56 protein-coding genes (2 of these 56 running past the window's edge) are annotated in these 55,562 nt (G+C 68.8%); 38 read left to right on the top strand and 18 right to left on the bottom strand.

Annotation, left to right across the window (positions count from 1 at the left end; genetic code table 11):
- Positions 1-469, bottom strand: partial view of an amino acid ABC transporter permease gene (locus QCD75_RS07465; RefSeq protein WP_301227183.1) — the start only. 665 nt of this gene lie to the left of the window's left edge; only the first 469 of its 1,134 coding nucleotides appear in the window; it begins with the start codon at positions 467-469; its stop codon lies beyond the left edge, outside the window.
- A gap of 259 nt (positions 470-728) precedes the next feature.
- Here QCD75_RS07465 and QCD75_RS07460 point away from each other — a divergent pair, with 259 nt between their 5' ends.
- From QCD75_RS07460 to QCD75_RS07450, 3 genes are all read left to right on the top strand, one after another.
- Positions 729-2,726 (top strand): FAD/NAD(P)-binding protein, encoded by a 1,998-nt coding sequence (locus QCD75_RS07460; RefSeq protein ID WP_301227181.1) that lies wholly within the window; start codon positions 729-731, stop codon positions 2,724-2,726.
- 1 nt (position 2,727) lies between these two features.
- On the top strand, positions 2,728-3,255 hold the full coding sequence (locus tag QCD75_RS07455; RefSeq protein WP_301227179.1) for a GNAT family N-acetyltransferase: 528 nt from the start codon (positions 2,728-2,730) through the stop codon (positions 3,253-3,255).
- Between the two features lie 172 nt (positions 3,256-3,427).
- Positions 3,428-4,000, top strand: coding sequence for a LacI family DNA-binding transcriptional regulator (locus tag QCD75_RS07450; RefSeq protein ID WP_301227177.1), 573 nt, complete (start codon positions 3,428-3,430; stop codon positions 3,998-4,000).
- A 21-nt stretch (positions 4,001-4,021) separates the two neighbouring features.
- On the opposite strand, the gene QCD75_RS07445 is transcribed toward QCD75_RS07450, so the two are convergent.
- A complete protein-coding gene (locus QCD75_RS07445; protein ID WP_301227175.1) occupies positions 4,022-5,029 on the bottom strand; it encodes a bile acid:sodium symporter family protein in 1,008 nt (335 codons plus the stop codon).
- A gap of 128 nt (positions 5,030-5,157) precedes the next feature.
- On the opposite strand from QCD75_RS07445, the gene QCD75_RS07440 reads away from it, so the two are divergent.
- From QCD75_RS07440 to QCD75_RS07425, 4 genes are all read left to right on the top strand, one after another.
- Positions 5,158-6,681, top strand: coding sequence for a SulP family inorganic anion transporter (locus tag QCD75_RS07440; protein ID WP_301227174.1), 1,524 nt, complete (start codon positions 5,158-5,160; stop codon positions 6,679-6,681).
- Between the two features lie 341 nt (positions 6,682-7,022).
- Positions 7,023-7,751, top strand: a complete 729-nt coding sequence (locus QCD75_RS07435; protein WP_301227173.1) for an MFS transporter — start codon at positions 7,023-7,025, stop codon at positions 7,749-7,751.
- A gap of 51 nt (positions 7,752-7,802) precedes the next feature.
- Positions 7,803-8,243, top strand: coding sequence for a protein-tyrosine phosphatase family protein (locus QCD75_RS07430; RefSeq protein ID WP_301227171.1), 441 nt, complete (start codon positions 7,803-7,805; stop codon positions 8,241-8,243).
- Positions 8,244-8,411: 168 nt separating this feature from the next.
- Positions 8,412-8,555: a hypothetical protein gene (locus tag QCD75_RS07425; protein ID WP_367400636.1), complete on the top strand. Its 144-nt coding sequence runs from the start codon at positions 8,412-8,414 to the stop codon at positions 8,553-8,555.
- 18 nt (positions 8,556-8,573) lie between these two features.
- Here the strand turns inward: QCD75_RS07425 and QCD75_RS07420 are convergent, their stop codons facing one another.
- The gene (locus tag QCD75_RS07420; RefSeq protein WP_301227169.1) at positions 8,574-9,680 is read right to left on the bottom strand and encodes a GTP pyrophosphokinase; all 1,107 of its coding nucleotides are present in this window, start codon (positions 9,678-9,680) and stop codon (positions 8,574-8,576) included.
- 197 nt (positions 9,681-9,877) lie between these two features.
- Between QCD75_RS07420 and QCD75_RS07415 the strand changes: the two genes are divergently transcribed.
- The 10 genes from QCD75_RS07415 (at position 9,878) to QCD75_RS07370 (ending at position 19,575) form a co-directional block, all read left to right on the top strand.
- Complete coding sequence (locus QCD75_RS07415) at positions 9,878-10,672, top strand: alpha/beta hydrolase (RefSeq protein WP_301227237.1); 795 nt, start codon at positions 9,878-9,880, stop codon at positions 10,670-10,672.
- Positions 10,673-10,715: 43 nt separating this feature from the next.
- Positions 10,716-12,107 (top strand): TrkH family potassium uptake protein, encoded by a 1,392-nt coding sequence (locus QCD75_RS07410; RefSeq protein ID WP_301227167.1) that lies wholly within the window; start codon positions 10,716-10,718, stop codon positions 12,105-12,107.
- Positions 12,100-12,795: a potassium channel family protein gene (locus QCD75_RS07405; RefSeq protein WP_301227165.1), complete on the top strand. Its 696-nt coding sequence runs from the start codon at positions 12,100-12,102 to the stop codon at positions 12,793-12,795. Before QCD75_RS07410 ends, QCD75_RS07405 begins: the two co-directional genes overlap by 8 nt.
- A gap of 77 nt (positions 12,796-12,872) precedes the next feature.
- Positions 12,873-14,222 carry a Na+/H+ antiporter NhaA gene (nhaA, locus tag QCD75_RS07400; RefSeq protein ID WP_301227163.1) on the top strand — a complete coding sequence of 450 codons (1,350 nt, stop codon included), beginning with the start codon at positions 12,873-12,875 and terminating at the stop codon, positions 14,220-14,222.
- A gap of 149 nt (positions 14,223-14,371) precedes the next feature.
- Positions 14,372-15,736, top strand: coding sequence for an MBL fold metallo-hydrolase (locus tag QCD75_RS07395; RefSeq protein ID WP_301227161.1), 1,365 nt, complete (start codon positions 14,372-14,374; stop codon positions 15,734-15,736).
- 62 nt (positions 15,737-15,798) lie between these two features.
- The gene (locus tag QCD75_RS07390) at positions 15,799-16,803 is read left to right on the top strand and encodes a carbohydrate kinase family protein (RefSeq protein WP_301227159.1); all 1,005 of its coding nucleotides are present in this window, start codon (positions 15,799-15,801) and stop codon (positions 16,801-16,803) included.
- A gap of 9 nt (positions 16,804-16,812) precedes the next feature.
- Complete coding sequence (locus QCD75_RS07385; RefSeq protein ID WP_301227157.1) at positions 16,813-17,325, top strand: YbhB/YbcL family Raf kinase inhibitor-like protein; 513 nt, start codon at positions 16,813-16,815, stop codon at positions 17,323-17,325.
- A gap of 73 nt (positions 17,326-17,398) precedes the next feature.
- A complete protein-coding gene (locus QCD75_RS07380) occupies positions 17,399-18,217 on the top strand; it encodes an HAD family hydrolase (RefSeq protein WP_301227155.1) in 819 nt (272 codons plus the stop codon).
- A 183-nt stretch (positions 18,218-18,400) separates the two neighbouring features.
- Entirely contained in the window at positions 18,401-18,649 is a 249-nt protein-coding gene (locus tag QCD75_RS07375; RefSeq protein WP_301227154.1) for a hypothetical protein, read from the top strand.
- A 182-nt stretch (positions 18,650-18,831) separates the two neighbouring features.
- On the top strand, positions 18,832-19,575 hold the full coding sequence (locus tag QCD75_RS07370) for a glycerophosphodiester phosphodiesterase (RefSeq protein WP_441005447.1): 744 nt from the start codon (positions 18,832-18,834) through the stop codon (positions 19,573-19,575).
- Between the two features lie 18 nt (positions 19,576-19,593).
- Here QCD75_RS07370 and QCD75_RS07365 read toward each other — a convergent pair whose 3' ends face one another.
- Both QCD75_RS07365 and QCD75_RS07360 read right to left on the bottom strand, forming a co-directional pair.
- Entirely contained in the window at positions 19,594-20,565 is a 972-nt protein-coding gene (locus QCD75_RS07365; RefSeq protein WP_301227150.1) for an ADP-dependent NAD(P)H-hydrate dehydratase, read from the bottom strand.
- On the bottom strand, positions 20,549-21,298 hold the full coding sequence (locus QCD75_RS07360) for a histidine phosphatase family protein (protein ID WP_301227148.1): 750 nt from the start codon (positions 21,296-21,298) through the stop codon (positions 20,549-20,551). The genes QCD75_RS07365 and QCD75_RS07360 overlap by 17 nt, the downstream gene beginning before the upstream one ends.
- Before the next feature lie 144 nt (positions 21,299-21,442).
- On the opposite strand from QCD75_RS07360, the gene QCD75_RS07355 reads away from it, so the two are divergent.
- Positions 21,443-22,567 carry a glycerate kinase gene (locus QCD75_RS07355; protein ID WP_301227146.1) on the top strand — a complete coding sequence of 375 codons (1,125 nt, stop codon included), beginning with the start codon at positions 21,443-21,445 and terminating at the stop codon, positions 22,565-22,567.
- A gap of 14 nt (positions 22,568-22,581) precedes the next feature.
- Here the strand turns inward: QCD75_RS07355 and QCD75_RS07350 are convergent, their stop codons facing one another.
- Both QCD75_RS07350 and QCD75_RS07345 read right to left on the bottom strand, forming a co-directional pair.
- Positions 22,582-23,292 (bottom strand): DUF6766 family protein, encoded by a 711-nt coding sequence (locus QCD75_RS07350; RefSeq protein ID WP_367400635.1) that lies wholly within the window; start codon positions 23,290-23,292, stop codon positions 22,582-22,584.
- A 1-nt stretch (position 23,293) separates the two neighbouring features.
- Positions 23,294-23,794 (bottom strand): DUF6328 family protein, encoded by a 501-nt coding sequence (locus QCD75_RS07345; RefSeq protein ID WP_301227144.1) that lies wholly within the window; start codon positions 23,792-23,794, stop codon positions 23,294-23,296.
- A 216-nt stretch (positions 23,795-24,010) separates the two neighbouring features.
- Between QCD75_RS07345 and QCD75_RS07340 the strand changes: the two genes are divergently transcribed.
- On the top strand, positions 24,011-24,910 hold the full coding sequence (locus QCD75_RS07340) for an SDR family oxidoreductase (RefSeq protein WP_301227142.1): 900 nt from the start codon (positions 24,011-24,013) through the stop codon (positions 24,908-24,910).
- Positions 24,911-24,996: 86 nt separating this feature from the next.
- The gene (locus QCD75_RS07335; protein ID WP_301227140.1) at positions 24,997-25,518 is read left to right on the top strand and encodes a hypothetical protein; all 522 of its coding nucleotides are present in this window, start codon (positions 24,997-24,999) and stop codon (positions 25,516-25,518) included.
- 92 nt (positions 25,519-25,610) lie between these two features.
- Here the strand turns inward: QCD75_RS07335 and QCD75_RS07330 are convergent, their stop codons facing one another.
- A complete protein-coding gene (locus QCD75_RS07330) occupies positions 25,611-26,957 on the bottom strand; it encodes a uracil-xanthine permease family protein (RefSeq protein WP_301227138.1) in 1,347 nt (448 codons plus the stop codon).
- Between the two features lie 214 nt (positions 26,958-27,171).
- On the opposite strand from QCD75_RS07330, the gene QCD75_RS07325 reads away from it, so the two are divergent.
- Complete coding sequence (locus tag QCD75_RS07325) at positions 27,172-27,777, top strand: malonic semialdehyde reductase (protein WP_301227136.1); 606 nt, start codon at positions 27,172-27,174, stop codon at positions 27,775-27,777.
- A gap of 412 nt (positions 27,778-28,189) precedes the next feature.
- Entirely contained in the window at positions 28,190-29,353 is a 1,164-nt protein-coding gene (locus QCD75_RS07320) for a GGDEF domain-containing protein (RefSeq protein ID WP_301227134.1), read from the top strand.
- A gap of 37 nt (positions 29,354-29,390) precedes the next feature.
- On the opposite strand, the gene pgm is transcribed toward QCD75_RS07320, so the two are convergent.
- Positions 29,391-31,064, bottom strand: coding sequence for a phosphoglucomutase (alpha-D-glucose-1,6-bisphosphate-dependent) (gene pgm / locus QCD75_RS07315; RefSeq protein ID WP_301227132.1), 1,674 nt, complete (start codon positions 31,062-31,064; stop codon positions 29,391-29,393).
- A gap of 125 nt (positions 31,065-31,189) precedes the next feature.
- On the opposite strand from pgm, the gene QCD75_RS07310 reads away from it, so the two are divergent.
- Positions 31,190-31,837 carry a DUF4190 domain-containing protein gene (locus QCD75_RS07310; protein ID WP_301227130.1) on the top strand — a complete coding sequence of 216 codons (648 nt, stop codon included), beginning with the start codon at positions 31,190-31,192 and terminating at the stop codon, positions 31,835-31,837.
- Between the two features lie 9 nt (positions 31,838-31,846).
- Here QCD75_RS07310 and QCD75_RS07305 read toward each other — a convergent pair whose 3' ends face one another.
- From QCD75_RS07305 to QCD75_RS07290, 4 genes are all read right to left on the bottom strand, one after another.
- Entirely contained in the window at positions 31,847-32,692 is an 846-nt protein-coding gene (locus tag QCD75_RS07305; protein WP_301227128.1) for a phosphotransferase, read from the bottom strand.
- Positions 32,693-32,696: 4 nt separating this feature from the next.
- Positions 32,697-34,166 (bottom strand): peptide MFS transporter, encoded by a 1,470-nt coding sequence (locus QCD75_RS07300; RefSeq protein ID WP_301227126.1) that lies wholly within the window; start codon positions 34,164-34,166, stop codon positions 32,697-32,699.
- Positions 34,167-34,355: 189 nt separating this feature from the next.
- A complete protein-coding gene (locus QCD75_RS07295; RefSeq protein WP_301227124.1) occupies positions 34,356-35,468 on the bottom strand; it encodes an alcohol dehydrogenase catalytic domain-containing protein in 1,113 nt (370 codons plus the stop codon).
- A gap of 107 nt (positions 35,469-35,575) precedes the next feature.
- The gene (locus QCD75_RS07290; RefSeq protein ID WP_301227122.1) at positions 35,576-37,036 is read right to left on the bottom strand and encodes an amidase; all 1,461 of its coding nucleotides are present in this window, start codon (positions 37,034-37,036) and stop codon (positions 35,576-35,578) included.
- 385 nt (positions 37,037-37,421) lie between these two features.
- Between QCD75_RS07290 and QCD75_RS07285 the strand changes: the two genes are divergently transcribed.
- The 3 genes from QCD75_RS07285 (at position 37,422) to QCD75_RS07275 (ending at position 39,077) form a co-directional block, all read left to right on the top strand.
- The gene (locus QCD75_RS07285) at positions 37,422-37,748 is read left to right on the top strand and encodes a rhodanese-like domain-containing protein (protein ID WP_301227120.1); all 327 of its coding nucleotides are present in this window, start codon (positions 37,422-37,424) and stop codon (positions 37,746-37,748) included.
- Positions 37,749-37,766: 18 nt separating this feature from the next.
- On the top strand, positions 37,767-38,747 hold the full coding sequence (gene pheA, locus QCD75_RS07280; RefSeq protein WP_301227118.1) for a prephenate dehydratase: 981 nt from the start codon (positions 37,767-37,769) through the stop codon (positions 38,745-38,747).
- Between the two features lie 93 nt (positions 38,748-38,840).
- Positions 38,841-39,077, top strand: a complete 237-nt coding sequence (locus QCD75_RS07275) for a hypothetical protein (RefSeq protein WP_301227116.1) — start codon at positions 38,841-38,843, stop codon at positions 39,075-39,077.
- On the opposite strand, the gene QCD75_RS07270 is transcribed toward QCD75_RS07275, so the two are convergent.
- Positions 39,074-40,138, bottom strand: a complete 1,065-nt coding sequence (locus QCD75_RS07270) for a diacylglycerol/lipid kinase family protein (protein ID WP_301227114.1) — start codon at positions 40,136-40,138, stop codon at positions 39,074-39,076. The genes QCD75_RS07275 and QCD75_RS07270 overlap by 4 nt on opposite strands.
- A gap of 78 nt (positions 40,139-40,216) precedes the next feature.
- Between QCD75_RS07270 and serS the strand changes: the two genes are divergently transcribed.
- Positions 40,217-41,497 (top strand): serine--tRNA ligase, encoded by a 1,281-nt coding sequence (gene serS, locus QCD75_RS07265; RefSeq protein ID WP_301227112.1) that lies wholly within the window; start codon positions 40,217-40,219, stop codon positions 41,495-41,497.
- A 93-nt stretch (positions 41,498-41,590) separates the two neighbouring features.
- Positions 41,591-42,463, top strand: coding sequence for an HAD family hydrolase (locus QCD75_RS07260; RefSeq protein ID WP_301227110.1), 873 nt, complete (start codon positions 41,591-41,593; stop codon positions 42,461-42,463).
- 20 nt (positions 42,464-42,483) lie between these two features.
- On the opposite strand, the gene QCD75_RS07255 is transcribed toward QCD75_RS07260, so the two are convergent.
- The 4 genes from QCD75_RS07255 to QCD75_RS07240 all read right to left on the bottom strand — a co-directional run bounded on the left by QCD75_RS07255 (position 42,484) and on the right by QCD75_RS07240 (position 46,072).
- The gene (locus tag QCD75_RS07255) at positions 42,484-43,083 is read right to left on the bottom strand and encodes a MarR family transcriptional regulator (RefSeq protein ID WP_301227108.1); all 600 of its coding nucleotides are present in this window, start codon (positions 43,081-43,083) and stop codon (positions 42,484-42,486) included.
- Between the two features lie 207 nt (positions 43,084-43,290).
- Entirely contained in the window at positions 43,291-44,052 is a 762-nt protein-coding gene (locus QCD75_RS07250) for a DUF429 domain-containing protein (RefSeq protein WP_301227106.1), read from the bottom strand.
- 51 nt (positions 44,053-44,103) lie between these two features.
- Positions 44,104-45,438, bottom strand: coding sequence for a carboxylesterase family protein (locus QCD75_RS07245; RefSeq protein WP_301227104.1), 1,335 nt, complete (start codon positions 45,436-45,438; stop codon positions 44,104-44,106).
- A gap of 145 nt (positions 45,439-45,583) precedes the next feature.
- On the bottom strand, positions 45,584-46,072 hold the full coding sequence (locus tag QCD75_RS07240; protein ID WP_301227102.1) for an inorganic diphosphatase: 489 nt from the start codon (positions 46,070-46,072) through the stop codon (positions 45,584-45,586).
- Between the two features lie 142 nt (positions 46,073-46,214).
- On the opposite strand from QCD75_RS07240, the gene dacB reads away from it, so the two are divergent.
- The 10 genes from dacB to QCD75_RS07190 all read left to right on the top strand — a co-directional run.
- The gene (gene dacB, locus QCD75_RS07235; protein WP_301227100.1) at positions 46,215-47,723 is read left to right on the top strand and encodes a D-alanyl-D-alanine carboxypeptidase/D-alanyl-D-alanine endopeptidase; all 1,509 of its coding nucleotides are present in this window, start codon (positions 46,215-46,217) and stop codon (positions 47,721-47,723) included.
- A 79-nt stretch (positions 47,724-47,802) separates the two neighbouring features.
- Positions 47,803-48,921 carry a zinc-dependent metalloprotease gene (locus QCD75_RS07230; RefSeq protein WP_301227098.1) on the top strand — a complete coding sequence of 373 codons (1,119 nt, stop codon included), beginning with the start codon at positions 47,803-47,805 and terminating at the stop codon, positions 48,919-48,921.
- Positions 48,922-49,001: 80 nt separating this feature from the next.
- The gene (gene tilS, locus QCD75_RS07225; protein ID WP_301227234.1) at positions 49,002-50,039 is read left to right on the top strand and encodes a tRNA lysidine(34) synthetase TilS; all 1,038 of its coding nucleotides are present in this window, start codon (positions 49,002-49,004) and stop codon (positions 50,037-50,039) included.
- Between the two features lie 29 nt (positions 50,040-50,068).
- On the top strand, positions 50,069-50,620 hold the full coding sequence (hpt, locus tag QCD75_RS07220) for a hypoxanthine phosphoribosyltransferase (protein WP_226760873.1): 552 nt from the start codon (positions 50,069-50,071) through the stop codon (positions 50,618-50,620).
- A 212-nt stretch (positions 50,621-50,832) separates the two neighbouring features.
- Positions 50,833-52,899 (top strand): ATP-dependent zinc metalloprotease FtsH, encoded by a 2,067-nt coding sequence (gene ftsH, locus QCD75_RS07215; RefSeq protein WP_301227096.1) that lies wholly within the window; start codon positions 50,833-50,835, stop codon positions 52,897-52,899.
- Between the two features lie 9 nt (positions 52,900-52,908).
- A complete protein-coding gene (gene folE / locus QCD75_RS07210; RefSeq protein WP_301227094.1) occupies positions 52,909-53,553 on the top strand; it encodes a GTP cyclohydrolase I FolE in 645 nt (214 codons plus the stop codon).
- A gap of 11 nt (positions 53,554-53,564) precedes the next feature.
- Complete coding sequence (folP, locus tag QCD75_RS07205) at positions 53,565-54,500, top strand: dihydropteroate synthase (protein ID WP_301227092.1); 936 nt, start codon at positions 53,565-53,567, stop codon at positions 54,498-54,500.
- A 14-nt stretch (positions 54,501-54,514) separates the two neighbouring features.
- Entirely contained in the window at positions 54,515-54,883 is a 369-nt protein-coding gene (gene folB / locus QCD75_RS07200) for a dihydroneopterin aldolase (protein ID WP_301227090.1), read from the top strand.
- On the top strand, positions 54,880-55,407 hold the full coding sequence (gene folK / locus QCD75_RS07195) for a 2-amino-4-hydroxy-6-hydroxymethyldihydropteridine diphosphokinase (RefSeq protein ID WP_301227088.1): 528 nt from the start codon (positions 54,880-54,882) through the stop codon (positions 55,405-55,407). Before folB ends, folK begins: the two co-directional genes overlap by 4 nt.
- Positions 55,407-55,562, top strand: partial view of a DUF3180 domain-containing protein gene (locus tag QCD75_RS07190; RefSeq protein WP_301227232.1) — the beginning only. The gene runs 366 nt beyond the window's last position; the window shows 156 of its 522 coding nt (coding positions 1-156); it begins with the start codon at positions 55,407-55,409; its stop codon lies off the right edge, out of view. Before folK ends, QCD75_RS07190 begins: the two co-directional genes overlap by 1 nt.

Below are 55,562 nucleotides of genomic sequence, written 5' to 3'. Positions count from 1 at the left end.
ACGCGGACAGCCGCATGAGGGCCAGGATGAAGCCCAGAATGAAGCCCAGGATGCCGGAGATGGCGGTCAGTTTGAGGGTTTCCAGCAGTCCGTCCACGATCGACTTCGCCGTGAACCACTGCGCCACGACCCCCCACTCCCAGCGCGGATTGGTGGCGAGTGACCAGGCAATGCCCGCGACGCCGAGGGCCACCACTGCGGTGCCCACCCAGCGCCAGGGGTGCCGTGCCGGAACCACCCGGTACTCGGCGTAGTCGGTGGCCGGGCCGCGGTTTGCTGCCCCGGATCCGCCCCCGGACGCGCCGGCGGATCCGCCCAGGGATCCCTCGGTGACCGCCGCCGCCGAACCGGCAGCAACCGCCGCGGCCGCCTCGGTCACGGCATCAGTGTCGCCGGTTGTGGGTGTGGTTGATGTGCCGGCGGACGCCGGCCCGGCTGCGGACTGGGCCACCTTGGTTGTCGGACTCATGCGCCACCTCGCTTCTTCCAGTTGCTTCGTAGGGGTCGGGATTCCTGCAAATCTAGGGGCGCCCCCGGGGCCCGGCAAGGCGGGTTGTTGCATTCGTTCACGGGGCTTCTTGCGGCGTCATGAGTCGGTTTTTTGCGCTTTTTGACGCGCCGTGACGCGGGGTGACCAGCCGTGACCGGCGCCTCGACCGGTGCCGCCGGACCTGCCTAGCATGGGGGCCCTGAAGCACCCGAAGTGTGCCTTCCCGAGGAGGAGCCCCATGCCAGCGAATGCCCCTACTGTGGTCTTTGTCGGCGGCGGCCCCCGCGCGGCCGGCATCCTGGAGCGCCTGGCGGCCAACCGGCCGGAGCTCTTCGATGCCCCCGTGAACGTCCACGTGATCGAGCCGCACACCGCGGGCTCCGGGCGGATCTGGCGCTACGAACAGCATCCTGGCCTCATGCTCAACTCGGCCGCGGCGGACGTCACCATGTTCACCGACTCGTCGGTGTCCTGCGGGGGTCCCGTGGCGGACGGTCCGGCTCTGGCCGACTGGGCCGCCGGCGTCCTGGACGGCTCCATCGCGGACGTCCCGGAACTGCCGGCGGAGCTGCGGCGCCAGCTTAAGGAGCTCTCCGGCGCCACCTTCCCCACCCGGCAGCTCCAAAGCGCCTACCTCGAATGGTTCTTCCGGCACGCGGTGGCCCGGCTCGGCCCGGACGCCACCGTCACCGTCCACAAGGACACCGCGGTCAGCATCGACTCCGTCCCCACCACCGCAGGGGAGCACGACGGCGGCGGGTACCTCGTGCGGTTGGCCGGCGGCGCGGCGCTCGCGGCCGACGTCGTGGTCACCGCCCTGGGACACACGGACTCGCTCCCCGGCGCGGAGTCCGCGGCGTGGGCGGACTTCGCCGCCCGGCACGGCGGGTTCCATGCGGCGCCCAGCTACACCACCGACGTCGACTATTCACCGGTCGCCCCGGGCCAGGACGTGATCGTCTCCGGCATGGGCCTGGCGTTCGTGGACCTGCTGGTCCTGCTGATGGAGGGCCGGGGCGGACGGTTCGAGGAGCGGCCCGATGGCGGCTTGGCGTACCTGCCGTCCGGCGCCGAACCACGGATCTGGGCAGGATCCCGACGGGGAGTGCCCTACCATTCCAAGATTTCCTCGCAGCTGCGCGGCGAACCCGCCGGGGCCCCGCGCTACTTCACCGCGGAGGCGGTGGCTGCCCTCCTGGCCGAACACGGCGAGCTGGATTTCCGCAGCCAGCTCTGGCCGCTGATCGCCAAGGACACCGGCTACGGCTACTACCGGGAGCTGTTCACCGGCTACCCGGAGCGCACCAGCCTGGGCTGGACCGAGTTCGCCAAGCGTTTCGACGCCGTGGACTGGTACAGCCCGGAGCGCACCCGGCTGGTGGCCGCGGCGGTCCCGGACGAGGGCCTGCACCTGGACCTCGAGCAGCTGGACCACCCGTTCGCCGGCCGGGAATTCACCGGCCCGGCGGACATCGAAGCCGCCGTCACGGCCCACATCGAGCACGACCTCCGGCTGCGCACCGGGCCGGACCACTCCGAAACCCTGGCTCTCTTCACCGCGCTGCTCAAGGTCTACATGGAGCTGGGCCGCCTCGTGCCGCCCGAGCGCCTGAACTCCCGCTCGCAGCGGGCGGTCCACGGCTGGTGGCACGGGTTCTTCAGCTTTGTCGACTCCGGACCGCCGCCGCGCCGGCTCCGCGAGATGCTGGCCCTGCACAAAGCCGGAGTCCTGCGGTTTATCGGCCCCGGGCTGGAGATCAGTGCCGAGGAGGAATCCGGCCGGTTCGTCGCCACCTCGGCCCGGGGCGGGGTCATCGTCCGCGCCGCCGCGCTGATCGAGGCCCGGCTTCCGGCACCGTCCGTGGCCCGGTCGGCCAACCCGCTGCTGCGCCAGCTGCACCGCTCCGGCTTCGGCGCCGAGCAGCAGCTCCTGAGCGCCGACGGCCTGCACTCCACCGGGCGGCTGCTGGTCTCGGACCACCACGAGCTGCTCAGCCCGGTCGGGGAACGACGCCCCCGGCTGTTCGGTGTGGGACCCGGAACCTCCGGCTGGGGCGCAGGGGCCTTTGCCAGGCCCGGCACGAACGCGGCGCCGTTCCGCGAAAACGACGCCATCGCCCGGCGCATCCTGACCGTCCTGGCCGGGGCTCCCCGCCGTCCGGAGCGGCCCGAAACCGGGGCAGTCCATCCGGCGCCAGTGCGGTCTGCGCCGGCCACCAGCCAGGGAAAGGCCTGACATGAACCAGCAAACCATCCCGGCTCCGGCGCCCCTGCGCCCTTGGGCGCTCACGGTGCTGGAGCTGCCCATGGACGATCCCCGCGTCCGGCCGCTCCTGGACGAGTTGGCCGTGGAATACGACACCCGATATGGGGACCTCTTCGGCCGCGGCGCCGCCGCCGAGGAGCTCAACCGCTACCCGGCCGGGGAATTCGCGGGTCCGGACGGTGCGCTGCTGATCGTGCAGGAGCACGGCGCATCTGTCGCCGGCGGGGCCTTCCGCCGGCACGGGCCGGACACCGCCGAGTTCAAGCGGATCTGGACCCACTCCGCGCACCGCCGCCGCGGCCTGGCCCGGTTCGTCCTCGCGGAACTCGAGGCCCTGGCGGCCCGCCGGGGCTACCGGAAGGTCTACCTGACCACCGGGCCGCGGCAGCCCGAGGCGAAGCATCTCTACCTCAACACGGGCTATGAGGCCCAGTTCGACCTCGGCGCCGATCCGGAAACCATCGGCCCGCTGGCGTTCACCAAGGACCTCCCCCGGTAAACCCTTAAAACCCACCAACGCGGGGTCACTTAGCGCCCGTCCGGAGGCCCGGGATGGGCGATAAGTGACCCCGCGTTGGTGTGAGGGCTAGAGTTCAGACCGGGGGTTCACCCAAACGAACCTTTCAGCCATCGCCACGAATCCGCGGCGCAGACGTACCCGGGAGTCATCAGTGCGGCACGGATCCAAGCCCACCATCCGCGACGTCGCGGAGGCCGCAGGAGTGTCCCTGACCACCGTCTCCTACGTGCTGTCCGGCCGCGCCGGCGGCAACACCCGGATCAGCCAGCCCACCCAGGACCGCGTTCATGCGGCGGCCGATGAACTAGGCTATGTGCCGAACCGGGCGGCCCGCGGAATGCGGCGGGGACGCACCGACGTCGTGGCCGTGGCCATCAGCGACCTCGACGATGCCTGGGACCGCGCGCTCGCTGCGGCAGGCGCCATGATCCTGCCCCGGCACGGCTACCAGCCCGTCATCCTGCTGGGCGGTAGCTGGCGGCAGTTCATGCTCTCCGGCGGGGCCGACGGCGTCATCCTCGGCTCCCAACCGGCGCAACGCACCGCCGGCGACCTTGAGACGATGAAGGAACTCGTCGAGCGCGGCGTGGCCCTGCTGGTTTTCTCGGACTCGGCGCTGCCGGACGGTGTCGACATCCTGGCTCCGGGAACTGCGGGGGCGGCCGGGGCGGAGACATTTTTCGAGCAGGCGGTCGCGAGGCTACTCGCGCGGCTGTCCGCCTAAGCGCCAGGGAGGCGCCCGCCCCTACTCGTCCCGCAGCGGACGCCGCGCCAGCCAGGCCGCGACGATCGCGCCGGAAATGTTGTGCCAGAGCGAGAACACGGCCGAGGGCAGCGCGGTCAGCGGGCTGAAGTGCGCCGTGGCCAGGGTGGCGGCCAGGCCGGAGTTCTGCATGCCGACCTCGAACGCCAGCGCCCGGCGGGCCTTGTCGTCCAGGCGCCCGAGCCTGCCGGCCAGATACCCCAGGCCCAGGCCGAAGCCGTTGTGCAGCACCACGGCGAGGAACACGATCCCGCCGGCGGCGACGATCTTGCTGGCGCTTCCGGCCACCACAATCGCCACGATCAGGGAAATGACGACGGCGGAGGCCCAGGGCAGTGCCGGCAGCACCCTGGCGACGAGCTTCTTGAGGAACAGCCGGGCCAGCAGGCCGGCGATCACCGGCAGCAGAACGGTCTTGACGATGTCCAGCACCATGCCGCCCGCGTCGATCTGCAGGTAGGAACCGGCCAGGAACAGCACCAGCAGCGGCGTCACGAGCGGGGCGATCAGGGTTGACACGGAGGCGACGGCGACCGAGAGGGCGACGTCGCCCTTGGCCAGGAACGCCATCACGTTGGACGCAGTGCCCGAGGGCGCGCAGCCGACGAGGATCAGGCCCACCGCCAGTTCCGGCGACAGGTTCAGGCCGACGGCGATCAGCCAGCCGGCGCCGGGCATGATGAGATAGTGCGCCACGATGCCCAGGACCACGGCCCAGGGGCGCTTGGCCACCGAGGCGAAGTCGGGCGGCGTCAGCGTCAGGCCCATGCAGAACATGATGATGCCCAGCAGGTACGGCACGCTCGGCCCCATCGGTTTGAAGGCGCCCGGCAGCAGGTACCCGGCGACGCCTGCGATGACGACCAGCAGCGGGAATACTGTCACCGCAATGCGGGCGATCTTGGCCTCGGCGGCGAGGGCGGGATTTGCCGGGACGGCGACGGTGCTGGTCTCGGGATCGGACTTCGGGGATTTGGTTGCCTCAAGCATCCAAGCATGGTGCCACTGCGGCCGCTCCGAAGCCAGTTCGTGACCGCTCAGCCCGCAAATACGTCAGATTTCTTTGCGGTGTCCGGTGCGCGGAACGCCCCCCGTTCCCTGCCGGTAAAGTTGCCGGAATGGCCACCCAACCCGCCGGAACCACCCCGGCCCTTACCCCGGAACAGCTCCAGTCCGTCCGCGACACCCTGCGTTCCCCGCGCCGGCTGAAGACCGAGGTCCTTGGCGGGCTCGTCGTCGCGCTGGCACTCATCCCCGAGGCAATCGCCTTCTCGATCATTGCCGGCGTCGACCCCCGGATCGGGCTCTTCGCCTCCTTCACCATGGCGGTCACGATCGCCTTCGTCGGCGGCCGCCCGGCCATGATTTCGGCGGCCACCGGCGCCGTCGCCCTGGTGATCGCCCCGCTGGTGAAGTCCCACGGCCTGGACTATCTCGTCGCCGCGGTGATCCTGGCCGGCATCTTCCAGATCATCCTGGGCCTCTCGGGTGTCGCGAAGCTGATGCGGTTCATCCCGCGCTCGGTCATGGTGGGATTCGTCAACGCCCTGGCCATCCTGATCTTCATGTCCCAGGTCCCCGAGCTGATCGGCGTCCCCTGGCTGGTCTATCCGTTCACCGCGGCGGGCCTGGTCATTGTCTTCGGCCTGCCCCGGCTTACCAAAGCTGTGCCGGCCCCACTCGTCGCGATCGTGGTCCTGACGCTCGTCACCGTGCTGGCCTCCGCCGCCGTCCCCACGGTGGGGGACAAGGGTGCACTGCCGGACTCGCTGCCGTCCCTGTTCGTGCCCAACGTCCCCTTCACGCTCGAGACGCTGCAGGTGATCTTCCCCTTCGCCCTGGCGATGGCCTTCGTGGGGCTGCTCGAATCCCTGATGACCGCGAAACTCGTGGACGACATCACGGACACCCGCTCCCACAAGACCCGCGAGGCCTGGGCCCAGGGTGTCGCCAACATCGTCACCGGATTCTTCGGCGGCATGGGAGGCTGCGCGATGATCGGCCAGACCATGATCAACGTCAAAGCCTCCGGCGCCCGCACCCGGATCTCCACGTTCCTGGCCGGCGTCTTCCTGCTCATCCTCGTGGTGGCCCTCGGCGACATCGTGTCCCTCATCCCCATGGCCGCCCTCGTGGCCGTGATGATCTTCGTGTCCGTGGCCACGTTCGACTGGCACAGCATCCGGCCGTCCACACTGAAGGCAATGCCCAAGAGCGAAACGCTCGTGATGGCGGCCACCGTGAGCGTCACCGTGGCGACGCACAACCTCGCGATCGGTGTCGGCGTCGGCGTGCTGGTGGCGACGGTGATGTTCGCCCGCCGCGTCGCGCACTTCGTCACGGTGGACCGCACCGTGGCAGAGGTCGACGGCGGCCCGGTCGCCACCTACACAGTCGACGGCGAACTCTTCTTCGCCTCATCGAACGACCTCTACACCCAGTTCGAATACGCCCTGGATCCGGACCGGGTGGTCATCGACATGCACGCCAGCCACCTGTGGGATGCATCCACGATCGCCTCGCTCGATGCCATCACCGAGAAGTACCGGCACCACGGCAAGACCGTCGACGTCGTGGGCCTCAATGACGCCAGCCTCCTGATGCGCGAACGCCTCGCCGGAAAGCTCGGCTCCGGCGACTAGGCCGCGCTTGTGCCCGGGTGCTTTTACCGGGCACCCAAAAGCCCGGTATGTCCTTGGGAACATGCCGGGCTTTTTTCGTTGCGGCGGAGGTGCAACCGGGCGGGAGCTCACGACGCCCGGCCGGCGGCGCCGCCGGAACCATTAGGCCGGGCGGCCGAACCCGTGGGCGGCGTTGCCGGGGCCGCTGCGGCGATGGCGCAGAACGATGAAGGCCTGGGAGAAGCCGTTGCCCAAGGTCCACCAAGTACGAGTGGCCCGGAGTTATCCTGGCCGCCCTGGGGCTGGGGTCACTTGTCTATGGTTTCACCAATGCGGAGCGCGGCTGGGATTAGCCCGATGCCTTGGGCTTCATTGCTGCCGGCGTCGCGCTGCTGGCGCGGTTCGTCGCCGAGCGGAAAGTCAAGCACCCCCTGCTGCCGCTAGTCGTGGCCACCGAGCGCAACCCCGCCGCGGCCTTCCTGGCCTCGTTCCTGTCCGGCGCGGTCCTCATCGGCGGCATCCTCCTCATCAACTTCTACATCCAGATCGTGCTTGGCTTCGCACCGTTCCTCGCCGGGCTTGCTTCCTTGCCGATGACGGTGGCGGTGCTCATCACGGCAGCGCTCGTCGCGAAGAACCTGCCGAAACTGGGTGCGAAAATGCCGACGGCCGTGGGCCCGGTCTTCCTGGCGGCCGCGATGCTGTGGCTCATGCAGATCAGCGCCGAGGGCAGCTGCCTCGCCAACATGCTGCCCGCACTGCTGCTCATGGGTGTCGGGCTGGGCATGGTCTTCGTTCCGATGCAGAACCTCGCCCTGTTCGGTGTGGATGAGGATGATTCCGGTGTGGCCAGCGCCTTGGTCAACGCCTCGCAGCAGATCGGCGGCTCCCTCGGCGCTGCCCTGTTCAGCACCATCGCTGCCGCCGCCACGGGCCAGCGTCTCGATGGCCGCACTCTCCACCGGCTACTCCATGGTCTTCCTGCGGGCTTCGCGGTCCTGATTGCCTCGATTGATTTGTTGCTGATCAACATCGACCGCGAGATCTTCACCGGAACACAGGGTGACGCACTCGTGGTTCATCTGGGCTAGGTCGGAATTGGACCGGTGCGTGTTGCCGGCGGAAGGTCTACGCTCGGGAACATGAGGCAGACCTGGGACCCGGGCCGGGCGGGAATCCTTGAACTTCCGTCCGGCCTGCTTATCCGCGGTCGCGCGTTGCTCAGGCCGATTCCCGCAGGGCCGCAGCCCGAGTTTGGCCTGTACCTGCTGGGGAAGCGCCCGGCCGCGGTGGGCTGGGATTCCCGCTGGGTCCGCTGGCGGGACCTGCGCGTGCCGGCCGACGACGCCGATACCCTGGATGCGCTGACGGAGGCCCTGCGCCGTGCGGAGACCGAGCGGGTCGAAGTTGCCTGCTGGGGCGGCCGTGGCCGGACCGGCACCGCCCTGGCCTGCCTTGCCATTCTGGACGGTGTCCCGCCGGCGGAGGCCGTCGCCTTCGTGCGCGCACGGTACCGCCGGGGCGCCGTCGAGACTCCGTGGCAGCGGACATACGTCGCCCGGTTCCGAGTCCCGGAGGCGTGACCCGCCCGCCCCGCCGCGACGCGCCCGCCCCACCGCGACGCGCCAAATTCCGAGCGCGCCCGAATTCCGCTAGCGTACGGAAATTCCCGCCTCGAAGACGCGATAGCGCCGCGCAGCTGCTGACTTGCCGGAGACTCGGAAATTCCGCGGAGCTGCACCGACCACGGCGTGGGCCTGCTCTACCGCGGGACGGAACTGGTCGGGGCGGTCACGGAATCACCAGGTAAAGCCGCCTACCGGGTCACGCTGGTCCCGGCCGACGGCCCGGCCGCTGAAGTGGTCGAGGTGCGGCTGGAGCCAGCCGGGCTCTAGGCTCACCCATCCCCGGTCCTACCCCTGGGTCAGGCGGTAGCGCTCGATCTGTTTGAGCCGCCGCTGGAGGCTGTCGCGCCGCGGGTGCGGGACGGCGTCGGCCGGTTCGGCGGTGAGGTCGATGTGTTTGGTGCCGTACTGCCAGAGCAGCAGGTCATCCAGGAGCCGGTCAGGGCCGGGGGAGTAGCGGTGGTCCAGGGCCTTGCGGACCTCGGTGATCCGGTTGGCGCTGAGCAGCCCGGCCAGCTGCATGGTCTGGTTGAGGCCGTGGGCGGCCATCAGCTCGGCGGCCCAGCCCCAGTCGTCGTCGACCTTCCGGTCCACGTGCGGCAGGAGCGTGCGCCAGACGTCGCGGATCCGGTTCGGGGTCAGCTGAGCGGCGCCTTCGCCGTCCATGTCCCAATAGCTGCGGACCTCCTCGTAGCGTTCGTGCAGGTCAGCGAACGCCCCTTCCACGGTTTCCAGCATGGCGGCGGTGGCGGTGAACTGCCGGTCGAAGTGCGGGGTCCAGGCGCGCGGGTCCTCGGCCTTGAAGCGGATGTCGTGCTCGATCTCGCTCCAGGCGTGCGCGAACACGGTGCGGATCTGGCATTCGAAGAAGTAGCTGCCGTTCGGCGGGACCTCCGGGTTGAAGGCCTGCTGGTACTCCTTGACGGCGTCGTTCTGGATCGTCCGGAGGATCAGGTGGCGGCTGGAATAGCCGTAGGTTCCCGACTCAATGGACCCGATGTCCTTCTCGCGGTCGCCACGGCAGTCAAAGAGCTGGCGCTGGCGTTTGATCAGGTTGGCCACCACCGCGTTTTCCGCCGGCAGCTTCGTGATCACCCGGATGCCCACCATGTCATTCAGGGTCCGGAACGGGTCCGGGAACTTCAGCACCGGCGGACCGCCCGGTTCCAGCGGCTCCTCAATGCGGGAGATCTTCTCGCGGAAGGATTCGACTGTCTTGGTCCGGCCCGTGACGAACAACGGAGTCACCTCGGTGCCCTTGAGCATGGTCCGCAGCGTCAGCAGGACCTCGCGGGTGACCAGCTTCAGGGCAGGGCGCACCCGCTCGTAGAGTTCCACGTTGTCCTGCACCGATTCGCGCAGGTTCGGGTCCAGTCGATCCCAGTTGCTCGCCATGCTTCCAGCTTACGGCCGGGGTACGACGGCGGCGGGCTGACACCCCAGCGGCGGCCGCCTTACGCCGTGCCGCGCGGCGCTCAAGGTAGGCTCGGCACATGGCTGATGTGCGGCGTCGGGCTTTGATCGCGGCCGCAGCGACGGTGACTCTGGGGGCAGTCTCCGCCGCCTGTTCACCGGGCCCCAAGGAGGACACTGTGAAGCGGCATAGGTACAGCTACGGCGATGACCCCAGCCAGTGGGGCGAGCTCTTCCTGCCGGATGCCGCCGCAACCCAGGGTGTGGTGGTGGTGATCCACGGCGGCTACTGGCGCTCGCAGTACGGTGCGGAACTCGGCGAACCCCTGGCCAAGGACCTCGCGGCGCACGGCATGGCCGCCTGGAACCTGGAATACCGCCGCGCCGGCAACGGCGGCGGCTGGCCCCACACATTCGCCGACGTGCTCGCCGGCATCGACAAGCTCGGCGACATCGCCGATGAACACGGCGTCGGGCTGGAGCGGGTCGTGGCGCTGGGACACTCGGCCGGCGGCCACCTTGCGGTCTGGGCTGCGGGACGACGCCGCCTCGCCCAGCTCGGCGCCCCTGACGCGGACCGCCAGCTGCTCCGCCGGGCCGACGACGGCGCGCTGCACCTCACCGGCGTCGTCAGCCAGTCGGGGGTGCTCAACCTCGCGGAAGCCGAACGGCTGAACCTCAGCAACGGCGCGGTCAGCAACCTGCTGGGCGGCTCCTCCGAGAAATACCCGAAACGGCATAAATATGCGGACCCGATGAGCGCGGTGCCGCTGACCGTCCCGGTCTATGCCGTCCACGGCACGGACGATGACACGGTCCCCGTGAGCCAGTCCGACTCCTACGCCGCGGCGGCCAAGGCTGCCGGCGCCCCCGTCCAGCTCCTGAAGGTCCCGGGCGACCATTTCGCGCTGATCGACCCGAAGGCCGCCGCCTACCGGAAGTGCCGCGAACTCGTGCAACTCCTGCTCGGCTGAGTCCCATCCGCTCGAGCCGCCGGCCGGTGGTAGCGTGACCCCTATGCAAGCCGAAGCTCCTGCGATCCTGCGCGCCCTGGCAGCGGGCTTCACCAAGTTCCTCCGGGTCTTCGCGCCGCGCCACCCGGCCCAGGTCATCGTGCTCGGTTTCGCCAGTGCAGTCGCCGCCGGCACGGGTCTCTTGTTGCTCCCCGCGGCCACGGCCGATGGCGGCGGGGCGAGCCCGCTGGATGCGCTGTTCACCGCTACCTCTGCCGTCTGCGTTACCGGACTGATCACCGTGGACACCCCGGTCTTCTGGAGCGGATTCGGCCAGGTGGTCATCCTGGTGCTGGTCCAGATCGGCGGCTTCGGCGTGATGTCCTTCGGCACGCTGCTCGGGGTCCTGACCGCCCGCCGGCTCGGCTTAAGGTCCCGGATTTCTGCCGCCGCCGAGACCAAAAGCAACGGTTTCGGGGACGTTCGCCAGGTGCTGGTCGGAGTCCTGCTCATCAGCCTCGTCGTGGAAGCTGCGCTGGCGCTGATTCTCACGATCCACTTCATGGCCGGGTACGGCTATACGCTGGGCGAGGCGGTGTGGCACGGGGTGTTCCACTCCATCTCGGCCTTTAACAACGCCGGCTTTGCCCTGTACTCGGACAACCTGATGGGGTTCGTCGGGGACCCCTGGATCTGCCTGCCGATCGCCGCCGCCGTCATCATCGGCGGCCTCGGATTCCCGGTCCTCTTCGAATTGGGCCGGCAGTACCGGCGTCCGATCCACTGGAGCATGAACACGAAACTCGTCCTTGTTGGCTCAGCCATCCTCCTGGTCGGCGGAACCGTGTTCCTCACCGCCGTCGAGTGGGCCAACCCGGCCACCCTGGGCGGACTCAACCCTGCCGAGAGGGTGCTGGCCGGCTTCTTCCAGTCCGCCATCACCCGCACCGCCGGCTTCAACAGCATCGACATCGCCCAGATGAACCCCGTGTCCTGGCTGGGCATGGACATCCTGATGTTCATCGGGGGCGGCCCGGCAGGTACCGCCGGCGGACTGAAAATTACCACCTTCGCCGTCCTGTTCTTCATTCTCAGCACCGAACTCCAGGGCGGAACGGCCGTAAACATCTTCGGCAAGCGCCTGTCCCGCGCGGTGCACCGCCAGGCGATCACCGTGGTGCTGCTGGCGATCGCCCTCGTCACCGGTTCGACTATGTTCCTGATGCTGATCACCGACTTCGGGCAGGAACGGATCCTGCTCGAGGTCATATCGGCCTTCGCTACGGTCGGGCTGTCCACCGGCATCACCGCCGCGATCCCTCCGGCGGGTCAGCTCGTGCTGATCCTGTTGATGTTCGTCGGGAGGCTTGGCCCGGTGACGCTCGGCGCGGCCCTGGCCCTGCGCGAACGACCCATGCTTTACGAGTACCCCAAGGAAAGGCCCCTCATTGGCTAGGAACATCTTCTCGTCCCACTCCGCCACGGCCAGTGACAAGGCGTCCTCGGTGGTGGTCATCGGCCTGGGCCGCTTTGGCGGCTCGCTGGCCCTGGAGCTGGAGGCGCAGGGCACCGAGGTGCTCGGTATCGACGCCAGCGAAGAGATCGTCCAGTCCTTCAACGGGCGCCTCACGCATGTGGTCAGGGCCGACTCCACCAAGGAGGAGGTGCTGCGCCAGCTCTCGGTCCATGAATTCGACCGGGCCGTGGTGGGGATCGGCTCGGATATCGAAGCCAGCATCCTGACGACCTCCCGGATCCTCAAATTCCAGCGTCCGCAGATCTGGGCGAAGGCCATCAGCGAACCGCACGCCGAGATCCTTGCCCAGCTCGGCGTCGAGCACGTCATCCGGCCGGAACACGACATGGGCAAGCGCGTCGCGCACCTGGTCCTCGGCTCGATTCTGGACTATGTCGAATTCGAGGATGACTTCGTGATGATCCGGACCAGCCCGCCCTCCGGCATCCGGGACCGGCCCCTGGGCGTGCTCGGCCTCCGGGACAAGTACGGCGTCACCATCGTCGCGCTCAAACGGCCCGGTGGGAAATGGGGCCACACGACGGCGCAAACGGTGCTCTACGACGACGACCAGATCATCGTCCAGGGCAGCAAAGCAAAGGCTGAACGGTTCAGCACGTTGCCCTGACCCACTAGACTGGGTCACAGGTGCGCCGGGAAGTCTGGTCGGCATGGTTTTGTCGACCCAACTTTTAGGACTCCCGCATGAGCCCCACACCCGCTCCCTCCCGACCGCGCTTCACCGTCTTCGGCCGCGGCAGCTACGCCGAATCCCTTCGGATCGGCGAGATCCTCCGCAAAGAGACAGTCGGCGGCGCCCTCCTGGTTGCCGCCGCCGTCATCGCCCTGATCTGGGCCAACTCGCCAATCTCCGAGAGTTACTTCGCCCTGCGGGACTTCAAGTTCGGCTACGAACCCTGGCACCTGCAACTGAGTCTCGGGGCCTGGGCGGCCGACGGGCTGCTGGCAATCTTCTTCTTCCTGGTCGGGCTCGAACTCAAACGAGAATTCATCGCCGGGGACCTTCGGCAGCTGGACAAATCGATTGTGCCGGTCGCTGCCGCCGTGGGAGGCGTCGCCATCCCGGCCGTAATCTACGCCGTCGTCAACCTCACCAGCCCGGAAACCCTCCGCGGCTGGGCAATCCCCACCGCCACCGACATCGCCTTCGCCGTCGCCGTACTCGCCATCATCGGCTCGCATCTGCCCAGCGCCCTGCGGATCTTCCTGCTGACCCTGGCCGTGGTGGATGACCTGATCGCCATCACCATCATCGCCGTCTTCTACACCAGTGACCTCCAGCCGCTGCCGCTGCTGCTGGCCCTGGTTCCCCTGGCCCTGTACACCTTTCTGGCGCACAAATACCGGCGCTTCTTCGGGATGAAAACCGCCGCTGCGTGGGTCATCCTCCTGCCTCTGGGTGCGGCCACCTGGGCCCTGGTCCATGCCTCCGGCATCCACGCAACCGTGGCAGGGGTGCTGCTCGGGATCGCCATTCCGGTCCTGCGCTCCCAGGCCAGCGGCGGCCCGGAGGCCGGTCCGGGCCTCGCGGGGATCTTCGAGCATCGGTTCCGCCCGATCTCGGCCGGTGTCGCCGTCCCGATCTTCGCGTTCTTCTCCGCCGGTGTGGCCGTGGGCGGCTGGGACGGACTCGTCTCGGCGCTCACCGACCCGGTGGCTGTCGGCATTGTCATGGCGCTGGTCCTCGGCAAGCCGATCGGCATTATGGGCACCACCTGGCTGCTCACCAAGGTCACCAAGGCGCGGCTGGACACCAGCTTCAAGTGGATCGACGTCTTCGGAGTGTCCCTGCTGGCCGGCATCGGCTTCACCGTCTCGCTCCTGGTGGCCGAGCTGAGCTTCGGCCAGGGCAGCATCCATGACGACCACGCCAAAGTCGGCATCCTCGCGGCCTCCATGCTGGCGGCGCTGCTCGCCACGCTGGTGCTGAGGACCCGGAACCGGCAGTACCGGCAGGCCGAAGAGGCGGAGAAAGTCGACTCGGACCATGACGGGATTCCGGACGTCTACCAGCAGGAAGGCACCGGCCGGTAGCCGCTTGGCCCCTCAGCGGCGGAGGGCGGCGCCGGTTGTCCGCCAACAAACCAGGCTTGCGTTCATACCCCAGGGGGTTTGATGATGGAGGTGCGCAGCTGACAGCCTTGCGGCCGATTGTGGCACGCCCGGCAGGCCAGGAGGAAGACATGGACGTCATCGTTATCGAGACCACACAGCTCGGGGACCGCAGCTACCTCGTCCATGACGGGTCCGTGGCGCTGGTCATCGACCCGCAGCGGGACACGGACCGCGTCGAGGCGGCCGCCCGCGACGCCGGGGTGAGAATCACGCACGTCGCCGAGACCCACATCCACAACGACTACCTCACCGGCGGGCTCGAGCTGGCCAGGGCCCACGGCGCGAGCTACCTCGTGAACGCCGCCGATCCGGTCAAGTTCGAGCGGCAGCCGGTCACGGACGGGCAGACCGTCCGGGTCGGCGCGCTGACGGTCAAGGCCGTTGCCACGCCGGGCCACACCCACACCCACCTGTCCTTCATCGTCGACGACGGCGGCCAGCAGGCGGTCTTCTCCGGCGGAAGCCTGCTGTACGGCTCGGTCGGACGCACGGACCTCGTCGGCGCCGGCGACACCCTCGGCCTCACCCATGACCAGTACGCCTCCGTCCGCCGCCTCGTCGGGGAGGCCGTGCCCGAAGCCGCGCTGTTTCCGACCCACGGCTTCGGATCCTTCTGCTCCTCCGGTCCGGCCAGCGGCGCCGGCTCCTCCACCATCGCGGAGCAGCTCGCCAGCAACCACGCCCTGACGGACCCGGACGAGGACCACTTCGTCCAGGAACTCATCGCCAACCTCACTGCCTACCCCTCCTACTACGCCCACATGGGCGTCACCAACGCCGCCGGCCCCGCGCCGGCTGACCTGGCGGTGCCGGAATCGCTGGACGCCGCGGAGCTCACGCGCCGGCTTGCGGACGGAGAATGGGTGGTCGACCTGCGCCGCCGCGTGGCCTTCGCCAGCAACCACTTGCTGGGCAGCGTGAGCTTCGAATACGGCACCAGCTTCAGCACCTACCTGGGCTGGATCCTGCCCTGGGGCGAGCAGCTGACCCTGGTGGGATCCCGCACCGATGTGGAAGACGCCATCCGCGACCTTTGCCGGATCGGCATCGAGTCCCCGGATGCCGCCCTCGGCACCGACCCGCACGCCCTCGCGCCCCGCGCCGCCCTCGCCTCCTATCCCCGCGTGGGCTGGGACGGGGTGCTCGCCGGCCTTGCTCCCGGCGACACCGTCGTCGATGTGCGCCGGGCTGACGAATACGCCGCCTCGCGTGTGGCCGGAGCGGTCAACGTCCCGCTGCACGAACTGCTGCGCCAGCTGGAGTCCGTCCCCGCAGGGAAGCTCTGGGTGCACTGCACCTCCGGGTACCGGGCAGGCATCGCCGCGAGCCTGCTCCAGCGCGCCGGCAGGGACGTGGTCCACATCGACGCCAATTTCGCCGACGCCGGGCCGGCCGGTATCCCGGTGGACAGCGCCCGGGCTTCCTCGGCCTGAACCAAACACACCCACTCCGAAACACTGGGGCGCCGGGTCGCGTTCTCTGGCAGAGTATGAGCATGCTCACAGTTATTGGCGAGGGCCTGGTCGATGTCGTCCAGCGTTCCTCTGGTATCCAGGCCCATGTCGGCGGAAGCCCCCTCAACGTCGCCGTGGGCCTGGCCCGGCTGGACCACCCGGTGCAGTTCATCGGCCGCTACGGCCGAGACGCCTACGGTGAATCGGTGGCGGCACACCTGAAGTCCAGCTCGGTGCTGCTCCCACTGGGCCCGGACGAGCTTCCCACTTCCGTCGCCACCGCCCTGATCGACGACGACGGCGCCGCCAGCTACACCTTCGACCTCGCCTGGCAGCTGCCCGGGCTCGCGGACCGGCTGCCGTTCATGCTGCAGGCAACAACCCTGCTGCATACCGGCTCGATTGCCACGATGCTGGCTCCCGGGGCCGCCGAGGTGCTCAGCGCCGTCGAGCATGCCCATCCTTTGGCGACCATCAGCTTCGATCCCAACTGCCGGCCCAGCATCATCACCGACGTGGACTACGCGCGCGGGCAGGCGGAAAAGTTCGTCACCCTGGCGGACGTGGTCAAGGCCTCGGATGAGGATCTCCAGTGGCTGTACCCCGGCGAGGATCCGCTGGATTCGGCCCGGCGGTGGCTTTCACTCGGCGGCTCGGAAGGCCCCGCGATGGTGGTGGTCACCCGCGGCGCCCGGGGTCCCTGGGGGGTGAATGCCGCCGGCGAAGCGCATTTCCCTGCGCCGTCCGTGAAAGTGGCGGACACCGTCGGCGCGGGGGATTCCTTTATGGCGGCGCTGCTCTCCGCAATCGTGGACCTGGGCCTGGACGGGGCGCAGAACCGCAAGGATCTGCGTGAGCTCTCGGCCGAAAGCCTCCGCGGACTCCTGGCCCATGCCGCCTGGGCCGCCGCTGTCACCGTTTCCCGGGCCGGCGCCAACCCGCCCACCCGGGCCGAACTGAACCGGACGGAGCTGGGCGCGCAGGCCCCGCACCCGGCGGAAACCGTGGGCCGCGATTCCGAAAGTGCAGAACTCCCCAGCAACTGAAAGGCAGCCATGACACACCACGATGGCCCCTCGTTCCGCGTCAGCAGTGAGTCATTCCAGGACGGGCAGACCCTTCCGCCGGCCCAGCGCGGCGCGTCGACCGGGGCGGGGGCCAAGGACGAGTCCCCGCAGCTGAGCTGGACCGGGGCCCCGGCCGGAACGCGGGGTTACGCCGTCACCATGTTCGACCCCGATGCCCCGGGCCGCGGCGGCTTCTGGCACTGGGCTGTGCTCGACCTTCCCGCCGACGTCACGTCCCTGCCCGCCGGGGCGGGATCGCGCCAGACCGGCTACCTGCCGCCCGGGGCCTTCCAGCTGAAGAACGACGGCGGTGCCACCGGCTACCTGGGGGCGGCTCCGCCCAGGGGCCACGGCCCGCACCGGTACATCGTCACGGTCCACGCCCTCGACGTCGCGCACTCCGGGCTGGACGCCGGTGCGCACCCGGCGAAACTGGAGGCCAAACTCGCCCCGCACACCCTGGCCAGCGCGAGCCTGACCGGCATCTACGAACGCCACTAACCGCGGGCCGCCGCCGTCGGCGTGGGCGGCCGCACCGGAACCCGCCACGCCGCCGCCCACGTAGACTGGCAGTATGCGGCTGGTAGCAAGTGACATTGACGGAACGATCCTCGGCCACGACGGCAAAATCAGTGACCGGACCGTCCGTGCGTTCCACGCCTGCCGGGACGCGGGGATCGAATTGGTCTTCGTCACGGGTCGGCCGCCGCGCTGGCTGCACCCCCTCCAGGAGCAGCTGGGCCACACCGGCACCGTCATCTGCTCGAACGGCGCCGTCGTCTGGGACCTGGAGGCGGTCCGCATGGTCTCGGCCCGGGCCCTGCAGCTCGACGCCGTCTTCGAGGCCCGCCGCATCATCCAGCGGCTGCGCCCGTCCGCACTCTTCGCCGCCGAGACCCTGACCGGCTTTCACCTGGAACCCGGGTTCATCGAGAACGGCTCGAGCAGGTTGCTCGCCGAGTTCACCCCCGCGCCGCTGCACACCACCCTCACCGCGGCCGATTCCGTGGTGAAATTCCTGGCTGTGGTCCGGGAGGGTTCGGCTGACGAGTTCCTGGCCGAAGTCACGCCGGCCGTCGCCCACCTCGCCGCGGCAACCCACTCGGCGCCGAATATCGCGCTTCTGGAACTGTCCCTCCCAGGCGTCAACAAGGCTGTCACGCTCGCCGAATACGCGGCGGGCCTGGGCGTCGACTCCGCCGATGTGGTGGCCTTCGGGGACATGCCCAACGACATCGAGATGCTGCGCTGGGCCGGCGACGGCTACGCGATGGCCAGCGGGCACCCCGAGGCCATCCTCGCCGCCGGGCAGCAGGCGCCGCACTTCGACGACGACGGCGTCGCCCAGATCCTCGAGGCCAAGCTCGCAGCCCTGGGACTCCGGCTGCCCTGAACCGGATCTGGCTGACCCGCCCGCCCCTGATTGACCCGGCGCGCCCACGCCAGGTACCCGCAACACGGCCTGCGGCGGTTCCCGGCGCAAACACCGGACTACCAGCTCACGGTCAACTGGCGTTCATCTTGGCGCCCTACGCTGGAATTTCACGACGGATCAGCTGACTGACGGTGGGAAATCATGGCTAAGTACCGCACGCAAAACACCGACGACACCCCCCTGCGCCGGGTGGCGCCGGACGCGCACTGGAAGACCCTGCAGCAGGGCGACCGCGTCAGCGTCCGGCTGGCGCCCGGCTACGAGACCGAGGGCCAGGTGGACGCCGTCACGGCAGACCACACCGCCGTCTGGGTGCATCTCGACGGCGGCCGCGGCCGCACGCTTCTGCACTGCAGTGACGGCGTGGAGATCCTCCCGCCCGCGAACTGATCCGGAGCCTCCGGCCGGGCTGGGCCGCGTTAAACAGAGCCTCTGGCCGGGCTTGGCTCCACCGAAAAGTGCCCCCGAATGGCGCCGCAAAGCTCCGCAGTCGGGGGCTCGGCTAGGCTTCAAGAGTGAGCACCCCGCACCCCTTCTTCGCCGCCGGTGACGGCCCGGAACGTCCCGTGGCCATGGCCCACCGCGGCTTCTCCCTGGACGGCCTGGAGAACTCCATGGCGGCGTTCCGCGCCGCCGTCGAACTGGGGTTCCGGCACCTGGAGACCGATGTGCACACCACTGCCGACGGCGTCCTGCTGCTCTTCCACGACGAAACCCTGGACCGCGTCACGGACGGCCGCGGCAGGATCTCCGAACTTCCGGCGGAGACCGTGGCACTGGCGCGGATCGGCGGCGCGGAGCCCATCCCGCTGTTCGAGGAACTCGCCACCACCTTCCCGGATGTCCGGATCAACCTCGACGTCAAGGACTGGAACTCAGTGGCGCCCCTGGTCGCCGCGATCGAACGCTACGGCCTGCACGACCGCGTGCTGATTGCCAGCTTCTCGGACCGCCGGCGCCGGGCCGTGCTGGACCAGCTGAGCCGCCCCGCCGCTGGATCCGCCGGCATCGTGTCCAATGCCCTCTTTGTCCTGCTGGGCCCGGTGCTCCCGGGGGCACTGCTGCGCCTCACCGCGGGACGTGCGCTGCGCGGCGTCCACGCCCTGCAGGTTCCCGTCAGCTACGGTGCCGTGACCGTGGTGACCCCAGGTTTCGTCCGGCGCGCCCACCGGCACGGCCTGCAGGTGCACGTCTGGACCATCAACGATCCCGCGGAAATGCACCGGCTGCTGGACCTCGGGGTCGACGGGATCGTCACCGACCGCGCGGACCTGCTCAAGGAAGTCCTGCAGGAACGCGGCGGCTGGGGCGGATGACCCCCAGCCAGGGCCGGGTCAGGAACTGAGCTCCATCATCAGGGGCGGCAGCTCCTCCGTAAGTTCGCGGGCGAGGTAGCCGAGACCGCCCAGCCGGCTCGCGAGCCGATCCCCGGCGGCCGCATGCAGATGGGTGCCCCAGCAGGCCGCCTGCGCGTCCGTGGTTCCCCGGGCCCGCAGCCCGGCAATCGTCCCGGACAGCACATCGCCGGAACCCGAAGTGCCCAGGCCGCTGTGTCCGGTGGTGATTTCCCACAGCGAAGCCCGTGTCCCGGCGCCGGCCCCGCCGGCCCCGCCGGCTGCCCGGCCGTCAGCCCCGCTGGGCCGCGCGATTACACCCTGGCAGCTCACCACCGCGCTGTACTTCTCCGCGAGCTCCGGTACATCGCGGGCCAGCTCCCCGGTGTCGTGCCCCAGCAGGATGCCCGCCTCGGTGACATTCGGGGTCAGGATCAGCCGGCCCGCCCAGGGGCCCAGGTCCCGGGCCAGCTCGGGCAGGCTGCCCAGGGCGAAGGCATCGAGGATGATGGCGGGCGGTTGATTCCCCGCCGGCACCTTGAGGAGTCCGCGGAGCAACGCAGTGGCCTCGTCCTTGTCGTCGAGGCCCGGTCCGATCAGGACCGCGTCGGCGGCTTCGACCGCTGAGGCGAGGACGGCGGCTGCCGAAGAGCCCTTGACGGTGCCCGAGGCGGTTTCCGGCAGCCTGAGCACGCCCGCCTCGGGCACCGCGACCGCCAGTTGCACGGCGACGGATTCCGCCACGGCCAGGGTGAGACGGCCGGCGCCGGAGCGCAGCGCGGCCACCCCGGCGAGCAGAACGGCGCCCGGCGTCATCCGCGCCCCGCCGATCACCAGCACCGATCCGCGGTCGCCCTTGCCGGAGCCGCCGCCGGGCAACGGCCAGTCCCGCAACAAGGTCGGTGTGACGGGCTCCGGGCGGACAGACTCCCGTCCGGGACCGGGTGCGGCGGCTTCACCGCGGGTGGACATTGGTATCCCCGGCATGTTCGGTCACTTGGACCCCTTCGCTCATCAGGTGGTCTGCCATGTTGAAGCTCTCCAAATGCCACGGCCCGGTGCCGCCGGGCCGGACGAACCGGGTCACGGAGGCATTGAGAATCGCGGAGGCAGCGGCTAGGTCCAGCAGCTCGCCCTCCGTCAGCCCTTCCAGGATGTAGCGGAACAGCAGGATGACGGCGTCGTGGCAGACCAGCAGTACGCGCTGTCCGGAACACAGCCGGTCCAGGTCGGCGACCAGGGAGCGCAGCCGCAGCACAACATCGGCCCACGATTCGCCGCCGGGCGGACGGTAGTAGAACTTGCCCAGCCACCGCCGGCGCTCCGCCTCCTGGGGGAGCCGGGCCTCCACACCGGCGGAGGTAAGCATGTCCAGGATGCCGAGCTCGCGGTCACGCAAACGTTCGTCCAGCAGGGGCGAGGTCTGCCAGCCCCCGGTGCGGACGGCCAGCTCCGCCGTCTGCACGGCCCGGAGATAGGGCGAGGACCACACCGCCGCCCGCCGATCCGCGGGGAATTCGGCAAGCAGGCGGCCCAGGGCCAGGGCCTGCCCGCGCCCGGTGTCGGACAGCTCGACGTCGGCGTCACGGGCCGGAACGTTGATGTCGTAGGCCCCGGACCGGTGCGCCTGTGTGGCGGCCACGTTTCCCTGGCTCTCACCATGCCGGACGAGCAGCAACTCGGTCATCCCGGGCAGGCCAGTCATGCTCCGGCCGGTCTTTGCGTTTTCATACCCCGTTGCCCCCTGTGTCCAGGCCGATTCTGTGTGGCTGCCACGTTACTACCGGCGCCGGGCAATGTCGCCGCCGTCCGGTGCCTGGCCAGGTCCCGGGGCTGGCAGGATGGACCCATGCGCATTCTGATCGCCCCGGACAAGTTCAAAGGCTCCCTGACCGCCGCCGAAGCCGCTTCCGCCATCGCCGAAGGCGCCTTGCGCGTCTATCCCGACGCCGAAGCCATCCAGTTTCCGGTGGCCGACGGCGGCGAGGGCACCCTCGAGGCGGCCGTGGCTGCCGGGTACGAGGAGCGGCTGAACGCCGTCGTCGGCCCCATCCTGGCACCCGTCGGCGCAGCCTGGGCGATCCGGAAGGACGCCTTCGGCGGGGCCACCGCCGTCATCGAAACCGCGCAGGCCTCCGGGCTGGCGCACATGGACCCCACCCCCGCCAACGCCCTGCGGGCACACAGCTACGGCTGCGGCCAGCTGATTGCGGCCGCCCTGGACGCCGGCGCGACGGAGATCGTGCTGGGCCTGGGCGGTTCGGCGATGAGCGACGGCGGCAGCGGCGCCCTGCGCGCGCTCGGCCTCAAGCCGCTCGACGCCGCGGGCAACGTGGTGCCGCTCGGCGGCGGCTCGCTCGCCCAGGTGGTGCAGCTCGATATCAGCGGCCTCGACCCCCGGCTGGGCGCCGTGACCTTCCGGATCGCCGTCGACGTGCAGAACCCGCTCGTTGGCAGCGACGGGGCAGCCCCCGTGTTCGGTCCGCAGAAAGGTGCCGATGAGGACGCCGTGGAGCTGCTCGACGCCGGGCTCCGCAACTGGGCCTCGGTGCTGCGCCAAGCCACCGGGCGGGACGTCAACGTTGCAGGGGCCGGGGCCGCCGGCGGCTTCCCGGCAGCGTTCCTGGCCTTCAGCAACGCCGCACTGGAAGGCGGCTTCGAGCTGGTCGCCGGACTCACCGGCCTGGCCGCCAAGCTCGCGCAGGCAGACCTCGTGATCACCGGCGAGGGCTCGCTGGATTCCCAGTCGCTCACCGGCAAGGCGCCGATTGCGCTCGCCGATGCGGCCCAGAGCCTTGGAATCCCGGTGATTGTGGTCGCTGGACGGATTCTGGTCACCCCGGAAGACCTCGCCAAGCACGGGGTGGTGGCCGCCGCGCAGCTGCTGGACGTGGCCGGAAGCCCGGAGGACGCCGTCGCAAACGCCGCGAAGTACCTCGCCTGGGCCACCAGCCAGGTGCTCGAGGGGGCCTGAGGGGGCCGGAGCGCTCACGCGCCCGTCTCGTAGTGCGGCTCGGCGACCGGCTTGGATTCGGGCGAGCCCCGCTCGCGCAGGTACACCGAAGCGCCAACGAGGACGGCGACGGCCAGGAATTCGCTTTGCCAGTTCTGGAAGGACTCAAACCAGAAGCGGCTCGTGGCGAGGTACCCGAGGACTGTGACTGGCGGCTGCCCGTGGCTCTGCTGTTCGGAACTGTATTCCTCGCTGCCGCCGACGGCGTGGAGCGCAAACGACGCCACGAACAGCAGCAGGAACATGATCGACAGGGAGTGTTCATAGAGCTTAAGGACCCAGCCCCCACGCCGCACGGGCCACGGGGTGGACTTCTTCAGCGGCGCGTCCCGGGGATCCTCATCCTGCGCGGAAGCCCGGTCCATCGGCTTGGACTCCGAGGATCCTTTCTGGAAAAGGAACACCGTCAGGATCACGTACATGCCCATCTGCAGGAACTCGGATTCCCAGTTCTCAAAGGTCGCCTCAAGGAAGGCCCCCGTGCCGAGGTACCCCAGTACCGACACGGCCGGCTCGCCATGGGCCAGCTGGTCCTCGCTGTAGTCCGCGGCCCCGCTGAAGACCATGCCGCCGAAGAACATCAGGAAAAGGCCGATATTGGCCAGCAGCAGCCCGTGTTCCTTGACCCACTTACCCATGGTTCCTCCTGGCAGCTCGCTGCGTCTTCGGCTCGCGGTGTTCGTCATGTCATTTCCTTTCGGCGGCCTGTCGGCGGAGCCTGCTCGGCACGTAGACGAGCAGGATGAGCAGCACCGTCAGCAGCACCGCCCCGGCCGTCAGGCCCGCTCTCCGGCCCGCCGTGACGTCGAAAACCAGCGCGGAGGTGCCGACGCTGAGCAGCCCGATGCCCGCCAGGGCAACCTTCGCGATCCTGTCCGCGCTCGCCACAAGGGCAGCCCTGAGATGCAGGCGAAAGAGGCGGCGGTGCACGCTCACGGGCAGGAGAATCAGCGATGTGGTGAGGGCTGCCAGCGCCACGTTGGCAAGATAAAGGGTCGTCTGGAAATCATCCAGCGTCGCGAACCTCGACTGGAACGGCAGGGTCAGCAGGAACCCCGCCAGGATCTGGACCCCGGTCTGCAGCACCCGAAGTTCCTGCAGCAGTTCCATCCAGTTACGGTCCAGCTTTTCAATGCCGGACTCGTTGCGGCGGTCCGTCGCGGACCGCGATGCCTCTGGATCGGTCACGGGTGTGCCTCCGGGTGAATGCTTATCGGGCTGCGGTGGCAGCTAACACTCAACCTAGGCGTGGCCCATACGAAATTCAAGCCGGTACTAAGGTTGCTGATGAATTTCCGGGTAGGGTGGAACTGTTTACTTCACGGGACAGCTTCAAGGCCGGGGTCGATGCCCGCGGCGAGGGAAGATGCCCCGGAAAAACCGACACGTTGGGTAGGTGGACTTGTGAGTGATTCGACCAAACAGCAGGACCAGCCGCGCGATCCCCGCCGCGGCTACTACTCCGGGTCCTTCCCGGAGCAGGTGCAGGAACAGCCAGGCCTGACCGCGCCCATGGAGCCTCAGCCGGACCACGGCGAGGAGAGCTACGAAGGCAGCGGCGCCCTCGACGCCAAGGCCGCGCTGATTACCGGCGGGGACTCAGGGATTGGCAAGGCCGTGGCCATCGCCTTCGCCCGTGAGGGGGCCGACGTCGCCATCTCCTACCTGCCGGAGGAGGAAGCCGACGCGCAGGACACCGCCGCGTGGATCCGTAAAACCGGCCGCAGGGCGCTGCTGATCGCCGGCGACGGGCGCAGTGAGGAGTTCGCCATCAGAATCGTCGAGCACGCCCTCGCCGAATTCGGCCGCCTGGACGTCGTGGTGCTGAACGCCGCCTACCAGAAGAACCGGGACAGCTTCGAGTCCCTCCCCACCGAGGAGTTCGACCGCGTCTTCAAGACCAACCTCTACTCGCTGATCTGGACGGCGCGGGCCGCGGTGCCGCATCTGACGGCGGGCGCTTCCATCATCACGACGGCGTCGATCCAGGCGTTCAACCCCTCGCCGGAGCTCATCGACTACGCCATGACCAAAGCCGCGCAGATCGCCTTCACCAAAGCCCTGGCGCAGGAGCTCGGTCCGAAAGGCATCCGCGTCAACGCTGTGGCTCCCGGCCCCATCTGGACGCCGCTGATCCCGGCGACCGAGTGGCCGGACAAGCTGCCGTCCTTCGGCCAGGACACCCCGCTGCAGCGCGCGGGACAGCCGGCGGAACTCGCACCGGCCTACGTGCTCCTGGCCTCCGACCGCGGCTCCTACATTTCCGGCGCCGTAGTGCCCGTCACGGGCGGCAAGGGCCTCTGAGCCGAACCCGCGCCGACAAGCTATTTCCGGCATCCACGCAGTCCAACCTTTTTTCGATCGTCCATTAACAGCAAGGGAGGAACGGTATGACCCAGGAGAAACAGCAGGAACCCATCGAGGAGGCCGGCGGCTACGGAACGCCGACGGCGGAGCAGGAATTGCCCCCCGGTGACACAAAGAAGTTCGCGCAGCCCCGCGAGGAAGAAGCGTTCGACGCAGCAGGACTCAGCCAGGACAGCCCGGACGGGGAGACTTACCCGGCCGGGACGCCGGACCTGAGCCAGTTCGGCGCCGAAGACCAGGACAGTGCAGGAGAACCCGGAGCAGGACGCTTCGGAGGAACGGAGGAACAAATGAGTTCAGAAAACGCCAGTACCACCCCCGGCTACGACGCCGACGCCTCGGAGAATTCAGAGGCGGCCATGCCGTCCTCGGAGGCGGAGATGGACGAGAGCAACACCGAAAAGCCTGACGCCGGGCGGCCGTTCTCCTCAGAGGCCAGCCAGGACGCGGCCGGCCTGCCCGACGGATCGGGAACCGACCTGCCCGACGACAAGGCCCCCAGGGACAGGGACAGCGACGACGAGGAAGCATTCGACGCCGGCTAGACCCCGGCCAGCGAAACCCTCGTAACGGCGAAGGCCGGGAACCGCGCACCAATTCGGTGCGCGGTTCCCGGCCTTCCGGCTGCGGCGGGGTTCTAGCGGCGCTTCTTCGGCGCGCGCCTCACTGCCGTGGCGGCGGCCGCGGCGGCTGCAAGGGGGCCTTCCGTCTCCGGCTCGGCGACGGTGCCGCGGGCCTTCGCGATAGCCTTCATGCCGTGGTAAATCACCAGGGCCGCCGCGGAGCCGAGGGCGATGCCGGTGAACTTCAGGTCGCCGATGGTCCAGGTGTAGTCGGCGATGCCGACGATCAACGCCACGGCGGCCGTCGTCAGGTTGATCGGGTTGGCGAAGTTCACCTTGTTCTGCACCCAGATCTTGACGCCGAGGACGCCGATCATGCCGTACAGCATCGTCGCGGCGCCGCCCAGCACGCCGGCCGGGACAGTGGCGATCAGTTCGCCGAACTTCGGCGAGAAGCTCAGCACCACGGCGAAGATACCGGCCACCCAGTAGGCCGCCGTCGAATAAACCTTCGTGGCGGCCATAACACCGATGTTTTCGGCGTAGGTCGTGGTGCCGGAGCCGCCGCCCATGCCGGCAAGCACGGTAGCGGCGCCGTCGGCCATCAGCGCGCGGCCGGAGACGCCGTCAAGGTTCTGGCCGGTCATGGCGGACACAGACTTTACGTGGCCGATGTTCTCCGCCACCAGCACCAGCACCACCGGCACGAACAGGCCAACGACGCCGAGGTGGAACTCGGGGGTTTGGAAGAACGGCAGGCCCACCCAGGCGGCGGAGTCCACCTTGGTGAAGTCCACTTCGCCGCGGATCATCGCCACGGCATAGCCCAGCACGACGCCGGCCAGGATGCTCAGCCGGCCCAGGATGCCGCGGAAGAAGACGCTGGTGACGATGATCGTTGCCAGGGTGATGAGGGCCGTGACCGGGGCGGCGTCGAAGTTGTTCTTCGCTGCGGGCGCGAGGTTGAGGCCGATCAGTCCGACGATGGCGCCGGTCACGATGGGCGGCATCAGGCGGTTGATCCAGCCGGCACCGAACTTCTGCACCACCGCGCCGATGATCGCCAGCCCCACGCCGGCCAGCACCACGCCGCCGAGCGCGCCGGGGACGCCGTACTGCTGCTGCGAGGCCATGATCGGCGCGATGAACGCGAAGCTGGAGCCCAGATAACTCGGCACTTGGCCCTTGGTGATGACGAGGAAGAGCAGGGTGCCGATGCCGGAGAAGAACAGCGTCGTGGCCGGCGGCATGCCCGTGATGATCGGGACCAGGAAGGTGGCGCCGAACATGGCGACGACGTGCTGCATCCCGACGCCAATGGTCAGCGGCCAGGCAAGGCGCTCATCCGGCTTCACGACCTCGCCCGGGCGGATGGACTTGCCGTTGCCGTGGAGCTTCCATTTGGTACCGAGCATGCTCATTGCCGGGGCCTTTCAGAGAATGTGTGGCGGGGCGGGAAGGAATCTTCCGGAGCAACTTTACCGCGCCGGTGTTTCCGGCATGCTTCGCCGGGGGCGCCCCTGTGCCGCACGTCACGCGGCGTCCCGGGAAGCAGGAGGCGCAGGTTGAAGTTGCAACTATGGACAGGACCCAGTGGCCGCCGCCCGGCGGGCACACCCAGCGAAAGGGATGCCCATGACCATCGCCCATGACGAAGCAGTAATCGACGCCGCCGCAGTGGACGCCATCTTTGCCGAGGCGCGCACCCCCAACACCTTCACCGGCGAAGTCACCGACGAGCAGGCCCGGGCCATCTACGAACTCACCAAGTTCGGCCCCACCGCATTCAACTCGCAGCCGCTGCGCGTGACCTACGTCCGGTCCGAGGAAGCCCGCACCACCCTGGTTGGAACCCTCGCCAACGGCAACCGCGCCAAGACCGCCACTGCACCGCTCGTCGCCGTCCTCAGCTACGACACGTCCTGGCAGGAGCAGTGGGACAACTTCCTGCCCGGCTACAACGCGCCCAAGGCAATGTACGACGCAGCCCCGGAGCTCGCCGCGGCCACCGGCAACAACAACGCCCATCTGCAGGCTGGCTACTTCATCCTCGCTGTCCGGTCCCTTGGCCTGTCCGCCGGACCGATGACGGGCGCGGACTTCAGCGCGATCGACGAGGCCTTCTTCCCCGACGGCGGCCAGAAGAGCTTCCTCGTGGTCAACATCGGCCAGCCCGCCGCTGACGCCTGGGGTGCCGCGAAGCCGAAGTTCGCCTACGAGGACGTCGTCCGCACGGTCTAGGCGAAATCTGCCCAACGGAAACAGGCGCTGACGCCGTTCCCTCGCGGCGGGGTGGCGCGGTGACTGTTCTGGCGTGGACGGTGCTTGCAGCACTGTTCTGGCGCGGAGGTGCCTCCGGCACCATGGGGGACAGGCCGGAGGCACTCGGGACGCTATTCTGCGGGTGAGCGCAAGGCCGCATCCGGGGCCGCTTCCCAGTTTAGTCCGCCCCGGGGCCTTAACCCCAGAGCCAAACCCAGAGCCCCTGGGCGCCCAGAACGGGGCACCGGGTGTGATCCCCCGGGGACCCCGGGTCCCGGGCGGGGCACATCGGGGACGGTGGTCACATTTTGCCGCGGGGTGCAATACTAAGGGCACCTGCGGCGCGGAGTCGGCGCAAATCGGGCTATGGCGAGCGGACCGGGGGGCCACTATGATGCTTGACACCGCAACCTTGCGGGTCGCCTTGGCGGTCGTCGATCTGACCCTGCTGCTGCTCTTCTACTTCATCACGTTCCGCCGGACGCGTTCGGCGTACAGCGGCTGGTGGTGCCTGGCCCTGCTGCTGTTCCTGTCCGGCGACGCGGCATACCTGCTGGACGGGACACCACACCAGGTCTGGTCCAACCCGCTCGGGAACCTGCTCCTCGTGGCGGGTGCGGCCAGCATCTGGGCGGGGGCGCGGTCTCTGCGCACCGCCAGTCCAAGAATCTGGTATCTCGCGGCGGCCCCGGCCATTACGGCCGTGGCCTCGGTCCTCGACCACCCGGCCACCAACGTGTGGTCCGGCGCGCCCGCCTATCTGGGCTTCATGAGCCTGCTGATCGGCCTTGGCTGCCGGGAGCTGTTCCTGCTGGACCGGCACTTTTCCCGCGTTCACCTCACGCTGGGTGTGGGCTCCGGCATCCTGGCCGGGTACTATCTGGGCCGCCTCGTCGCCTTTCTCGCGGAAGGCCGCGACGGGCCGGTATTCCAGTCCGTCTTCGGCTCCGCAGCGACAACGGTCTTTTCGGCCGTGATTATGGTGGTCGCATCCTTCACAATGGCGGAGCTGAGTTACGAACAGCAGACCCGGGACCTCCGCGCCCGCGCAACGGTGGACGGGCTCACCGGACTGCTGAACCGCACGGCTTTCCTGGACCTTGCCGAGGACGAACTGCGCCGCCTCAGCCGGGGCCGGACCATGGCGTCGCTGATCCTGGCGGACCTGGACCATTTCAAGGCCATCAACGACGAGTTTGGCCACTTGGCCGGCGACACCGCTCTGCAGGCGTTCGCGGAGGCCTGCGCCGCCACGGTCCGTTCCACCGACCTGGTGGGCCGCTACGGCGGTGAGGAATTCATCATGCTCCTTCCGGGCGTGACCCCGGAACGGGCGGGGGAAATCGCCGCGGACATCAGCGCCCGGCTGCACGCCTCGTCGTCGCCGGTGATCCCGCGGCTGCCCACCTCCAGCTACGGGATCGCCTCGACCGCGCCCGGCCGTGTGGATCTTGACGCCCTGATCGCCTCCGCGGACGCGGCGCTCTACCGCGCTAAGACCCTGGGCAGGAACCGCTCGGTGCTCGCCGGGGGACTCGAGGAAGAGCCGGCCTGAGCGGGCGCCCGAGCGGTCCCGGCCCAGGGCCGGGCGGCTAGGAAATGACCCCGTCCACCAGCGCCTTGGCCTCGGCCTGGACCTGCTTGAGGTGCTCGGCTCCCTTGAACGACTCGGCATAGATCTTGTAGACGTCCTCGGTGCCGGAGGGGCGGGCCGCAAACCACGCGTTCTCGGTGACCACCTTGAGGCCGCCGATCGCTGCCCCGTTGCCCGGCGCCTCGGTCAGCTTGGCTGTGATGGTCTCGCCCGCAAGCTCGGTGGCGGTGACGTCCGACGGCGAGAGCTTGCCGAGGGCCGCTTTCTGCTCCCGGGTGGCAGCTGCATCGATCCGGGCGTAGACCGGGTCGCCGAACTTGTCCGTGAGGCCCTTGTAGAGCTGCGAGGGTGACTTGCCGGTGACCGCCGTGATCTCCGACGCCAGCAGGGCCAGCAGGATGCCGTCCTTGTCGGTGGTCCAGACGCTGCCGTCCATCTTGTTAAAGGAAGCGCCGGCGGATTCCTCGCCGCCGAAGGCGCCCTCGCCGGAGAGCAGCCCCGGGACGAACCATTTGAAGCCCACGGGCACTTCCACGAGCTTGCGGCCCAGGCTCTCGGCCACGCGGTCGATAATCGACGAGGACACAAGGGTCTTGCCGATCACTGACTTCGGGTTCCAGCCGGTCCGGTGCCGGTAGAGGTAGTCGATTGCGACGGCGAGGTAGTGGTTCGGGTTCATCAGTCCGCCCTGCCCATCGACAAACGGCGTCACGATCCCGTGCCGGTCGGCGTCGGCGTCGTTGCCGGTGGCGATGTCGAAGGCTGCGGACCCGTCCGCACCAACAGCCATCCGGTTGATCAGGGAGGCCATCGCCGAGGGCGAGGAGCAGTCCATCCGGATCTTCTCGTCCCAGTCGAGGGTCATGAAAGCCCACTGGGGGTCGACGGTGGGGTTGACCACCGTGAGGTTGAGGTGGTGGCGTTCGCCGATCTCGCCCCAGTAGTCCACCGACGCGCCGCCCATCGGGTCAGCGCCGATCCGGACGCCGGCCTCGCGGATTGCGTTGAGGTCCAGCACGGAGGGGAGGTCATCCACGTAGCTGCTGAGGAAGTCGAACTTGCCCGTGGTGCCGGCGCTGAGGGCCTCGGCAATGGGGATCCGCTTGACCCCGCGCAGGCCGTTCTCCAGCAGTTCATTGGCGCGGTTGGCGATCCACCCGGTGGCGTCCGTGTCAGCGGGTCCGCCGTGCGGGGGGTTGTACTTGAAACCGCCGTCGCCGGGCGGGTTGTGACTCGGGGTCACCACGATGCCGTCCGCCTGCGGAGCCCCGGCGGGGGAGTTGTTGTTGTGCGTCAGGATGGCGTGACTGAGCGACGGCGTGGGGGTGTAGCCGTGGCGGGCGTCGATCAGCACGTTGACGCCGTTGGCCGCGAGGACCTCGAGGGCGGAATTCTGGGCCGGTTCGCTCAGGGCATGGGTGTCCTTGGCGAGGTACAGCGGCCCGGTGATGCCTTGGCCGGCCCGGTACTCGACAATCGCCTGGGTGATGGCGAGGATGTGGGGTTCGTTGAAGGAGGCCTTCAGGCTCGAGCCCCGGTGCCCGGAGGTGCCGAAGGCCACCCGCTGGCCGGGGTCGCCCAGATCGGGGGAAACATCGTAGTACGCATCCAGGAGCGCAGTGAGATCAACAAGGTCTTGGGGTTGGGCAACAGTGCCCGCGCGGCTAGCCATGGCACCAGCATGCCAGACCTGCGGGGAAGGCAACATGATTACGGCGCCTATGACGCGGAAATATCCTGCCCAGCGCCCCGGGACGGCGGTAGGCTGAAGCCAGAGACGTCCATAGGGGGACAACCATGACTGACCAGCCGAAACCGGAGCATGACGGGACGCCGGAGGGCTACCAGCCGCCGTCGTACATTCCTGCGCAGGAATCCGACGTTCCCGCGCCGCCAAAGGCTCCTTCGTGGCCGGCGACGGCGAAGATCGAGCAGCCAGGCTATGGTCAGCAGCCCTACGGCACGCCGGGACAGTCCGGGGAGCAGTCCGGCCAGCCGGCGGCCGGCTACGGCCAGCCGGCGTCCGAGTACAGCCAGCCTGCGGCCGGCTACGGCCAGCCCGCCGATGCGGGCGGCACGCCCTACGGCGCGGCCCCACAGCAGCCCTATGGTGCGCCTCCCCAGTATGGCCAGCCGGGCAGCCCGTTCAATGCCTACGGGCAGCCGAGCTATTACGGTGTGCCGCCGGAACCCAGGGGCCTGAGCATCGCCAGCCTGTGCTGCGGCATCGCCGCTTTCGTGGGGCTGGGCATCTTCCTCCTGCCGCAGCTCGCGGCGGTCATTCTCGGGCACTTGGCCCTCAAACGCGAGCCGTCGGGGAGGGGCATGGCCATTGCCGGCCTGGTGCTGGGCTATGTGGGGATCGCGTTGACCATACTGGTGGTCGTGATCATTGCGCTGGGGCTGGCCATCAGCAGCTCAAGCTACCGGGGGTACGGGGCCTAGGCTCCTCCGTCAGGGGGTCAGGGCCTCAACCAGCCGGCCGGCGTTGGCCTCGAGCCACTGGCCGCGGCGGCGGATCATGCCGCCCACGCCGTCGTCCCACATCCGGGCCCAGCCGCCGCCAAGCGCGCGGGCGTTGTGTTCCATCCGCTCGTAGCTCAGCGCCGTGGCCTCGGTCCCGAAGGCGGGCAGCCGGCGTCGTTCCCCTTCATCCCAGCCGTACGCGTCGGCGAAGATCCGGAGCCGCCGGAACGGGTCGGCCGCCTCCCAGCCAGGCCACGCATCAGCCGGATCCCGGAGCGGAACCCAGTGCATTGCAGTGTTGAAGGAATCCTTGAAGGCCGTTGTGGGACCGGCCAGGTCGAAGTCCAACACTCCGGCAGCGAGGCCGTCCCGGACCACCACGTTCTGCGGGGTCACATCCAGATGGCAGACGAGCTCTGCCGGATCCTGGCGGACCGGGCGAGGCGGGAACGGGTGGTCGTCCGGCACGAACCCGGCCGACGCCGCATGCAGCCGGCGCAGCAGCTCCGCCACGGAGGCCAGGAGCTCCTCGGACTGGACCCAAGCCTCCGGGACCGGGCCGGCGCACCCTCCGGGCACGAAAGTCAGCACGTCCCTGCCCTTCGAGTCCCGGCCCAGGAACCGCGGGGACCCGTCGAATCCGGCGCCTTCCAGCCAGTCGAGGTACGCGGCGACGGCCAGGGACTGCGGCTGGTGCGGGCGGCGGATGGTGCCGCCGACCCGCACCACGCCGTCGGTGACATCGCCCGCCGGCATGAGCTCGACGTCGGACGCCTCGCCTGCGGCGGGGACGTAGACGCGGGACTCAACCGGTGCGTGGCGTCTCGGGCTCATCGGCTCAGCGTACGCCGCCCATGAGCTTCTTGATCGCCGGCGAGGCCGCGGCCAGGCCGACGGCCAGCAGCATGGCGGTGCCGCCGATGCCGACGAAGTACGGCAGCTCATCCGCCGGGTTGTACAGGCCGGACAAAATGCCGGCCAGCGTGGTGCCCAGGGACACCGAGAGGAAGAACAGCGCCACCATCTGGGTGTGGAAGGCCTTCGGAGCCAGCTTGGTGGTCACGGACAGACCGATGGGGGACAGGAACAGTTCCGCGAGGGTGAACAGGAACAGGATCCCCACCAGGGCCAGCAGCGGGGTCTTGCCGTCCCCGGCCAGCGGGATGAAGGCCAGGAATGCCAGTCCCATCACAAAGAGGCCGATGGAGAACTTCAGCGCCGAGCCCGGCTGCTTGCGGCCAAGGCGGGTCCAGAGGGCAGCCATGACGCCGGCGAAGATGATGATGAACACCGGGTTGATGGACTGGACCCAGGCGGCCGGCATTTCCCAGCCGAACAGGTTCCGGTCCAGCTTCTCCTCCGAGTACACGGCGATGAAGGTGAACTGCTGCTGGAACAGTGCCCAGAATGCGGCGGAGGCGATGTACAGGGGGATGAATGCGGCCACGCGGCGGCGTTCTGTGCCGTCGACCTTTTTGCTGCTGAAGATCAGGGCGAAGTAGAGCACGGATACGCCGATGGCCGCGTAGGCCATGGACATGGCCAGGTTCCCGGCATTGACGATGCCGGTGGCCAGCAGCACCGCGATCACGGCGGCGATCGCCCCGAAGCGCAGGCCGTACCTGGTGCGCTCGTCGGCGGGCAGGGGGTTGTGGACCCGGTGCGCGTCCTCGGGCAGGTTCTTGCGGCCGAGCGCGTAGACGACCAGGCCCACGGCCATGCCGACCGCGGCGGCGCCGAAGCCCCAGTGGAACCCGTGGCTTTCCTGCAGCCAGCCGGTGACCAGCGGGCCGATCAGCGCGCCTGCATTGATGCCCATGTAGAAGATGGAGAAACCGGCGTCGCGGCGTTCATCCTTCTCCCGGTAGAGGCTTCCCACCAGGGCCGTGGCGTTCGCCTTCAGGCCGCCGGAGCCGATGCCGACCAGCACCAGGCCGGCGATCAGGCCGGGGATGCCCGGCAGGGAGGCGAGGGCGATGTGGCCGGCCATGATCAGGATCGCGGAGCCGAACAGCACCTTTTCGGAGCCGAAGAGCCGGTCCGCGAGCCAGGCGCCGAGGATGGTGGAAAGGTAGACGCCGCCGCCGTAGGCGCCGACGAGCCCGGCGGCCAGGCCCTGCTCAATTCCCAGTCCGCCTTCGGCGGCTGTGAAGTACATGTAGTAGAGCAGGATCCCCTGCATGCCGTAGAAGGAGAAGCGCTCCCACATCTCTACGGAGAAGAGGCTGGCCAGCATCTTTGGGTGGCCAAAAAAGGAAGTGTCGCCCGGCGTTGTAGCGGGGGGCGTGGATAAATGAGTAGTGCTCATTTACTTAATGCTGACAGTGTGACGCGGGATTGTCACATTCGCGGCGCCCCGGGCCAAGCCATTCGCAGGGTGTTTGCCCGCCGCTTCCACCCCCGTTGCCCTGTCAGTTGATGCTGCCACCGACGCCGAATGGCAGCCACAAGTGATAGCGCAAGCGGGAGTGGCGGTGCCGCGGGGCTGCCGCCGGGGCTAGCCGGCGTCGAACATGATGACCTGGCGGACCGCTTTCCCGTCGGCGAGCTGGTCCATGGCCTCGTTGATGTCCGCCAGGGCGATGCGCGCCGTGATCAACTCCTCGACCGGCAGTTTTCCCTCGCGCCAGAGCCGGGCGTACTTGGGGATATCCCGGGACGGCACCGCGGAGCCAAGGTAGCTGCCGACGATGGTCCGGGCCTCGGCGGTGATGGTCAGCGGCGAGATCTGGGCGCGTGCGTCCGGGTGCGGCAGGCCCGCCGTGATCGTGGTGCCGCCCGCCTCGGTTGCGGCGAAGGCGGTTTCGAAGGCGCGGGGGTTCCCGGCGCATTCGATCACGTACCTGGCCTTGATGCCCTGTTCGAGGACCTGCTGCGGGGTGTAGGTTTCGTGGGCGCCCAGCCGGGCGGCGTGCTCCAGCTTTTCCTCCAGCGTGTCCACCGCCACGATCCGCGAGACACCCTGGGAGATCGCCGTGATCAGCGCGGCCATGCCGACCCCGCCGAGCCCCACGATCATGATGCTGTCGTGCGGCCGCGGCCGGGCGGCGTTCAGGACGGCGCCGCCTCCGGTCAGCACGGCGCAGCCGAGGACGGCGGCGACGTCCGCCGGGATGTCGTCGCCGACCAGGACCGCCGAGGCGCGGTCCACGACGGCGTGGGTGGCGAAGCCGGAGACGCCCAGGTGGTGGAAGACCTTTTCGCCGTTGCGGTCAAGGTGCATGGATCCGTGCAGGAGCGTGCCTTCGCCGTTGCTCTTCGAACCCGCTGTGCAGGGGAGCCGTCCGTCAGCGGCGCAGTTCGTACACTGTTCGCAGCGCGGCAGGAAGGACATGACGACGCGCTGGCCCGGCGCAAGGTCCGTGACGGACGAGCCCACCTCGACGACGCGTCCGGCAGCCTCATGCCCCAGCAGCATCGGCACCGGGCGCACCCGGTTGCCGTCCACGACGCTGAGGTCCGAGTGGCAGATGCCGGCGGCCTCGATCCGCACGAGGATCTCGGTCGGCCCCGGGCCTTCCAGGTCCAGTTCGGAGATGCTGATGGGCCTGGAGTCCGCGTACGGCCGGGGGCGGCCGATTTCCTCAAGTACTGCGCCGGTGATCTTCATTGATCCCTCTCGTGGGAAGTTTCCAGACTGGACATGTCCTGACCTTGCTCAGCTAAACCGTATCCGCACCGGCCCCCGAAATCATCCACATCCCGTGGGTCGCAGGGTCAGCACCCCAGCTGGGTGGCCAGCTGCAGCAGCAGTGCCTCGGAGCCCATCGGCCCGATCAGCTGTACGCCCATCGGCAGCCCGGCACCCCCGGGCCCGCCGGTCCAGTGCACCGGGATGGTGATTGCGGGCAGCCCGCACACGTTGACCATGGACGACCAGGGTGCGTACTCGCATTGCTTGCGGTAATCGCCGTCGGCATCTCCCGTCCATTCGGCCGCAGGCCAGTAGCCGTCGCCGTGGGACGCGCCGGTGAACCAGCCCACCGGGCGGGGCGTCTGGGCCAGCGCGGGCATCAGGATCAGGTCGAAGGCGGCGTACTGGGCGATGGTGTCGCGCCGGAACAGGCGCAGGAACCCGAGCGACTCGGCGAGTTGCGCCGGTCCGCGCTGCTGCGCGCGGCGCCGGAACGTGCGTGTCAGCGGGGTCAGGAGCGCCTCGCGCTGGGGAACGATCCGGGCGTCCCCGACGGCGGCGGTCCAGGCTGTCGTGAACGCTGCCGGGTATCGGTTGTCGTAGCGGATGGACGCTTCCGAAATTTCGTGGCCGGCTGCCTCCAGCCGCCTGATGCCTTCGGCGAGGGCATCGAGGGCCTCGCGGGCCGGGGTGAAGGGGAAAATCGTCTGCCACGGGCTGTCCAGGCTGACTCCGATCCGCAGCCTGGGCGGGTCCTGCCGGGCGAGCTCCAGGTAGCTGGCAGCCGGGACCCCGGGGCTGCCAGTCCCGGCCGGGCCGGGGACCAGCGCCGCCGGCACCAGCGCATCGAGCAGCAGCGCAGCGTCCGCGGCGGAACGGGCCATCGGCCCGGACACGACCAGGCCCGCGGGGTCGCCGGTGCTTTCGCCCGCGGGGGCCAGACCCCGGCCGGGCTTCAGGCCCACGAGTCCGCAGGCGGCGGCCGGAATGCGGACAGATCCGCCGCCGTCGGAGCCGGGGGCAAAGGGAACCAGCCCGGCGGCCACCGCTGCGGCGCTGCCGCCGGAGGAGCCTCCCGAGCTCCGGCTCAGGGCGTGCGGGTTCCGTGAGGGCGGCGCGATCCGGTTCTCGCTGTACGCCGTGAGGCCGAACTCTGGAACCTGGGTCTTGCCCAGCGAGACCACGCCCGCACTCTTCAACGTCGCGACGATGGCGCTGTCGGCCAGGGCTGGCTTGTGGTCCAGGGCGGCGCTGCCGTGGGTGGTCACGACACCGGCGACGTCCGTCAGGTCTTTGAAGGCCACCGGCACGCCATGCAGCAGCGCCAGCCCGGTCCCGTCCCGTGCGGCCCGGGCGCGGGACTTGTCCGCCGCGGCCGCGTCCAGCTGGGCCTGCTCCGCAGTGATGGTGATAAAGGCGCCCAGTTGCCGGTTCTCGGCGGCGATGCGGTCCAGGAAATGCTCGGTGGCCTGCCTTGCGGACAGCTCGCCGGAGCGCAGGGCGTCGCGCAGCCCCACAGCGGAGAGTTCATGGATCTCAGCCAAGGGAACGCGGCCCCGTTTCCCCGGCCGTCCGCTTCGCGGGACATGCCCAGCGGCGGTGCCGGCGGGTGGACATAGTGGCCTTGTGCCCATTCCTGGGCGCAAGGGGAGGGCATGTCCGGCGGGGGGAGGCAGTGCCGTCGGCGGGACATGTCCAGTGGCGGCGCCGGCGGGTGGACATGGTGGGATTGTGCCCATTCCTGGCGGCAAGGGGAGGGCATGTCCGGTGGGGGGAAGAGCGGGGACTTGCCGGAATCGTGGGCCGGTCAGTTGCCGTGGATCTCCTTTGCGCCATGCCAGAAGCGTAACCTGCTGCCGGGTAAGGGTGCGGTGCCGGTGGCTGGCGATACGCTGGAGGCAGACCATGCATTCTGCGGAAGGGACGACTATGAGCGACTTTGACACCGTGACCGTGTCCGACATCCCTGAAGGGGCCACGATCCTCGACGTCCGCGAAGACTACGAGTGGGCCGCGGGCCACGCGGCCGGAGCGCTGCACGTCCCCCTGGACCAGCTCCCGGCCCGGCTCGGGGAACTCGACCCGGACGAGGACCTCTACGTCATTTGCCGGACCGGCGGCCGCTCCTTCCGCGCCACCCAGTGGCTCTCCGGCCAGGGGTATTCCGCCCTGAACGTCGCCGGCGGCATGGACCAGTGGCTGGAAACCGGAATGCCGCTGGTGTCCGACAACGGACTCAAGCCCGTCATCCTGTAGTTGAAGAAAGAAGCGCCGATGCCCGCCTCACCCGTCACGTACACCTTCCTCGGACCCGCGGGAACCTTCACCGAGGCGGCCCTGATGCAGGTGCCCGACGCGGCGCAGGCCATCCGCGTTCCAGCCTCCAACGTCAACACGGCGCTGGACAAGGTCCGCGACGGCTCGGCTGACGCGGCCATGGTGCCGATCGAAAACTCCGTGGAGGGCGGCGTGACGGCCACCCTGGATGCGATCGCTACCGGACAGGAACTGCGGATCCTGCGCGAGGCCCTCGTGCCGATCAGCTTCGTGCTGGTGGCCCGGCCCGGGACCCGGATCGAGGACATCCGCCGGATCTCCACCCACAGCCACGCGTGGGCGCAGTGCCGGCTCTGGGCCGACAACACCATTCCGGATGCGGAATATATCCCCGGATCCTCGACGGCCGCGGCGGCGATGGGCCTGCTGGAAGGCGACATCCACTACGACGCGGCAATCTGCGCCCCGATTGTGGCCGCCAAACAGCCCGGGCTCGTGGTGCTGGCGGAGAACATCGGCGACAACCCCGGTGCGGTCACGCGTTTTGTGCTCGTCGGCCGGCCCGGGGAGCTGCCGGAGCCCACGGGCGCGGACAAGACCACCGTGGTGGTTCCGCTGCCGGAAGACCGCCCCGGCGCGCTGATGGAGATCCTGGACCAGTTCGCCACCCGCGGCGTGAACCTCAGCCGGATTGAGTCGCGGCCGACCGGCCAGTACCTCGGCCACTACTTCTTTAGCATCGACGCCGACGGCCACGTGGCCGACGCACGCATGGCGGACGCCCTGGCCGGCCTGCACCGGATCAGCCCGGCCACCCGCTTCCTGGGGTCCTACGGCCGGGCCGACGGGCACCGCACGGTCGTGGAGCCGCACACCTCGGACCAGGCATTCCGGGCGGCGCATGCCTGGGTAAAAGACATACTGTCGGGGGCATCCGTGGTGCCGGAATATATGTCCAAGGCTTCGCCCACAGCGTAGACAAATGCCACATCCGGCACTTCCGCCCCATGGAAACTGTGCGTATGCTTGCCTGATCCATATTGGGGAAGTCCTCTACCGAGGGAGCAGGTCATGGCAGATACCAGCCTAGAAAACGACGGCCAGGGAATGATCGTGAATCCCAAGCCGACCGCAGACAATCAGGACTGGGACGGCGACGACGCCGACCGTGCAGACCGGCTGCGCTTCGAGGAGGAGCAGGCCATGATCCGCGAGCAGTCCGAAGCGCGCGCCGCCAAGGCCGCCGCGGAAGCGAAAAAGTCTGCGGATGCGGCGAAGGCAGCCTCCAAGAAGGAAGCCAGCGCCTAATCTCCCTCGGTGCCGTCCTTGACCCGGACGAGCAGCGAGCCGGGGGCAATCTGCACGGTGACCTTCGTGGCGGGGCCGGTCGGATCGCCGTCGACCTGTGTGGGCATAGGCTCCGCGCAGCGGATGGTGATCTTGCCGGAACGGTAATACGTCATCACCGGCAGGTTCCTCTTGTGCTTCAGCACGATCTTCCAGTACATCGCCAGCCAGCCGATCGCGCTGCGCGGACTCATCACCACGACGTCCAGCATGCCGTCATCGATCATCGCCTGGGGGATGAAGTCGATCCCGCCGGGGATCAGTCCGCAGTTCGCGAACAGCACGCTACGGATCTTCCGGCTCTGTTCCGGCTGGTCGTCCAGCGAGATGGACACCTTCTTGCGGCGCCCCGGGAGGTGCCGCACGCCGGCCTCGGTGTAGGCCAGCCAGCCCACAGCCTTTTTGAGGCCGTCATTGGTGTCACCCACAACCTCGGCGTCCATGCCTATGCCGGCGATGACCAGGAAGGTGTGCTCCGCGGACTTGTTCGTGCGGGAGTTCTCCACCCGCATCCGCGCCGTGTCGATGAAGCGCTGGTGGCCGAACAGCGCGGTCTGGACACTCCCGTGCAGGTCACCCAGATCCAGGTGGATGTTGCGGGCCAGCAGGTTGCCGGTGCCGAGCGGGATCAGGCCCATGGCGATGTCCGTGCCGGCGAGGATGTCAGCCACCACCCGGACAGTGCCGTCGCCGCCGCCCACAAGCACGACGTCGGCGCCATACTCCACAGCTGCCCGCGCCTGTGAGAACCCGGGGTCCTCGGCGGTGGTGTCGAAGAACCGCGGGGGCACCCAGCCTGCCGCGGAACAGGCACCTTCAATCATGGTGCGGGCCTCATCGGACCGGGACTTGATCGGGTTCATCACCACGGCCACCTTCTGCTGGCCCAGCCCCGGACTGTGGGTTTCCTCCCACACGGCGCTGCGCGTGTGCCTGGCCTTGAGCTTGCGCACTCCCCACCAACTGGAGACGGCAAACGCCAGGACTCCAGCGATGACGAGGTAAAGCATCCAGTCGCGCATTGTGCTCCCACACTATCCCGCCGGCGGCCGGAGCCCGGATTGCCCGGGAACGGCGGCCGGATTGGATAGTCTTGTCAGGTGATCGACGTAAAAGACCTCAGCGAAAATCCGGACAAGTTCCGGTCCAGCCAGCGCGCCCGCGGCGCCGATGAATCCGTGGTGGACGCGATCATCGTCGCGGACTCGGCCCGGCGCGCCGCCCTGATCCGCTTCGAAAACCTGAGAGCCGAGCAGAATGCCTTCGGCAAGAAGGTGGCGCAGGCCAAGGGCGAGGAGAAGCAGGCCCTGCTGGCCGAGGTTAAGGTCCTCGCGGGCCAGGTCAAGGCCGCCTCCGCCGAGGCCGACGTCGCGCAGGCCGCCCATGAGGAATTGCTGCGCGGCATCCCCAACCTCATCGAGGACGGCGTCCCCGAGGGCGGCGAAGACGACTACATCGTGGTCAAGACCGTCGGCACCCCCCGCGAGTTCACCGGCTTCGAACCCAAGGACCACCTGGAGATCGGTGAGCTGATCGGCGCCATCGACATGGAACGCGGCGCCAAGGTGTCCGGTTCGCGCTTCTACTTCCTGCGCGGCGCCGGCGCCAGGCTGGAAATGGCGCTCCTGCAAATGGCCATGGAGCAGGCCATCGACGCCGGCTTCGTGCCCATGATCACCCCGACACTGGTGCGCCCGGAAACCATGCAGGGCACCGGTTTCGACGTTAAACACGACGCCGAGATCTACCGCCTCGCCGAGGACGACCTCTACCTCGTGGGCACCTCGGAAGTGGCCCTTGCCGGCTACCACGCGGACGAGATCCTCGACTTCTCCGCCGGCCCGATCCGCTACGCCGGCCAGAGCTCCTGCTACCGCCGCGAGGCAGGCTCGCACGGCAAGGACACCCGGGGCATCATCCGGGTCCACCAGTTCAACAAGGTGGAAATGTTCGTTTACACCAACGTTGAGAACGCTGCGGCCGAGCACGCCCGGCTGCTGGCCTGGGAAGAGGAGATGCTGGCCAAGTGTGAACTGCCCTACCGGGTGATTGACACCGCCGCCGGAGACCTCGGCAACTCCGCCGCCCGCAAGTTCGACTGCGAGGCCTGGGTTCCGACGCAGGGCGCCTACCGCGAGCTCACCTCGACCTCCAACTGCACCACGTTCCAGGCCCGCCGGCTCAACATCCGCGAACGCGTGCTGAACGAGGACGGGGCCCCCAAGGGCACCCGCGCCGTCGCCACGCTCAACGGCACCCTCGCCACTACGCGCTGGATCGTGGCCATCCTGGAGCACCACCAGAACCCGGACGGCTCCGTCAACATCCCGAAGGCCCTGCAGAAGTACCTCGGCGGTATGACGGTCTTCCCCGTCATCTGAGTCTTCGTCCGTCAACAGCTGTTCACCCCGGGTTCACCGCGCGCTGTGGCCTGCGTCCTAGCGGCGGTCGGGGGTGTCTGCTCTACTTGTGAGATGACAACATTGACTGAAACCTCAGTCGCTGGCAACGATGACCGGCGAGACAACAACCAGAACTACCCCACCACCACGGCCCACAAGCTGATGGTCGCGCTCGACGTAGACGGCACCCTCGTCGATCACGACGGACACATGTCCGTTCCCGTCCGCGAAGCCGCCCGCGACGTCGTGGCTGCGGGCCACCACGTCACCATCGCAACCGGCCGCTCCCTGAACGCGACGCTGCCGATCATCGAGCACATCGGGATCGAAAACGGCTACGCCGTGTGCTCCAACGGCGGTGTCACCCTGCGCCTCGACTCCAGCCTGTCCGACGGCTACGAGATCGTGCACAAGGCCACCTTCGACCCGGGCCCCGCGCTCCGCGCCCTGCGCAAGCGGCTGCCCTCGGCCAAGTACGCCCTGGAGGACGAGGACGGCAACTTCCTCTCCACCGAGCGCTTCCAGGACGCGAGCTTTGGCGTGGAGGCAATCGGCGTCGACTTCCAGACCATGCTGGACGCCACCGCCGTGCGCGTGGTGGTCTTCAGCGCCGAGAACACCCCCGAGGAGTTCAACGCGGCGATCCGGCACATCGGCCTCGCCGGGGTGACCTACTCGGTGGGCTGGACGGCGTGGCTGGACATTGCAGCGGCCGGCGTCACCAAGGCCAGCGCCCTCGAGCACCTCCGCGGCCGGCTGGAGGTCGAGGCGCACCGCACGGTCGCCGTCGGCGACGGCCGCAATGACATCGAGATGCTCGGCTGGGCGGCCCGCGGCGTGGCCATGGGCCAGGCGCCCGAGGAAGTCATCGCCGCCGCAAACGAGGTCACCCACTCCGTTTTCGACGACGGCGCCGCCCACGTGCTGCGCAGCCTGCTGCTCTAGGACCGCAGGAAGACCGCGGGTCAGCGCACTTCGAGGATCAGGCCCAGCAGCCTGGCCGCGGCGGGCCGCGCGGCGTGTTCCTCGTTCCATTGCGCCCGCGCCACGGCCTTGCTGACCGCTTGGGTGGTGATGCCGAGTTCCTCGGCCACCGCCTTTTGCTGCCCGCGGACCCCGGGGGTCAGCAGGTCAAGTACCCGCCATTCCGCGGGGCTGCGGTCGTGCACGATGTGGCCCAGCAGCCGCAGCACCGCCTCGGACTCGGCGGCGAGATCGGCCTGCGGGCCCTCCACGGCCACCGGGATCCGGTCTTTGCCGTTGCGGAGCCGGTCGACGGCCCGGCGGGCGTAAATCAGCCCGTGGCCGGTGGCGTCCTTGATCTGGTTCGGCAGGGGTTCATTGACCGGCCCGACGCCGATGCCGACGTACCAGCTGCCGGTCCGCAGCGCGATCATTGCCGCATCGACGGCCTGCCGGGGGCTGTCCACAATGCCCTGGACCTCGTCCTCCACGGAGCGGTCGAAGTCGAGGCGCGCCGGGATGTGCCGCAGGTCCTTGAGGAGCTGCGGCACGCAGTCGCCGTCGCGCCTGCTGTCTGTTTGGTTGATAGTAAGCGTGAACATTCTGGATCCACACTACCCGGTGGTCAGATGCTGGCAAATGCGCTTGTCCAGCCCCGTCAGCTGACTAATGACGGGCGGCGGAAGCGCTGATTAGGGCGGCCCGGGCAACCTGCGGCGGGCGCGTTTTCCATGCCCGGCCTGGATGCTTCGCCAGTCTTGCACGATGCGGGCACGTACCCATGCCCGGGGGAAATGGCAGCGGGGTGTCTACCGCCAGGTGGCGTTGAGCCCGTCCAGGCCGCCGGCGGGCAGATGGATCCAGCCTTCGGTCCGGGCTGCTTTGGCGTGGCCGTCATCGGGGCGGAGGGTCTTCCCGAGGGCGACGGCCCGTGCGGTGAGGGAGGCGATGAGCGCGTCGAACATGTCATCGGAGCCGGCGAGCTGGTCATCGAATCCGGCCAGGTCCAGCCAGGGTGCAGCCTTCGTGAGCGCGTCAAGGACCAGGGCCAGCCGCTCCTTTTCCGTGCCGCCGCGGCCCTTGTAGCCGCGGGCCAGCAGGCCCCAGGATTTCAGCGAGGCCGCCGGGTAGACCTCGGCCAGCCTACTGCTGCCGTCCCTTGCCTGCGGGCCGTGGTCCCGCGAGATCTTTGCCTGGATCACGGCGCACCGCATGGCCGGGTGGGCCAGCCGGTCGGCGGAGACGCTGAGCGGGATCAGCCCGGTCGCGGCGGTGACGAAGCGGTCGGTGTCCCGGTAGGCCAGGAGCCGGCGGCCTTCGATTCCGTCGAAGTCCAGCACGGGGTGCGTGTCAAAGGCCAGGTGCCCGGCAAGAAACGGCAGGAAAGCGTCCGGCCAGCCGACGGGGCAGTCGATGCCGGTCATGTCACTGGAGCCGAAGAGCCGCACAATCTCCTCGTCGCCGACGCCGAGGACAAGGTGCGCCAGGCGGGCGGTGCCGTCGCCCCATTCGATGACGGCGGCCGCGGTCTTCTTGGCGGCGGCGGCGAGGTCGACGCCGAGGGTCCTCACCGGGGTCCGCCGGGGACGGTGGTCGGGGACAACGGGCAGGCCATCAGCCGGTCACTCAGCTCCGACCGAATGGTACCGAAGGGCACCAGGAATCCCTCCCCGGCTGTCCAGGCCTGCCCCGGAGGCGAAGCGCGCCCAGACGGCGCGGAGGGCCCGGCCCTGCGCATCGATTTCCTCCCAGCTTGCGCCCGCGAGCAGCCCCGCTCCCGCCCAGGTCTTTTTGTCCCCGAACAGCAGCGGCAGGTCCACGGTGTGCGCGGCCCCGTAAAAGTTTCCCGGCGCTGCCCAGGACAGCACGTAGCTGTAGGCCGTGCCGCCTGCCCGGGTGTGCCGCCGGGCGAACTTCCTCGCGGACCGGCCATACACCGCCTCCGTCACGCCCCAGTTGATGGCCCTGACGGCGGCGCCCCCGAGCACCGGAACCCTGCCAAGGCGGCTGACGGCCTGGTTGCGCGGCAGGAACATCCGCGCCTCCTCGGAGGTGTGCCCGATCAGGACCTCGATCTCCGGGGCCGTGGCGTTCCAGGCGTCCTCTATGCCCGATTCCGGCGGCAGGGGGGAGTGCCCGTACTGGGTGCCGAAGGGCATGGCGGCGATCAGCCCGAACTTCCGGGCAACTTGCGACACGTGCTCCTCGGCGGCAACGACGTCCATGGCCGGGGTGTCTTCGGTGACAGTTTCCGCAGCGATTCCCATGGCTCTGCTCATCTTTTCCCGGCCCCGGGTGATGCCCAGGGGTGCGCTTTGAATGATGGCGCGCTGGAAGAGGGCGGGGGCTTCGGGCGTCGCCATCAGGTGGGCGACGGCGTCGCCTCCGGCGGACTGCCCGAAAGCGGTGACGTTTCCGGGATCCCCGCCGAAGGCGCCGATATTGCGCTGAACCCAGCGGAACGCCTCGAGCTGGTCAAGCAGTCCGAGGTTCGCGGGCCGGCCGGTGCCGGTGGCGAGGTAGCCGAACAGGCCCAGGCGGTAGGTCACGGACACGACGATGACCCGGTTTTCGGCGACGAGGGCTTTGGGATCGAAGATCGCCAGGTCGCCGGAACCGGACGTGTAGGACCCGCCGTGCAGCCACACCATCACCGGGACCCGCTCGCCGTCCTCGAGGCCGGCCGGCATGGTGATGGAGATCCGCTGGCAGTCCTCGCTGCCGGGAAGTTCCCCGTAGCGCGTGCCCAGGATGTCGTCCAGGAACGGCACCGGACCCTGCGGGCAGGCCGGGGACAGGGACGTCGCCGCGAGGACGCCGGTCCGGTCGGGGGCGCTCACTGGAGGCTGGAAACGGCCCGCGCTGGCGTAGGGGATCCCGGTGGCGCGGACAACGTCACCATCCCGCCATCCAGTGATCGGACCGCAGGGAGGATTGAAGGCAGGCGCAACGTTCATGGGCTAACGATTTCACACATTCCTGACCCGCCACTGACGACCCCCGCCCCGTTAAACAGCAACGCGGGGTCACATACGGCCCATATCCGGGGTCCGGATGGGCGGTAAGTGACCCCGCGTTGGAGGGGCTGGGTGGGCGGGGAGGTTAATGCGTGTGGGGAACGTAACGCTTTATGGATGCCTCGAGCTCGGCCTCGGCGGCGGCGCGGTCGCCCCAGCCCTCGGCCTTGACCCACTTGCCCGGCTCCAGGTCCTTGTAACGGGTGAAGAAGTGCTCGATTTCCTTGATCAGGAATTCGCTGACGTCGCTGATCTCGTTGATGTGATCGAAGCGGGCGTCGACCGGAACGCAAAGCACCTTGGCGTCGCCGCCGCCGTCGTCGGTCATGTTGAACACGCCGATGGGGCGGGACTCAACGATCACGCCGGGGTGCAGGTCGAAGTCCTGCAGCAGCACCAGGGCGTCCAGCGGGTCGCCGTCCTCACCCAGGGTGTTCTCGAAGTAGCCGTAGTGCGTCGGGTACTGCATGGAGGTGAACAGGACGCGGTCCAGGCGGACGCGGCCCGTTTCGTGGTCGACTTCATACTTGACTCGTGATCCCTTGGGGATCTCGATGGTCACGTCATGCTTCATGGACTGCTCCTCGACGGTTTTCAGGGATGCGCGGCACACACAAAAGGCTGCCGGTGCCGCCGACTACTATTGAGGATATAGCGAGAGGCCCTGGTTTCAGGAACTAGTGGGGACATTTCAGGACTAAAGGACCAGCAGCAGCATGAAACGCAGAACGAGCCGCCCGGGCGCGGACCCGGCGGCCGGGCCGTTGCGGCGGAGCCTCCCGCTGCTGCTCCAGGCCCTGCTGGTTGTGGCGCTCACCCTTCCCGCCGGCTTCGCGGTCGCGCCGGCCTTCCTGGGCCCCGGCCCATCCAACGCCCCCGCCCCCGGGGCCCCGCCCTGGCAGCAGGTCCCCGGCACGCTGGCCCCCCGCGACGGCGCGGCGGCCGGCAGCGCCCCGGACGGCATCGAACCGCTCACCGGCTCGGCCCCGGTCCCGGCGCCCGGGTCCCTGGCGGCCCAGCTCAACGAAACCCTGAAGGTCGACGGCGCCGGAAGCTTCACCGGCGTGGTGCAGGACGCCCTCACCGGAGAGGTCCTCTTCGACCGTTCCGGCGACACTGCCCGCGTTCCCGCCTCCAACATGAAGCTCCTCACGGCCGCCGCGGCCCTGCGCACCCTCGGGCCGGAGCGCCGCTTCAGCACCAAGGCCGTGGCAGGGGCCGTCCCCGGCTCGGTCATCCTCACCGGCGGCGGAGACGTGCTCCTCGGCGCCGGCGAATCGGCCCCCGGTGCTGTGCTGGGCCATGCCGGGCTCGCCAGCCTCGCGCAGTCGACCATCCACGCACTGCAGGCCGACGGCGTCTCCGTCCCCTTGACGGTGCTGCTGGACGACTCCCTGTTCACCGGCTCTGCGCTGAACCCGGCCTGGAATCCGGAGGATGTTGCCGCCGGCGAGGCGGCACCGCTGTTCCCGCTGGCACTGAACTCGGCCCGCTTCGACCCGGGCACGACCACCGGTCCCCGCCCCCAGGACGCCGCGATGAGCGCGGCCGAGGCGTTCTCGGCCGCGCTTTCGACCGCGGCCGCCGCGGCCGGCATGACGGTGGCACCCGGGATCGCGCGCGTTCCGGCCGGAACCGGCACACCCGACGGCGGTACCCGGGTCCTGGCCGAGGTCCAGTCCGCCACGGTAGGCCAGCAGGTGGACCTGCTCCTGCGCACCTCGGACAACTACCTCGCCGAAACGATGGGACGGATGGCGGCGCTCGCGGCCGGGAAACCCGGCAGCAACGACGGCGCCGTTGCGGCCGTGCTGCAGCAGCTCGAGGAACTGAAGATCCCCACCGCCACCCTGCGCGCCGCCGACGTCTCCGGGCTGGCGCTCGCCAACCAGGTCTCGGCCCGGCAGCTCGCCGAAGTCGTCCGGGCCATCACGTCGGGCGCGGACACCCGGCTGCGCGCAGGCCTTGCCGGATTCCCGGTCGCAGGGCTCACCGGAACGCTGGGGGACCGGTACGCCGACGCGGCCACCTCCCGCGGCGCGGGGCTGGTCCGGGCCAAAACCGGCACCCTGAACACCGTGATCGCCCTCAGCGGCTATGTGGTGGACGCCGATGGCCGGCTCCTGGTGTTTTCCTTCATCGGCAACGGGCTGACCCCGGGGGCCGCGAACAAGGCCGCCCTGGACCGCACCGCCTCCGTTCTGGCCGGCTGCGGGTGCCGCTGACGGCCGCAGCCCGGTTTCCCCGTTCGCCGCCCGACGAATTTAAGGCGGATTGCCGGGCCCCTGTGGTCTGATGGAGCCTATGGAGTCCTCTGCCGGCGAGACATCAGCCCAAGCCCAAGCCCTTATCAACTGGGAGCTTGCGGCATCCACCGCAGCCCGCCTGACACCTGCCGGGCCCACCCTGGGGACGGCGGAGATCGGCGCCGCCGTGGACAACCTGCGGCTGATGGCGGACATTTCCGTGCCGCACGTCCACGACATCACCGGCCTGGAGGCCGCCCGCGACCTCCGCGATTCCTCCGTCCTCGTCGTGGACCGCGCCTCCTGGTCCAAGGCCAACACCCAGAGCTTCGCCGTGATGCTCAAACCCGCGATGGAAAAGATGCTCGAGAGCCGCCGCGGCACGCTGAACCCCGGTGCGGCCAGCATCAGCGGTGCCATCACCGGCAGCCAGCTCGGCGCCATCCTTGCCTTCCTGTCCAGCAAGGTCCTGGGCCAGTACGACCCCTTCTCCGCGCTCGCGGAGAACTCCACCGCCCCCGCTGGCGGACGCCTGCTCCTCGTGGCCCCGAACATCATCTCCGTCGAACGGGAAATCAACGTCGAACCGGAAGATTTCCGGCTCTGGGTCTGTCTCCACGAACAGACCCACCGGGTGCAGTTCGCCGCCGCGCCCTGGCTGCGGCACCACATGCTGGACGAGATCGACAACCTCAGCGGCCAGCTGCTCGGCAATGTGGACTCCCTGATGGAGCGGGCCTCGGCTGCGGCGAAATCGCTCAAGGACCGCACGTCGTCGGGGACTGCCCCGAGCCGGGGAGCTGTCCTTGACCTGCTGCAGAACCCTGAGGAAAAAGCCGCGATCTCACGGCTGACCGCACTCATGAGCCTGCTCGAAGGGCACGCCAACGTGGTGATGGACGCCGTCGACGCCAGCATCGTGCCGTCCGTAAAGACCATCCGGCAGCGCTTCAACTCACGGGGCCAGGACCGCGGTGTGATCGAAAAGTTCATCCGCAGCCTGCTCGGACTGGACGCCAAGATGCGCCAGTACAGCGACGGCTCCAAGTTCGTCCGCGAAGTCGTGGCCGTGGCCGGCATGGAGGGTCTCAACAAGGTCTGGGAGTCTGTGGACCACCTGCCGAGCGAGCCCGAAATCCACGATTCAAAGCTTTGGCTCGAACGGATGGGGCACTAGTTTCCGTGACTGCCCGCCCCCTCTCCAGCGGACGACGCCGGCCCGGCCGGCTGGCGCCCGTCGTCGGCACAGCGCGGAAAATGCTGCAGGACGCCCTGGCGGCTGCAGGCTACCCGGAACGGGTGCTGGTCGCCTGCAGCGGCGGACCTGACTCGCTGGCCCTCGCTGCCGTCGCCGCCTACTTCGCCCGCCGCGGGCACGTCGACGGACACCCCGTCTCCATAGGTGCCGTCGTCGTGGACCACCAGCTGCAGCCCGGCTCCGCCGGGGTAGCTGCGGCCACGGCGGCGGCCCTGCAGGAACTGGGGCTCTCGCCCGTGCAGATCAGGACCGTCGACGTCGCCTCGACCGGCATGGGGCCGGAAGCAGCTGCCCGGGATGCCCGCCACGCCGCCCTGGACGCGGCGGCGGATGACACCGGCGCCGGGGCAATCCTGCTCGGCCACACCCTGGATGACCAGGCCGAACAGGTGCTGCTGGGACTCGCGCGCGGCTCCGGAACCCGGTCCCTGGCGGGGATGCGGCCCGCCCGCGGCCGCCTGCTGCGGCCCTTCCTGGGGCTGCGGCGCGCGGACACCCTCGCGATCTGCGAGGTCGAGGGCCTCGAACCCTGGCACGACCCAAGCAACGCGGACCCTTCCTTTGCGAGGTCCAGGACCCGCGTGGAAGTGCTGCCGCTGCTGGAGGCGAACCTTGGTCCCGGGGTGGCCGAATCGCTTGCCCGGACGGCCGCCATCCTGCAGCTGGACGCCGACTACCTCGAGGACGTGGCGAATGACACCTTCCTCCGGCTGAGGGAGCTCTCCGGCGCCGCGATCAGCCTCCCGGAGGAAGCCCTGCGCGAACTGGCACCGGCCGTGCGGTTCCGGATCATCGCGAAAGCCGCGGCCGCCGTCGGAGGCCAGCAGCCCAGCTACCAGCGCCTGCTGGCCGCCGAGGCGCTGCTTCGCCGGCACGGCTCGGCGGGCCCCGTGGAGCTTCCCGGCGGAGTCAGCGTCTACCGGCTCTCGCTCGCGCAGCTCCTCGCCGAAGGTCAGCCCGGCCCCGGCAGTGTTCCCCGTGAAGCGGCCCGCTGTGGGAAGCTTGTATTCCGGCCTCAAAAACCGCCCAAAATATAGTCGCCCCCGCATCTACACAGGAGTTATTGGTGGATTCAAACGACGTCCAGTCAGATCTCAAGCACGTTCTGTACTCCAAGGAGCAGATCCAGTCTCGGATCACCGAACTCGCTGCCCAGATCGACAAGGACTACGAAGGCCGTGATCTGCTGATCGTCGGCGTGCTCAAAGGCGCTGTGATGGTCATGGCCGACCTCGCCCGCGCCCTGCACAGCCACGTCTCGATGGACTGGATGGCGGTCTCGTCCTACGGTTCCGGCACCCAGTCCTCCGGCGTGGTCCGCATCCTCAAGGACCTCGACACGGACCTCATGGGCAAGGACGTGCTGATTGTCGAGGACATCATCGACTCCGGCCTGACCCTGTCCTGGCTCAAGACCAACCTGGAATCGCGCGGCACGGCCTCGGTGGAGATCTGCACCGCGTTCCGCAAGCCCACGGCCGCCAAGGTCAAGATCGACGTCAAGTATGTCGGCTATGACATCCCCAACGAGTTCGTCGTTGGCTATGGCCTGGACTACGCCGAGAAGTACCGCAACCTGGACTTCGTCGGCACCCTGGCACCGCACGTCTACGAATAGCGGACAGCCGCAGGGCCCGGCAGGACAGACCCGGCCCAGGTCCGGGGCAGGGCCGGTCCTGCCCTGCCCCGCTACGCCCTCAGGGAACTTTTGGTCCGCACCGTGCGTGAGTTACTGCGACGGTGTATAGCTAGAAGCTGATGCAGCACCACACGCGCGCAGATCGGTCGCCGTGCAGCACTACCAGGAGGGACGGGGCCTGCCCCGAACAGATGAAAGCTAAGAGTTTCTTCAAAGGCCCGGGCATCTGGATTGTCGTAGTTATCGGCATGCTCCTGCTGGCCTTTGCCACCCTGTCGCCGGGCGGTTCCACCCGGATCGACACCGACAAGGGTCTCGCGCTGCTGACCGATGGCGGCAAGGTTGAACAGGCAAAGATCTTCGACGCGGAGAACCGCGTGGATCTGGTCCTGAAGGACAACCTGCAGATTGACGGCCAGGACAAGGGCAAGAACATCCAGTTCTACTACGTCAATGCCCGCGCCGCTGATGTGGTCCAGGCCGTCACGGACGCCAAGCCCCCGAGCGGCTACACGGACCAGCCGATCGAGAACAACTGGCTCTCCGGACTGTTCTCCCTCCTGATCCCGGTCCTGCTCCTCGGTGTCCTCTTCTGGTTCCTGCTCTCACGCATGCAGGGCGGGGGCTCCAAGGTCATGCAGTTCGGCAAGTCCAAGGCCAAGCTGGTTAATAAGGACATGCCCCAGGTCACGTTCGGCGACGTCGCCGGCGCGGACGAGGCCGTCGAGGAACTCGAAGAAATCAAGGAATTCCTCCAGGAACCGGCGAAGTTCCAGGCCGTTGGCGCCAAGATCCCCAAGGGTGTGCTGCTCTACGGCCCTCCCGGCACCGGCAAGACCCTGCTGGCCCGCGCCGTCGCCGGCGAAGCCGGTGTCCCGTTCTTCTCCATCTCCGGTTCCGACTTCGTGGAAATGTTCGTCGGCGTGGGTGCCTCCCGTGTCCGCGACCTGTTCGAACAGGCCAAGGCCAACGCCCCGGCCATCATCTTCGTGGACGAGATCGACGCCGTCGGCCGCCACCGCGGTGCCGGCATCGGCGGCGGCAACGACGAACGCGAGCAGACGCTCAACCAGCTGCTGGTTGAAATGGACGGCTTCGACGTCAAGACCAACGTCATCCTGATCGCCGCCACCAACCGCCCTGACGTGCTGGACCCGGCGTTGCTGCGCCCGGGCCGCTTCGACCGGCAGATCTCCGTCGAGGCCCCCGACCTGATCGGCCGCGACCAGATCCTAAAGGTCCACGCCAAGGGCAAGCCGATGGCTCCCGGCGTCGACCTGAAGGCCGTGGCCAAAAAGACCCCCGGGTACACCGGTGCGGACCTGGCCAACGTCCTCAACGAGGCCGCACTGCTGACCGCCCGCTCCAACGCCAACCTGATCGACGACCGCGCCCTCGACGAGGCCATTGACCGTGTGATGGCCGGCCCGCAGAAGCGCAGCCGCGTCATGAAGGAACACGAACGCAAGGTCACCGCGTACCACGAAGGCGGCCACGCGCTCGTCGCCGCGGCGTTGCGGAACTCGGCCCCGGTCACCAAAATCACCATCCTGCCCCGCGGCCGCGCCCTGGGTTACACCATGGTGGTCCCGGAGAACGACAAGTACTCCGTGACCCGCAACGAGCTGCTGGACCAGATGGCCTACGCCATGGGCGGCCGCGTCGCGGAAGAACTCGTCTTCCACGACCCGTCCACCGGAGCCTCCAACGACATCGAAAAGGCCACCGGGATCGCCCGGAAGATGGTCACCGAGTTCGGCATGAGCGAACGGGTCGGCGCGGTGCGCCTCGGCCAGGGCGGCGGCGAGCCTTTCCTGGGCCGCGACGCCGGCCACGAGCGCAACTACTCCGACCAGATCGCCTACATCGTCGACGAGGAAGTGCGCCGCCTCATCGAGGGCGCCCACGACGAGGCCTACGCCATCCTGGTGGAGAACCGCGACGTCCTCGACGAACTGGCGCTCGAACTGCTGGAACGCGAAACGCTGAACCAGGCCGAGATCGCCCAGGTCTTCACCAACATCCGGAAGCGCGATTTCCGCGAGATCTGGCTCTCCAAGGAGACCCGCCCGATCCAGGAGATCGGCCCGGTGGAGTCCCGCCGCGAGAAGGCGGAACGCGAAGCGCAGGAAGAGGCCAAGGAAGCCCGCCTCGAGGAACCGCTGGACACGTTCCCGCCGCACGCCCAGGGCGTCTCCGGACAGGAGCCGTTCCAAGGCGGTGTAACGGATCTCGGGCCTGACGGCCATCCCGGCTAGGCTTCTTCCGTGACTTCTTTCTTCAATGACGACGACGACGCTCCCGCCACCGATGCCTCGGCGGTGGGAGGGTCCGTCCCCGGCCCCGCAGCCGTGGACCAGCCCCGGATCCAGGCAGCCGTCCGTGAAATCCTGCTGGCCATCGGTGAGGACCCGGACCGCAGCGGCCTCCTGGACACCCCGAAGCGGGTCGGCAAGGCCTATGCCGAGATGTTCGCCGGACTGCACCACGATCCGGCGGAAATCCTGGCCACCCAGTTCGACCTGGACCACGAAGAACTCGTCCTGGTCAAGGACATCCCGTTCTACTCCACCTGCGAGCACCACCTTGTTCCATTCCACGGCGTCGCCCATGTGGGCTACATTCCCTCGCATGACGGAAAAGTCACTGGGCTCAGCAAACTGGCGCGGCTGGTGGACATGTTTGCCCGCCGCCCCCAAGTCCAGGAACGCCTGACCACCCAGATCGTCGAAGCCCTCGTCACCCATCTCAAGCCCCGTGGCGCCATCGTCGTCGTCGAATGCGAACATCTCTGCATGTCCATGCGCGGCATCCGCAAGCCCGGCGCCAAGACCGTCACCAGCGCGGTACGCGGGCAACTCCATGACCCGGCCACCCGTGCCGAGGCCATGAGCCTCATCATCGGAAGGTAAGAACACAGACTATGGACTCCCTCGCTGCAGCCCCCGGAACCGGACCGGCAACCTCACCCCTTCCCGTACTGCGCAAGCCCCGCCCGGCAGCACAGTTCAAGGCCCTCCCCACGGACCGGACCCTTGTGATGGGGATCCTGAACGTCACCCCGGACTCCTTCAGCGACGGCGGCAAGCACTCCACCGCGGACACCGCCATCGCCGCGGGCCTGCGGATGTTCTACGGCGGAGCAGACATCATCGACGTCGGCGGCGAATCCACCCGTCCGGGAGCAACCGAAGTGGACCCTGACGAGGAACAGCGGCGCGTACTTCCGGTGATCGCCGCGCTGGTCAAGGCCGGCGCCCTGGTCAGCATCGACACCACCCACGCCTCCACCGCCGCGGCGGCGCTGGAGGCCGGGGCGGCGATCATCAACGACGTCTCCGGGCTGACCATGGAACCGGAAATGGCCGAACTGGCGGCCCGCAGCAAGGCGCCTTACATCCTCACCCACCGCCGCGGCAACGCCAGCACCATGGACTCGCTGACCGAGTACGGGAACGTCGCGGAGGACGTGGCCGCGGAACTCACCGGGGTCCGCGACAAGCTCTACGCCGCGGGCGTCGCCCCGGAACAGATCATCGTTGACCCGGGCCTGGGCTTCTCCAAGACCGACGTGCAGAACTGGGAGCTGCTGACGCACCTGGACGTGCTGCAGGCCATGGGCCACAGGGTCCTCGTCGCCGCCTCCCGCAAACGCTTCCTCGGCAGCCTCCTGACCACGGCCGGCAAGGCCGCCCCGCCGGCCGAACGCGATGCCGCCACCGCCGCCGTGACCGCCATCAGCGCCTACCGGGGCGCCTGGGCGGTCCGCGTGCACGACGTCGGCCCCAGCCTCGACGCCGTCAAGGTCGCCGCACGCCTGGCCCCGCCGCAGGCACCGGCCGCCCGCGGCCACAACTGAACCGACAGGCAACCATGGACCAGATCACGCTGAGCGGCGTCACCGCTGTCGGCCATCACGGAGTGTTCGATTTCGAGCGGCGCAACGGCCAGCCGTTCGTCGTCGATGCCGTGCTGCACCTGGATTTCCGCCCCGCCGCCGCCTCCGACGACGTGCTGGACACCGCGCACTACGGTGAAGTGGCCGAATGCATCAGGGGCTGGATCACGGGGGAGCCGCTGAACCTGATCGAGGCGCTGGCCGTGCGGATCGCCGAGGACGTGCTGCGGAAGTTCCCCATCGACGCTGTGGACATCACCGTGCATAAACCCAAGGCTCCCATCGAAGTCGAGTTCGGTGACGTCTCCGTCAGCGTTCGGCGGACCCGGCAGGAACAGCCATGACCTACACCCGGGCTGTGCTCGCCCTCGGCAGCAACCTGGGGGCGCGCAGCGACACTCTCTCGGCGGCCGTTGCCGACATCGTCGACCCGCCGGAGGTCCGCCTCCTGGCCATCTCGCCGATCGTCCAGACGAAGGCCGTCGGCGGTCCGGCCGGGCAGCCGGACTTCCTCAATATGGTGATTGCCGTGGACACCACCCTGTCGCCGCTTGAACTGCTCAAGCACTGCCACGACGTTGAGCAAAAGCACCTCCGGGTCCGCGACGTGCACTGGGGCCCGCGCACCCTCGACGTCGACATCATCACTTACGGGGAGCTGGTCAGCTCCGACCCCGAGCTGACCCTTCCGCACCCCCGCGCGGCCGAGCGGGCGTTTGTGCTCTACCCGTGGTCACTTATCGACCCCGCGGCCGAGTTGGACGGCAAACGCGTCGGCGAACTCGCCGCCCAGGCCGCCGACTTCGCCGACCTGGTGCCCTTTGACGGCTTCGAAAACCTCCATGGCGTGGCCGGAGCGGTCGAATGATGAAGTTGACCAGCCCCGTGGTGCTGCTGCTGATCGGCGTGTCCGTCGGGATCCTGGGCTGGCTCGCGGCCCTCCTGACCACCCGCTACAGCTTGAACACCCCCGTGCTGCCGCTCAACGGGCTCATCACGATGGGCGTGATCGTGGTGCTCACC

Origin of the sequence: Arthrobacter sp. PsM3 (assembly GCF_030433895.1) — a bacterium.
In the GTDB taxonomy this organism is placed as follows: domain Bacteria; phylum Actinomycetota; class Actinomycetes; order Actinomycetales; family Micrococcaceae; genus Arthrobacter.
The sequence above is the reverse complement of the archived record's forward strand: the minus strand, read 5'-3'. Positions and strand labels throughout refer to the sequence as shown.

Excerpts from the sequence above, each read along its gene's own strand:
- QCD75_RS07455 (WP_301227179.1), top strand. The coding sequence starts at position 2,728 with ATGAACCAGCAAACCATCCCGGCTCCGGCGCCCCTGCGCCCTTGGGCG.
- QCD75_RS07325 (WP_301227136.1), top strand. The coding sequence starts at position 27,172 with ATGACCATCGCCCATGACGAAGCAGTAATCGACGCCGCCGCAGTGGAC.
- QCD75_RS07420 (WP_301227169.1), bottom strand. The coding sequence starts at position 9,680 with ATGGCGAGCAACTGGGATCGACTGGACCCGAACCTGCGCGAATCGGTG.
- QCD75_RS07300 (WP_301227126.1), bottom strand. The coding sequence starts at position 34,166 with ATGAGCACTACTCATTTATCCACGCCCCCCGCTACAACGCCGGGCGAC.
- folK (WP_301227088.1), top strand. The coding sequence starts at position 54,880 with ATGACCTACACCCGGGCTGTGCTCGCCCTCGGCAGCAACCTGGGGGCG.
- nhaA (WP_301227163.1), top strand. The coding sequence starts at position 12,873 with ATGAGCCCCACACCCGCTCCCTCCCGACCGCGCTTCACCGTCTTCGGC.
- QCD75_RS07260 (WP_301227110.1), top strand. The coding sequence starts at position 41,591 with ATGACAACATTGACTGAAACCTCAGTCGCTGGCAACGATGACCGGCGA.
- QCD75_RS07295 (WP_301227124.1), bottom strand. The coding sequence starts at position 35,468 with ATGAAGATCACCGGCGCAGTACTTGAGGAAATCGGCCGCCCCCGGCCG.
- QCD75_RS07360 (WP_301227148.1), bottom strand. The coding sequence starts at position 21,298 with ATGACTGGCCTGCCCGGGATGACCGAGTTGCTGCTCGTCCGGCATGGT.
- ftsH (WP_301227096.1), top strand. The coding sequence starts at position 50,833 with ATGAAAGCTAAGAGTTTCTTCAAAGGCCCGGGCATCTGGATTGTCGTA.
- QCD75_RS07445 (WP_301227175.1), bottom strand. The coding sequence starts at position 5,029 with ATGCTTGAGGCAACCAAATCCCCGAAGTCCGATCCCGAGACCAGCACC.
- tilS (WP_301227234.1), top strand. The coding sequence starts at position 49,002 with ATGCTGCAGGACGCCCTGGCGGCTGCAGGCTACCCGGAACGGGTGCTG.
- QCD75_RS07385 (WP_301227157.1), top strand. The coding sequence starts at position 16,813 with ATGACACACCACGATGGCCCCTCGTTCCGCGTCAGCAGTGAGTCATTC.
- QCD75_RS07305 (WP_301227128.1), bottom strand. The coding sequence starts at position 32,692 with ATGAGCCCGAGACGCCACGCACCGGTTGAGTCCCGCGTCTACGTCCCC.
- QCD75_RS07270 (WP_301227114.1), bottom strand. The coding sequence starts at position 40,138 with ATGCGCGACTGGATGCTTTACCTCGTCATCGCTGGAGTCCTGGCGTTT.
- QCD75_RS07245 (WP_301227104.1), bottom strand. The coding sequence starts at position 45,438 with ATGAACGTTGCGCCTGCCTTCAATCCTCCCTGCGGTCCGATCACTGGA.
- QCD75_RS07440 (WP_301227174.1), top strand. The coding sequence starts at position 5,158 with ATGGCCACCCAACCCGCCGGAACCACCCCGGCCCTTACCCCGGAACAG.
- folB (WP_301227090.1), top strand. The coding sequence starts at position 54,515 with ATGGACCAGATCACGCTGAGCGGCGTCACCGCTGTCGGCCATCACGGA.
- QCD75_RS07380 (WP_301227155.1), top strand. The coding sequence starts at position 17,399 with ATGCGGCTGGTAGCAAGTGACATTGACGGAACGATCCTCGGCCACGAC.
- QCD75_RS07335 (WP_301227140.1), top strand. The coding sequence starts at position 24,997 with ATGACCCAGGAGAAACAGCAGGAACCCATCGAGGAGGCCGGCGGCTAC.
- QCD75_RS07230 (WP_301227098.1), top strand. The coding sequence starts at position 47,803 with ATGGAGTCCTCTGCCGGCGAGACATCAGCCCAAGCCCAAGCCCTTATC.
- QCD75_RS07365 (WP_301227150.1), bottom strand. The coding sequence starts at position 20,565 with ATGTCCACCCGCGGTGAAGCCGCCGCACCCGGTCCCGGACGGGAGTCT.
- QCD75_RS07255 (WP_301227108.1), bottom strand. The coding sequence starts at position 43,083 with ATGTTCACGCTTACTATCAACCAAACAGACAGCAGGCGCGACGGCGAC.
- QCD75_RS07460 (WP_301227181.1), top strand. The coding sequence starts at position 729 with ATGCCAGCGAATGCCCCTACTGTGGTCTTTGTCGGCGGCGGCCCCCGC.
- QCD75_RS07390 (WP_301227159.1), top strand. The coding sequence starts at position 15,799 with ATGCTCACAGTTATTGGCGAGGGCCTGGTCGATGTCGTCCAGCGTTCC.
- QCD75_RS07395 (WP_301227161.1), top strand. The coding sequence starts at position 14,372 with ATGGACGTCATCGTTATCGAGACCACACAGCTCGGGGACCGCAGCTAC.
- QCD75_RS07430 (WP_301227171.1), top strand. The coding sequence starts at position 7,803 with ATGAGGCAGACCTGGGACCCGGGCCGGGCGGGAATCCTTGAACTTCCG.
- QCD75_RS07375 (WP_301227154.1), top strand. The coding sequence starts at position 18,401 with ATGGCTAAGTACCGCACGCAAAACACCGACGACACCCCCCTGCGCCGG.
- pgm (WP_301227132.1), bottom strand. The coding sequence starts at position 31,064 with ATGGCTAGCCGCGCGGGCACTGTTGCCCAACCCCAAGACCTTGTTGAT.
- QCD75_RS07350 (WP_367400635.1), bottom strand. The coding sequence starts at position 23,292 with ATGACGAACACCGCGAGCCGAAGACGCAGCGAGCTGCCAGGAGGAACC.
- QCD75_RS07275 (WP_301227116.1), top strand. The coding sequence starts at position 38,841 with ATGGCAGATACCAGCCTAGAAAACGACGGCCAGGGAATGATCGTGAAT.
- folP (WP_301227092.1), top strand. The coding sequence starts at position 53,565 with ATGGACTCCCTCGCTGCAGCCCCCGGAACCGGACCGGCAACCTCACCC.
- QCD75_RS07285 (WP_301227120.1), top strand. The coding sequence starts at position 37,422 with ATGAGCGACTTTGACACCGTGACCGTGTCCGACATCCCTGAAGGGGCC.
- QCD75_RS07320 (WP_301227134.1), top strand. The coding sequence starts at position 28,190 with ATGATGCTTGACACCGCAACCTTGCGGGTCGCCTTGGCGGTCGTCGAT.
- QCD75_RS07310 (WP_301227130.1), top strand. The coding sequence starts at position 31,190 with ATGACTGACCAGCCGAAACCGGAGCATGACGGGACGCCGGAGGGCTAC.
- QCD75_RS07355 (WP_301227146.1), top strand. The coding sequence starts at position 21,443 with ATGCGCATTCTGATCGCCCCGGACAAGTTCAAAGGCTCCCTGACCGCC.
- pheA (WP_301227118.1), top strand. The coding sequence starts at position 37,767 with ATGCCCGCCTCACCCGTCACGTACACCTTCCTCGGACCCGCGGGAACC.
- QCD75_RS07410 (WP_301227167.1), top strand. The coding sequence starts at position 10,716 with ATGCAAGCCGAAGCTCCTGCGATCCTGCGCGCCCTGGCAGCGGGCTTC.
- dacB (WP_301227100.1), top strand. The coding sequence starts at position 46,215 with ATGAAACGCAGAACGAGCCGCCCGGGCGCGGACCCGGCGGCCGGGCCG.
- QCD75_RS07240 (WP_301227102.1), bottom strand. The coding sequence starts at position 46,072 with ATGAAGCATGACGTGACCATCGAGATCCCCAAGGGATCACGAGTCAAG.
- QCD75_RS07370 (WP_441005447.1), top strand. The coding sequence starts at position 18,832 with ATGGCCCACCGCGGCTTCTCCCTGGACGGCCTGGAGAACTCCATGGCG.
- QCD75_RS07330 (WP_301227138.1), bottom strand. The coding sequence starts at position 26,957 with ATGAGCATGCTCGGTACCAAATGGAAGCTCCACGGCAACGGCAAGTCC.